We start from the raw sequence: 57,671 nt of genomic DNA, 5'->3' as shown, positions 1-57,671 counted from the left end.
GCCCGCCGCATCGAGAGTTAAATCCCATGTGGCAGGCATTAGAAATAATGTCCGCATGATTACGCCTTCTGATTAGGGGGGCTGGTATTAGAACCTTGCCCGTGTTCGGGGTGAGTATGAGTGTTATAGATTTCACGCATACCAGCCATTGACTGGCTATTGATGGTTGTGTTGTCGGTGATATTGCTCTTGGCCTGAATGGTGCTGGTCGTCTCAACCGGCGCATCCAGTACAATTTTAGTGGCTTTGACGTTCACGATGCCGGTGGACACGATATCCATTCCGCTCTCCAGAAAGTGGATGAATTGGCTGGGTGCGCCATTCAGTAAGCCACCGAGATAGAGACTGTCTGCCATGTCGTATTTGCGTTTACTGCCCGGTGGCGCTGAATTCTTGGTTCTCTTCACCTTCGAGATATCCCGGCTGGCGGTAAAGCAAAAGCCCAAATCCCCCACTTTCGGGTCAAGAATGACGGCGTTCTCGCCGCCCTGATAGCGAAAATACGGCACATTGTAGACGGTGGCATTTTGATAAATATTGCCTGCCCCATCGACCTGTTGCACCAGTGGCAGGATATCGACATACCCTACCGGGCCAACACCGCCGCCGTGGATTTTCTCTACCCGACAAATGGTCACGGTGCCTATTCTGCCAATCAGCGACCAGATAATCGTCTCCTGACTGAGCGCCCCGCCTGCGGTGGTTTGTGGGTCATAAAGCAATACCCGTTCACTTTTTGATGGCGGCATAGTTTTCTCCTCGTCGGCTGGCTGAGACTTCCATCGCCCACTGTGCGGAATCCTGCTCGGTTTCTAATATTGTCCTGATACCAAAGACCAGCCAGTCCCCGTTACATATCTTTATCAGGCTGTCAGTAATACGCACGATACCGCCGAACCGGACGAGCGGATCATAGAAGCATTTGAACTGCACACCGAGATTGGTTGGTATGGGGTAACTGATTAGGCCTGTTTCCGGTGAGATGACCGGTATTTTTAAGGTGCGCCGGGGGCTGTCCTTGTAGGTAATGGCTACGTTTTTGTCTTCGATATACACATCCAGATTGGCGGCATGAGCCAACTGGCGGATTTTATCGATGTCCGTGTTATGCAGGTACGGATCAGAGACTTTTACGCTGACCCCGTTAGACTCAAAGGTGTATCCCATGCGCTGGCAAATTGTTGCGATAATAGCGGCAACATCGTGTTCACCTTCGTAACTTTCAGCATTCACCCCCTGCATTTTATCCAGCACGGCAGTTTGTGACTCAATCACCAGTGATGCATTCGGCGCATCACCAAAATCAGGGTAGGCAAACGTGATACCACCTCTAAAGACCTGTGCTAACGCCTCACCTTCCTCTCCGGCCTCAATGGTCATCATATTGCGAAGCGCCTCAAAATTACCCCACTTTTTGCGCAGCAATTTCTCCATGATTTCAATAGGCAGGCCATAAGCTTTCACCCGCGCGTAAGGTGTGATTGCCCCGTTGCCGTAGTTAATTTCGGCGTTAATCCGAAGTCCGGTGGCGGAGAGCTTATTCTGACTGGCTGAGGTGAAGGATTCGTCTTTGCCTGAAAGCGTGAGGGTAATTTTGATTACTTTTCGATTAAATTTCATCGTTCCATACCAGTTTATAGCGGGAACCCAGTCCGGTGTATTCCGGGTCAGTATTCCCTTCAATGTCCACAAAGACCAACCATCGACAGATATACGACAGATTCCGACAGACACGGTTGCACACCAGATACTCACCGTTCTTTTGTACCGTGGCGAAAATGTTTCCCAGTCGGCTCTCAAGTGTCAGGTCGATTAGGTCTGTACCAATCGTGAATGAGGTTGTTTGGTTGGGTATAGGGGATAAGGTAATTTCAACAAGCATTAAAAGAACCCCCCGCCATTAATTTGTTGCCGCCCCATCTCTAGGAGTTCTTTACCCTTATCAAGGGCTTTTCCTAATGCACCGCCGACTCTTTCGCTAAAATCCCCAATCCCCTTTAATTTAGTTTTTCTGCTATCCAGAATGTCATCCAGTATGCCGTTCACTTCTTGCTGCTGCGCTTCCACTTTTTGTGTCTGGTCGCCGGTGTCTTTCTTTTTGGCATCGTCCGGATTCTTCACTTCTTCTTTGTCATACTTGACCTTTACTTCCCTGACCTCTTCCAGATGGACATTGACCTTAATCAGCGTAGTACCGTCTTTGGCTTCCCGTGCAAGGTCATAGCCGACAATCGCAGCATTGATGTAGACAAATTCCGGCGTGACAACGTGAAACTTCAATGTGCTTTTCGCTAATATCTCAAGCTGAGACAGGAAAGCGCCGCGCTCCAGTGTACCGCCTGAGCTTTTGCTTAACTGAACCGTCACTTTGTAAGGCTCACCGACCTTGTTATAAGAGGCAAATGAGCCGTTCTCTATCGGGGCACTTACAACCCGATACTGGTTTTGGTATTGCAGCGATATCACACTATCTGCCAGCAACAGAGGGATACCATACTGATTGAATATCCCCCAGTAGTTGCCGAACAGTGTATTAATTAAAGCTGCACCACCCAGGCTAATCCCGGCATCAATTGCAGCGTTGGGGACACCCTTCCAGTTAGGGATATCTGGCTTTCCGAACATAGTTCACCCCGTTTTTGGATGTAAAAAAAACCGCACTCGGCGGCCTTAGAAATGAAAAACCCGCACGGAGCGGGTTGTTATGAGCTGACTACTTATCGTGCAATACGTTCACTGGCTATTTTATAGGCTTTCGAATCTTCCCGTTTACCGACTGCTATTACCCAGATCACAATCTCCTCATCTATCACCTGATAGACAAGGCGAAATCCAGAAGCGCGAAGTTTGATTTTAAAGCAACCCGTTAAATCACCGTGCAATCTGGCAGACTCAATATAAGGGTTATCCTGTAGCTTCCGTAGTTTCTTTTTAAACTGCTCACGGATACTACCATCCAGCTTTTGCCATTCCTTTAAAGCACGCTCGTCAAACTCAATGTTAAATTTCATCGAGATTTACCCGGATACGTTTAGCGGGGGTTTTTAGCCGCTCACGTACGACATCAAGAATGTCCTCATCTTCATCTTGCTCTGAGACCATCACGGACACTTCTGTAAACGGTAGCTTCTCATTTTCTGCTACATAGCGCAGGAAGAGTCGCATAGCATCGGAAGGAGAAAGATTCATTTTTTCCAATGCCTGATAAGCACTCTTTTTAAGTTCTTCATCCACTCTGATCTGAATTGTGCTCATAGTATCACCATGTGTAATTACGTTTGTATTACATTGTATGTTATTTAAGCTATGATGCAATGGATTTTGAGAGAATTTATGCCATCCGTGGCTTAGTGTTTATTTTGTTAATGATTCTTGTCTGAGATTATTTAGAATTCGGGTGTTATCAAAAATGTTTGGTGTAAGATGATTAGTTAATCTCTGGAGTATTGATTGCATCATCCCAGCGTTAAATGCACTTTCTCTTGGCATAGTGTGAAAATCCTTAGCCCGTTTATGTTCTGCTACGTCTAAAAGGGGGTAGATATCATCCATAGCAGCACGACACATCATTAAGTAGTGCCATGACCAGCATAGGGTGATTAATTCATCATCGGATAATTGCGACTGTATTTTTGGTGCGGGTAATTCTTCTTTTGATAACAATTCACCCTCCAATGGTACTCGTGCAGCCAAAGAAAGTGCTTCTGTGAATTGCTCACTCTCTATTTCTTTGTAAGTACATCCAAAGTGAGTTTTCAGAGCTGACCACATGGTTATCATCGCCTTGGCTTGACTCTCTTTTGGTAACGCCTTGCCACGATTGAGAACCAGTTGTTTGATAGCCTCTTGCTGGTCTGGTGTTATGCGCCCTGCTATCTGTTTGGGCTGTTTACGGGGTTTGACTTCTATTTGCCCCGTAACAAGTGCATCGTAGGCGCGAATTACTTTCAGAGCGAACGCAGCACTGATCCACATGGCATAGGAGTAAACAAGTTCTTTGCAAACGTACGTGCCACCATAGCGACCTTTTTTTATGAATACAGGTTCAAAGGTAGAAAATCCTACCTTTGAAATTTCTTCAATTAAATCGTTAGTTTGTTGAGTATCAAGCCAATGGACAGGTTTATTTTTTTGTTCACCACCGGATGCAGTATGTAGATCGTTTAATGAATAACGACCATGTGAATCTTGGTGAATAGTAATATCAGAGATAATAATTTGATTGGTGTTATGTGACTCACGAATTGCTATACTAGTCATGTCATTTAATCCTCGTCGATTAACTGATATTAGAAGTCTCACTTGTCCTTAGCAGGTGAGGCTTCGCCACTTTCTAACTAATAGAAACTCCGTCATTAGCAAGGCTTCTCTCTAACCTTTTCAATATCTCACTATTTAATGATCTGCCTTCTTTTTTTTGCTGATGCCTTTAATGCTGCTTTAATACTCTCAGGAATTCGAACTCCTGTTGGTGGTATTTTCCTTGCATTCTCCATTTTGTCACCTCGATTTAACTACACTGTGTAATTTATATATTACATGGTGGTGGTTTTATGTCAACAAAAAAATCACTACACTGTGTAGAAAAAATTTATTAGGTGATCATAAATATGAAAGGAATGCGCGGTATTCCCCCTACTGGAGTTCGTCTACCTGACGAGCTAAAAGAAAAGCTACAAGAGAGAGCCGCAAAAAATGGACGCTCCCTTAACTCAGAGATAGTAATGATGCTTCAATCAGTTATTGACGAGGAGTTACAGCCTAAAAAAATTGACGAGCTAGCTCAACTTGAGGCGGATAAATTTAAGGCTGCTCTGTTAGAAACATTAAAGAAGATGTCACACGAATAAGCCCATGATAGGGCTTATTTTTTAGCAGGTTCTACTTGCTGACTTTGAGTCGTTGGTTGGGGTGATGATGAAGTGTTTTTACCAGATATAATCCAACTGGACGTCAACATGACGGCAGACATGATAATAGTAACCAAGGTTAACCCTATCGATGTTGCCCACTGTGTTGTTGTGAGACTTGTTTTTAAACCGTCGATTTTCCCTTCGACTGCATCTAATTTACCATCGATCTTTGCTAGTGAGATATTAAGATTGGCAAACAGTGTAGTTTGTTGTCCTTTCCACTCCGTCATCTCTTGCTTCATTGTCGCAGCAACAACATCAACCTCAGCTTTATTAGCCCTCAGGAGGGCTTCAAGTTCTGTCTTGCTTAAGCCAGTAGACATATGCTCCTCCTTATTACGTGATTCCACATTGCTATTACCTTTATCATACTCGCTATGAGGATTTTGATCTAAATCTATCCACCCAATAACATATGCAACATTTCCTTCCTCCCTAATAGCTTTACTCATTTCTGGCACTCCCTTAATTTTCCCTCAACCATTCAACGATTACTGCTACCGAGAAATTTATTTCATAGGCGCAATTCGAACATACCGCTCTAAAATAATAATCTTTTATGTGAAATCCATCAGAATAGAACGCAGGGTAGCGCCTTACAGGTAACAAGAATCTAGATCTAGTAGCCTGATTAGGCTCATAATCACCAAAGCCGAAGGGAATACTTATTTTTTTGCTTTTGCATATGGGACAGACAACGGACTCATTGACTCGATCAGAAAAAAAATCGGTCAGTGTTTCTGGCTTAATTATCTTTAATTCTGTAAGCAATTCCTCTTCACTATCAAACAAAATCTTCATAACACCACCCAATATTAAACATTTTTTACATTTAACCACCAAGTCAATATTAGGTGTTACTGATTATTTGATCAGCAATTTCAGAAAGTGTGAAGATGTAAACAAAGACTCATGGCAATAACCCCCTTATGGGGCTATTTCCCCGCTGGAACACTGAGATTCATTAGACTCATAAACCCGCCGCTACCACAAACTACGTACTCAACAAAAGCAGACTGTCCTTTTTTGAGTATTTTTTGTGTATCCTGTTTGTCCACCTTGCTCAGCTTATCGAATCCAGTAGGTATAGCGAAGATTTCATTACTCAATGATTTAAATTTAATGAGATCAATAGTGTTGCCGCTCTCAGAATACTGAAAACCATCAATCGTGAAGAAACCCTTACCGGATTCGCATCCCTCTACAACCTTATCAAGATTGTTAATGCTAGCCGTTTTGGTTACTTTATTTACAGTAAAGCTGGGTTCTGCTAACGATGGGAATGTTATAGCGGTAAGCAGCAGAGTAATAAGAATTTTCCTTAGCATTTTAGACCTCAAATCCAATCAACTTGGTTTAATTATAGCCGTTATGTTGAAAGAGAAAAGACATCCCTGTCTCAGTTTCCTTTAACTCATTGATGTCATAATCTGAGAAAGACTCAATCTTGCCGCCTCACCTGCGTCCGTTACGGTTCCAGTCACCGTATTTGCGGATGTGACTACATTAATATCTCCGTTAAGGTCTACTTTGACATTATTAGTTGCACCAGCCATAGGCATATTGCGTATTCTTTCGGTTTGGGCAAGAAACTCATGGGGTGCGTTCATGTCCATATTGGGTATAAGCGGCTGATTCATTCTCGCTTGGAAGTCAGAAAGTGACTGTACAATTCCTTGAGCCTTCCGGTTGTTTTGTTCCTCTTTCATGAGCTTTTTGACTTTGGGAATATATTCGCGTGTTTCTTTTGGCATCTTTGCCATACCTTTCTCACGCACTCTGCCTTCTCCCCAATTATAACCAGCTAATGTCTCATCTAATTTACCGCCAAATTTTTTAGATAAATTACTCACCATTTCAGCGGCTGCATCCGATGATTTATACCAATCGAAAACATCATCACCTTTTAGTCCGTATACGGCAGCAGTTTTTGGCATAAATTGAAATGGCCCCATAGCTCCAGCTTTCGATACCAAATGCCTATGTCCTGATGATTCGGTCATTGCTATCGCATATAGTATTCCCGCAGGCAGCTTATATTTCTTCTCAAGCTCCATAAAATACCCTCTCATGGCATTGAGAGCAGCCTGACCTTTTAGCTTATTGGCATTCGGGGACACCGTTAAGCTCATCAAGAGTCATTTCACCGCGCTGAACTTTCCGTTTGCGTCTATCGAGATCAGGATCGCCTGTTGGAATATCGAGGGTGGTTGGGGTGATGTGGTGGCCTGTTCCCTTGCCACGATTATCTACCCACTCACCATTAACCCACCTGGCATCACCTTGACCTATCGCAGCCATTCCCGCATATTTCCAGTTTGGGGCAGTCCTGAATCGCTGGAACCAGTCATACTCACCAAACACTGAATTAAGCACAGCATCGACATAATCAACACTCGCATACGCAGCGCCAGCAGCTAAACCAACGGCTCCGACTCTCCCTACCGCGCCTAATTTTCCGGCTTTACTACCAACCTTGGCGGCTTGTTTGCCTATCCCTTTAATGCCTCTACCCACTTTAGCGAATGCTTTTAAAATCTTACCTACCCAGCTCACAGCAATGTAGGTGGCAAAGCCCGCAAAGGCAGTTTTAAGAAGATTAAGCTCACCATTAGTATCAGTGAACCACTTGCCAATCGTTGTCCCTTTGAACCATTTTTCCAGCTTCTCTAACTGCTCCATGATCCAGACGAATGACTTGTGCATTGCACCCCAGTCAAAGAACGAATCCTTGCCTTCTTTCCAGCCTTTGTAGTCGTCATAGAGAAGCCATAACGCAGCAATAAAGGCAAAAATTAAGCCAGTACCAGTGATTAACGGAGCAAACAGAGCTAATACCGCTAAGGCGGCTCGTGCAACGACAGGGATTAAAATGATACCGATAACCGCAGCCATTCCCTGAAATAGTGTTATGACTGTCTCTCGATTCTTATTCAGATAATCAAGTAATCCCGTCACCATCTGAGATAATTTTAGTAAGCGCGGTATCAGATAATTCGCCACCAGCGTTTTCAGTCCTTCCCATTGCTGACTAAGGACAGCGTTTTGTTCCCTGAGTTTGCGGTTAAGCTCCAGTTCTTCTTTAGTGGAGATAACAAGGTTCTTCTGTGCATCCAGACGTTTCTGAACAGCCTCTTTGCCTTCAAGCAAGATTGATTGTTCCGTCATCCAACCCCATGTGTTTACCGATGTTATAAGCTTGTGGGCGTGGCATCTCAGCCATATCTAACAGAATGTCATCCAGACTGCGGAGTTGACCTTGTGAATCCATTACAGCCACTTCCAATGCATTAAAATAAGTCAGAACCTGAGCATCACCTACAGTCACCAAATCCCACAGTGATTTACTTAAACCTGACATTGTCGCCGCCATGCCATCAGCACTACCGCCCGTCTGTTCTGCTGCATTCTGCCATTTTTTAATGGTCTCCGCGCTCATGCCGAGGTTCTTACTCAAGAAGTAAATCTTGTCATTGGCACTTGATATTTCGCCAATCAGTTTCGTAAGTCCTGTCGAAACAAAGATAGTGGTGAACAGTCCGGCTAAGGCTTTGACTGCACCGTTTATCGCCTTGTCCCAGTCCTGCGTTTTCTCTGTCGTCCCTTTGATATTATCGGAAAAATTCAAGACAACATTGGATGTATTTTTGGCTGACTTCCCCACGTTATCGGTGGATTTAGCCAGTTTTTGGTTAGACTGTTCAAAGTCTGTGGTACTGCCTGCGGCTTCGTTCACCCCATCAGAGAGTTTCACTACCGCAGTAGATGCGCCATCAGCCTTTTTATCCAGATCATCAAGCGCTCTGATTGCCTTGTCAGCATCACTGGCAAAGCCGTTCATATCCAGTTTGAGTGAAACAAGCAATGTATCGACGAGGGTAGCCATTTAGCTCTCCTTTGGGCGTAAAAAAACCCCGCATTGAGCGAGGCTGTATTTATTTTTGCTATTTACCTAAAAGACTTCGTAAACACATACTATTGGCGGGTACAGAAATAATATGGCAAATATAGCGAATGCCTTTTTATTACCTTTATTTTTTGTTTTAATTGCTGAAAAAATACAGGATATTCCAGCCATCGCAGAGGGTATACCTAAAATATATCCAATATAAAAAATATAAAGGTCATAAATAACTTCCATTCATAATTCCTTAGCAGTCCATTGTCATGCACCAGAATATAGCAGTAATTCCACTCGCTCACTATCACCTTAATCGAGATTAATTGCCCGCTTTTTACCACATCAGGCGAGGTGGTTCCTCACTTACCGTAATTAAGGGAAAGTGATAGGTTGATTGATCCATAAACAAAATGAGGCATGAGAAGAATGGCAAGATTTACTGTTCGTGTAGAGCTACATAAAGCTGACTCAGATGATTACGATACCCTTCATGAGAAGATGAAAGCAAAAGGATTTAAGAAAACCATCTCAGATAGTGATAGTGGAAATACGTATTCTTTATCATCCTCTGCGTGCTCATAGCCCGTTGCCCTATGAAAGAGCTTTGCAGCCACCTCACCGTCAGCAACCTGCTTCCCCTTTTTTAAGGACTCCAGAAACCCAGGGTGATCATGCTTCCAGTTATTTAATGTGGACTCGCTGACCTCGAAAAAATCAGCCAGTTCCTTATCGGTGTAGCCCAACAAGCACAATTTGCGTGCCTGCTCGGCATACGCCTCTTGGTATTTAGTTGGGCGTGCCATGTCCTTTCCTTATTCAGTCACTGCATAAGACTTGATACCGTTCACTTGATTGAGAGGAATGGTGATAGAGTCAATCCCTCTGGCATTTTGATAGACGGTTAAATAGCCACCATTGCGTGGATTGAATGGTACTTCGTATTGGCTATAACCAGTGATAATTTCACTTGCTGTGAATATTTCAATTTTCCACCCCTTGAGGAATCTTGGTCTTTTCGTATCCTGTTGTGTATCACTACCAATGCGACCCGTATCAACATCTTTCTCTGGAGCTTTATTAATTGGAGTATGGTTGAATCTCGCCTTTGCCATAATCAAATCAGCAGCACGTTTAATTGCTTCACGCTCCATGCACCACATAGTTGCATTATTTATAGGTGCTCTTTTCACCGCATATTCCAGCTCAATACTAGCCACTATTCTCTGAAGCTGTTCTTGAGACGGCATGATAAAATCCATGCTAATTAACCCTAATTGATCTTTCATTATTCACCTCATTCAGAACAAACAACTGGCTCGGTTTATATATCACGCCATTTAAGCGAGACCACTCCCGCCCAAAACTTATACAAACCTCTATCAAGCACCCGTTTTAGGATGATTTGCAGGATTTTGTATTTTTACTTCTTGGGTTTCTCTGCCGAATACTTACTCGCCCATGCTTTGGCGATACTCAGACAATCATCAAACAACTTACCTTTCCTGCTAGCTGAGGCTGAACGGCGGTAATGTTCTTTTGCCCAATCGCTTGCCATCCCTGCGATAGATGAAGAAAAGCCGAGCTTGATTAACTCGGCCTGTACGTTCTTTTGGATAAATTGTTCGTGATTCATGCAGGCTCACCCTCGTCATCAGGGAAGTCATCGAGTCCCGGTAATGTAAGCTGAGTAAGCTGTAATGCTAATTTCGTGGCATCCTTAATGCGTTTAATATCCCTTTTCCGTTGAGCCATCAAACCGCTACCCTTTTGACCTCGATGCTGGAAAGAAGCTTTATCAAAAGCAGCTATTAAATCATGCATCTTTTGCCCTGTAAGCTGAACCATCGCAGTAACATCAAGTGCACCGATATCAATGTTTGATTCTTTCTCAGCGAGATCCAGTAACCAAATGCGAAGTTCTTTGGCTACCTTAGTTCGAGAGAACATACCAATCAGATATGCACCACGAAGAGAGTACAATCTGATATCATGCAAAAGATTGTCGTAACCTATTGATTCCTCCGTGGTCCTCACTTTGGCAGTAGTGCTCATGCTCTCGGTAAATTCATCTTTATGCCTACTATAAAGGTTTGCCACCTTCTTGCTGTCTTTGTAACCCAGCAATTCAGCCAGATGCTCACCTGTAAACCAGATCTTCCCGTCCTTATTGTCAAATGGAACGATTTCATGTTCTTTGAAAGTTAATGCTGTACTCACGATGCTTATCCTTACTTAGGTAATGAACCTTTGCCGCAATAGGAGATCAGCCCATCGAGTAGCATCAGTTTTAGCTGATTCCTCAAAGGCTCATTCCTAAATAAAGGCTCGATGTTTAGATTGGCGCTGCGGTGCGCGGTGAAATTCAGATATAAAAAAACCACCACGGATGTGATGGCTTGGGGTATTCCTTTAACCACTCAGGGAATGGGTAAAGAAATATTGGGTTTAGTTTCAAGTGTTAATCAATTGTTAAGCATTATTCGCTTGTTGTTACGGTGTAATGGGGTTATCAGGTTTTGTGGTAGTAATGCTGTAAACGATGCGGATAATCATTATGAAAAAGTATCTTCTTCTTTGCCTAGTGGCAGGCACTGCGCTTTTAGCATCAATGCAGATTTATGCTCTTCCTGTTCCCCCTGAGTGTCAAAAATACGACGCCAATAGTCCGGAATGGACAGAATGCATGATTGCCGCAGGAATATGTAGTCGAGCACCTGATGGTACTGTAGTTTGCTATTTTTAATAAACTAGTAGGACGGTAGCATCCCCACCGTCCTCTCACCCACACTGCGTCCTAACATACTCCTGCCACCCCAGAATTATTTGCTCTGGGGTGAAGGTGGCTCATGAATACTGTTCCTCAGCCCAGTTTTTCCAGTCAAATCCACATTCACATTTGCCAGCACCATCCTGAAAATCAGCATCAAGACCACATGTCGGGCAGCAAGGCACTTCAACTGTTATTTTTGTTCCTACCGGCCAGCGCTTAACGTCAAACGTGATTTTTTCTGCGGTGTCAGATTCCATATCGCCATCGCAAGAAATTTCAATAAATGACTTATGTTCATCGCAACTATCACCGGAATAAATATCTGCTTTTACTTCACCCCATGACGTTGTTTTGTACTTAATATCGCTAATTATCACAGCTATACCTCACTTCTCTGCTCACGTACTCCTGCAAATATCTCAGTTTTGCCCGGTCGTTGATGATGCCTTCTCGGATATCGAGAACAGCTTGTCCAGTTTCTCTAGGGAGTTCGACGGTGGTTGCATGGCCCACGCTGCCGGAGGAAGTGGCTTCAGACACAGGACAGGTGGCTTGGATGCGCAACTTGCGACGACCAGCGGCAACATCAGCCCGAAGAGTATCGATTTCAGTCTTGGCATTGGCGAGTTCCTGAGAGTGTTTGTTGTCTAGCTCATGCAGCATGTCAATGTGCGTGTTTTGGTAGTTGATTCGGTCGGTCAGTTGCTGGATTTCGATTAGCTGGTCGTTATTGATACCGAGCTGTTTCTTATATCCAGAGCGATAGAGGTAAGCGGCACCGGAAGCAATAATCAAAGCAACAATAACGCCATAGGTGAGATTGAATCTCATGATAAAAACATCTGTTGCTCAGATGCCCTACGTTTAGTCAGACCGTTCATCACCTTACCCGCTGCCTTATTCCATCTCAGGAACTCATCGGCTGCACCTTGATAGTCACCCGCATTGAGTTTCTTCAGCAAGGTAGAACGAGCAAAGTTACCCGCACCACAATTGAAGATAAACGAGCACAGTGCATCAAACTGCCCCTGACTCAGTGCTACCTTCACGGCGGATTCAAGAGTGAGGTAAATAGGCTGAAGGTCATCATGTAGGAATGCTTCGGCCTGCTGTTCGGTGATAACTTGCCCCGGCTTGACGTCTTTCGTGTGACCGTAACCAATCGTCCACGGAATGCCTCCAGTAGCCGGATCGGGATAGGCTTTCAGTTTCAGGCCTTCATATTGCTTGATGCACTCCAGACCTTTAGTGCTGATTTCCATCAGAAGTGCCTCCCGCCTTCTTCTCCGCCGCTTTACGCAGCCATTGACCAATAAAGTCTGTCCCCAGATAGACAATCACCACACTACCGATGTAGGCCAAATCAGGATTCAGACCAAACAGATTTAATACGTCACGAATGAACCAAGCGAACATGGCACACATAAAGGCATCGATGGAGACCTTTAACCAACCGCCACCGTGATAGCGACCGCGAAGAAATGCCATCGTTCCTGCAAGCGTCGCCAAGATACCTTGCTCTCTTACCGACACAAGCCAGTCACTGAGGTGTACCCAGATAGTAGGATCTTCTTTCATCTTCATATTTCCACCCCATCAGAACAATGGGCGTCCGTGGGGTGAGTCTGTGGTCGCCCCTGTGAGTTGTAGTGAATAGGTTGCCAGCCGCAATAGGTGATACTGAGGTTATGGGAGTGATTGCGGTGGCATAAATAGAAAAGGCCGCATAAGCAGCCTTGAATTCAGGATGTAGATTGAAGTTATTTCCACGCTAAGCAGATATGCCTCTTTACTCCGTCGTTTGGCAAAAATATGGTTCTTAACCAATCATAAAGTAAATCGTCATGATGACCGTGATAGGTGTACAAAGCAGTGAGATTGGTATTAAAACCAAATTCCGTAACATATGGAGCACTAATATAATTAGTCGTACCATCAACAGTGATATAAAGTTTTTTCTCAAGTAATGATTTTATTTTCTGATAATTATTTTTATTAACAGGTACAGTAAGCATCAGAGAACCATCATCCACACTGCCTGTTTTTCTACCGGCATAATAAAATGACATGATATTTTCAATATACTCAATATCTGTATTAAATCCAGATAATAGACCAAAATGATATGAGTTGTTTTCATATCCATATTGATCCAATGCACCACTCTCCCCTTTCCAAAATCCTGAAATGATATCAAAAGACACCATGCATTCTTTATCTATCAATGGCTTATTAACATCAGACATAAACACCTCACTTTATTATTCGTTAAAGGTCATTTCATCCTACTGCTAACTAGCCAGATAATATTACTGAGGTCAGGTTCTTATCTCAATTGAATAGCCTGTAACAGAATCAATACGCCTTAAAATAGGGTGGCGCATGATAAAGTTTATCTGTTAATCGAGTGCGTGATTCAGTGAGGTGTATATTTGAAGTTTGGTGCTGGTATGGGCTTAATCTGTGGTGATCAGCATGTTGACCGAAACACTTAAAATAACACTTAATATATTGATTTAGCTACGATATAGGTATTGATCGTAACGTACACTTTGAGCTGTAAACTCTAAATTGATTACTGGTAGATACAAAAAAACCCCGCGAGTGCGAGGCTTGGAATTCTATTTTATTTCAACGAGAGGCAATAACCCATCGTTGGGATAACGATAGGCTATTTTTCCGAATGATGCAATATCTATTTACCAATTATTTAATATTAATTGGAAATTATTTCTCTTTTTGTGAGTTTTTGAAGTATAGAATCAGCTCTCTCTTCTTCTTTGAAGCACTCCGTTACCAGATGCTCAAACAATGGTTGATATTTGTCGTAACAGGTGGTTTTGGATGCTTCCGTGAGTGGTTTTAATGCACTCCATACGTCTTTAAATTTCAATCTGGAGTACCCACGCCCTGAACATTTTGGACAGATCTTGTAAACCGGAATACCCAGTAACTCAGTCTGCTCCCTATCCAGAACCTCCCCCCGACCATTGCAACGGCACGAATGGCTCGCTTCACCTTTTCCTTTGCATGTCGGACAAGCTACTTTTACCACCTCTCTCACTTCACGAGATTTAGCGTATGATGACGGGATAATTTCCGCCCCCATGCTTAAATTAGCTTTAACGAGCATTCGCTCACGCCAGGGTGTGTATGTCTTTGTAGAAAACACCTCCGCCTCGATAAACCCGTCATCACAATCCGAACACGGCTTCTTACTGGCTGCACTCCTCGCATAATCCTGAAAGGCATAATTTGCGAGTATTCGCAGGACGCTTTGCTTAACATTCTCATCGAGTTTTGCAATTGCACTGTGCTTGTGAACCTGCGTCAGTGCATACTGATAGAGGCTCTCCACTGCTTCATCGGGCTTATTGATCCCCTGTTTCGCCAAAAACAGTTCAATACCCATCCTCGCCTGAGCGGACGCCAATCCTAGTGAGGCCATAACATCGGTAATTGAAAAGGAATCAGTCGCTGTTGCTGCTGGAGAGTCACTAAACATGATGCTCTTCGGTGAGAAATACTTGGGTAATGATTCTAATTTCATTTTATCCTCAGATTTGCCTTTGCTTTTCTTACAAAAGTTGCGATGCCAGAACGACTAACATCAAACTTTTCTGCCACTTCTTTTTGGGTTAACCCTTCCGCCAACAGCCCCAGAATTAATGGCGCATCAGTGGGGTGTAGCTTGTAAATTTTGCTGTGAGTGATGTTATAGAATTCAGGGCGTTCATCATCGCGTGTTGTCCACGCCGGACGCTGACCCCGATGCTTCCCGCACTTTCCAACTGTCAATCGCCCTTGCGGTCTTTGGTTGATTGCATAGTGTTCTTTATTCTCCAGTCGACGCTTCCTTGCGTAAGCCTGAGCCTCTTCGAAGTTGGTGAAGATCATGGCTCCAGCTCCCATATTTGAACGTCAAGCCGCCCTCCCTTAATCACGTCACCTCTCACCATACGAATGTCATCAATGAGGCTGTCATCAGCAATGACGCCACTTTGCGTAAGTGAATCAAGAGGAGCTTTGAATAGGTTGTCTAAATCTCGGTTGCGTCTATCTGGCGGGTTGGCGACTATTTCGATTCTTAATCTGCCTGAGAGTTGGTATTGCTGATTGGCTAATTTGATTTGTTGGATAATGAGTTCTGTGTATTTTCTGTCCTTATCACTCTTTATTTTTCTGCCTCGAACAACAGCGTAAAGGTGATTATTTCCGGGCGGCCACGGCAGTTTTAGATTGTAGGATTTCACGTCAAATCTTATCCTCCGATAGTAATATAGATTGCGTCCTGATGACTCCTTCCAAGTGAGCCATATGTGCATAATCTGCGTCTGTTTGTATCGTTCTGCGGTCTATTTCATCGTGACATGATGAGCAGGCCCATGCACCAAACAGATCATGCGGTTTCATTCCCATGCCACAAATGCCTGCCATTCGGTAATGAGCCAGAACTACGGTCTCACTATTCCCGTTACAGATACCGGGGCAGTGGAACAATCCACCCGGTTGAGCCAAACAAGGTATTTTTTCTAGGCGAGGAGTACAACTTTCTCTCTTCTTTTATGAGATCTCTGATTTCGACTACATTTCACCTTGAAAAAATGAGAGTTACCGACTTTGGTTAAAGGTGTCAAAACTTAAATCAAAACAAAAAAATAGCTCTCGTATATCATACTGATACACAGCATAAATGTATTTTAATCAAATGGTTATTTTCATTACTCATACCGTGGTGCAGCAGATTAAAAAATGTGCTCACAACTACACCACATATTCAACAAAGGCAATCATGCTACTGCAAGATAATCAGTATTTTTACAGATCATTAAATTTAGCGGGGAGGTATGCCACGTTAATCAATCAATTCCGTGACATATACAGTGCCGACATCAGGTATCAACTTTTATTCGCACTAATACCTGATCTGAGGAATATAAAATTTATTTCTCTCTTATTTAAGAAAACGGATCACCATATTTATTACAATAGTTGTAATAACCTATCCTGAATAGCTCGTGTTCCTTCTCTATTTCTTCTTTTTTATTTCTATATATAGTTTTCAAGATTTGTTCGGAAAACTCTATCGCGGCTGTTCCATTTGCAGTAATAAGGTTTCTATCAGTGACGGTTTGTTCTTTGATGAAATTTTCTCCATTTTTGTACTCCTTATATCCATTCCATAGATATTGAGAATTACCTGTATGTTGAAAATTGTTTAATAAACCATTCCTGGCTAAAAAGTCCACGGCACCACAAATAGCACCAACAATTACCCCTGAAGTGAGATAAAACGTTATAAGATTTTTTAGTTCACTATTTTTTATATTCCATGAATTACCGCCAATTAAGACAAACAGATCAATATCACGAGGGATCTTTTCTAAAGAATAGGTAATAACTGTGTTGAAATTCCCCATGGATTTACACGTCCCTTTATCTAAAGAAGCGGTTTCCACCTGCCATTCTTTGCTTATATTAAGCCGGGAAGCAAGATACCCACTTTCCCAATCAGCATAATCATTCAATAAGAAAAAAATGGCTTTTTTCATACATTATCCTTTTGTATAAGATATCTGGCTGGCAATCGACTGAATTAACTGGTTATAGCCCATGGATAAAGTTCGCACTAATTGAGCATAGCCGTTTTCTGTCTGTTTCAACTCTAAGTTAAATGCCCGCTTAATCGTCTCTTTTTGATTAGATAAAACCCAGTATCCCTGAATGACAACCCGACCATCATAGCGTCCATGAAAAGCTGTGATTGTGACATTCAATATGTCAGCATTTTTTTCCAGAAGCTGGTCAGAGACCAGCCTTTGTGGAAATGCTGCGCTCAGTTGAGTAGTCAGAATCTGTTGTAACTGCTGTTCCAGTGGGCTAGCCCATAAATGATTTGAGGCATTAACGTAACTAACATCTCCTGTCTGATAAACAATCCCCGGTGATGCGAGGTAATCAGCAAGACTGACCTTTTTTATCCATAACTGAGGTTCATGTTCGATATTTACCCGTTTTACCTCTGAGGCTTTTGTGACAACAGGTAGCTGATAATAAGTTTTCTGTGGCTGGCTGCTGCTACATCCTGAAAGCAACATTCCCCCTATCAGTAAGAAACCAGCAGGTATAAAAAATGCCAATCTTAACATCAGTTTTTTCATTAATTACGCGCCTTTTTCGGTTCAGGATCCTGTGCAGCTTCAGCTTCAAATACCAGTGCGTTGCTCTTATTGTTCAGTGTCTTCAATATCGGCTGCAATTCACGCAAAACCTGATCCAACCGTTGCATATTATCAACCAGTTTATTGTAAGCCTGTGAACCCGGCTGAATCCCCTGCATACTACGGTTTAATTCATTCAAGGTATTATGTAGATCTTTAGGCAGCCCCTGCGCTTCTTTACTCGCAAGAATACGATTTAACTCATCCATAGTCTTCTGCGCAGTCTTAACGGTTTTCTGACTTTCTTCTAATGTTTGTGTTGCCTGAATAAAGAGAGGTTCAATCGGCATTTGATTAATTTTATCCAGCGCCATGGTGACTTTTTGTTGGATCTGAGCCAATCCGCTGCTTGTGGTAGGTAAAATCTCATAACCTGCTATTTCTCTCGGGCCTTTCCATGTCTTTTCATCAGCGTAAAAGTCCAGATCGATGAACAGTGCTCCTGTCAGTAAATTGCCGGATTTCAGAGAAGCTCTTAAGCCCCGGGAAATAATTTTTTCCAGTTCTTTATCTGTGTAAAAGCCATCACCAATTTCTTTCTCAAACCGTTCAGGCTCCATATGAATTAAGACAGGAATGCGGAAATCGTTATCAAGGCGTTGCTTGATCCCGTCGGCATAGAAAGGCACTTTGGCGACTGTGCCCACCCGTATACCACGAAACTCGACAGGTGCTCCCGGCTGTAGGCCTCTGATTGAATCAGAGAAGAACAGCAAGAAGTCCCTGTGCTCGGTATACAGTGAGTTCTCTATATTTCTTTCGTTATCGTAAAGCCTAAATATTTCTTTTTCTTGTACCGGTTTGCCTAAATCCCAGCCTTTGGGCACATCAAAACTGACCCCACCAGCAAATAAAGTGGATAATGCCGCAACCTCGACCCTTACTCCCTGTGATGACACATCAAAAGCCACACCACTATCTTTCCAAAATCGAATATTAGTTGTTAATAGTCCGTCATAAGGCGCATTAATGAAAACCTGATATCTGGCGAGGCGGGATTTAGGATCGAAAGTACTTGTTTCCACTGAACCAACACGATACCCACGAAACAGAACGGGATCACCCGCGGATAACCGCCCTGCTTTTTCACTGGTTAAAATGAGTCGCATGCCTTTTGCATCAGGTGAGGCCAATGGTGGTGAATCCAATAATGAAAATTTTCTTTCTTCACTGCCTTCGCTACCGGGCTGTAATTCAATAAATACACCCGATAACAATGTACTCAAGCCAGAAACCCCTTCACGACCAATTTGAGGCTTAACGACCCAAAATGCGGTATCTTTATGTAACAGCCTCTCCATACCATCATTCAGACGAGCTTTGATGATCACTTCACCTAGGCTATCGCTTAATGACACTCTTTCAACCACACCTACATTAACACTGCGACTTTTTATTTTCGTTTTTCCGGCCTCAATACCTTCGGCATTAGAGGTTATCAGTATTACTTCAGGCCCCTGATGGCTAAAGTGATAAAATAGTATCCAGGCACCGATGAGCACAGTAATAATTGGTACGATCCATATAGGTGACCAACTCTTAAGTTTGCTGATCTTGGCTTGAGCCAAAGTTTCTTCTTTATCCGTCACCTTATGATTCCCCACTGTTCCGTAACTCAAATTTCTTATTTGCTTTGTCCCATGTCAGGCGCGGATCAAAGGTCATTGATGCAAACATCGTTAAAATTACCACTGAAGCAAACAGTATTGCTCCCGTTGCGGGATAGATACTCATAAACTGCCCCATGCGTACTAATGCCGATAATACAGCGATAACAAAAACATCAATCATTGACCAGCGGCCAACAAATTCCACTATTTCATAAATAAAATGCATAGTTTCAGAGTTGTATCTGCCATGTCTTTTTGCATCCCAGCATAACCAGCAAATAGCGAGCATTTTCAGTAAAGGCACCATAATACTGGCGATAAAAATAACCAGAGCAACGGGATAAGACCCCGTGCTCCAAAGCAAAATAATACCTTCCAGAATGGTTGAATTAATGTCACTTCCTAATGATTGTGTCACCATAATCGGCAACATATTTGCTGGAATATAAAGTATGGCTGATGTAATCAATAGTGCCATTGTCCACTGAAGACTGTAATGGCGACGGGCATGGCCCTTTGAGTGGCAACGGGGACATTGATGTTTCTGCGCTGGTAGAATAGCAGTACAGCACTGACATAGCCTAACCCCCTGAATTAAGCCGGGTTTGCCCGTTTGTAGAGGAACCCGTATTTTCGGTGCAGATTCTATATCATTCCAGATCCAATACCGGTCCAGACATTGAAAGGCTCTGATCTGAAACAGACAAAATAGACAGTAAGGCAGAAAACTGAGGCCAACCGCAATATCTCCATAAGCCATGAGCTTAACAAAGCTGACTAACACGCCAGCTAAAAATATTTCGGCCATGCACCAGGTTTTCATCTGAAATAAAATGCGCGCCAACTCAATTTTCAGCCGACGCGCCATTTTAATGTTCTGGCATAAAAGGATGATAGAAAGCATGCAGAATGCAGGTACAAGCTGCACAAAGATCAGGAAGAATACAGCTATGCTAGAATAATCTTCACTGAACATGGTTTTGGGGATTTCTGTGAGTGTAATTTCACTGACAATCCCCGCAACACTCATGCTGACAAAAGGGAACAGGCAGGCGAGGAATAACATAAATAACGCACTGACTGCATAACCTGTCGGTTGATTACGTGGTTCTTTCCACTTTGCAGTCAGTAAAGTATCACATCGTGGACAAACAGCCTTTTTCCCTTCCTCCAGCTCAGGCAATGCCACCAGCATATCGCATTGGTGGCATAGAACCAGCCTGTCATGCTGATGATTATCAGAACACAAAGTGCCTCTCCCATAAACAAAATCAATGCTGCCCTTTATATCACCAGATTGTCAGATTACCGCAGGTATAGCGGTAATCTGTATACTGTCGGATATCACCGGAAAACATTATCCATTCTTCATCATTTCCAGTTCCTGCCAGCGATCAAAAGCTTTCTCTAACGCCTGCTCTTTATTTGCCAAATCCTGCAGTACATTTTGTGTAACTTCGTGTGGCTGATTGAAAAAATCAGGATCACCGACCTGAGTTTGTAACTGTTCTATTTCCTGCTCTAACGTTTCCAATAATGATGGTAGTTGTTCTAACTCTCTGAGTAAATGGTAACTTATCTTATTATTTGAACGTTTTGTAGTTTCTTTAGCCTTAACCGGCTTACTCTCTGCCTTCTCTTTTTTTGCGGAAGACTGACGTAAAGAAACGGTTTGTTCCCTCTGTTGCTGAGCATCGAAATACCCACCAACATAGTTGTTGATTTCACCGTTGCCTTCAAAAATCCAGCATTCTGTCACTGAGTTATCGACAAACTGACGGTCATGGCTTACCAGAATAACAGTACCCGTGTAGCCATCCACTAATTCTTCCAGTAACTCCAGTGTTTCAACGTCAAGATCATTTGTCGGCTCATCGAGAATAAGCAGGTTGCTGGGCTTCAGGAATAAGCGGGCTAACAACAAACGGTTACGTTCCCCGCCTGAAAGAGCCCGTACCGGCGTCATTGCACGCTTAGGATGGAAAAGGAAGTCTTGCAGATAGCCTAAAACATGGCGCGGGCGACCGTTCACCATGACTTCTTGTTTGCCTTCGGCAAGGTTATCCATCACTGTTTTGTCAGGATCAAGCGCAGCACGGTGCTGATCAAAGTAAGCAACTTCCAGTTTTGTACCACAATGAAGCCGCCCACTGTCTGCCTTCAAATTCCCCAGCATCAGTTTCAGTAATGTTGTTTTACCGCAACCATTCGGTCCCACTAAGGCAATTTTGTCACCACGCTGAATCTGAGCCGAGAAATTTTTAACTAACGTTTTGTCGCCAATCTGGTAATTAACGTTTTCCAGTTCAAATACAATCTTGCCGGAACGGGTTGCTTCTTCAACCTGCATTCTGGCACTACCCATAACGTTACGGCGTTCTGAGTGTTCCACTCGCAACGCTTTTAGTGCTCTGACCCGGCCTTCATTACGGGTACGGCGTGCTTTAATCCCCTGCCGGATCCAGACCTCTTCCTGAGCCAGTTTTTTATCAAATTCCGCATTCTGTAGATCTTCAACCCGTAGTGCTTCTTCTTTGCCTTCAAGATACTTATCATAATTACCCGGCCAAGACGTCAGTTTTCCGCGATCCAAATCGATAATGCGGGTCGCCATGCTGCGAATGAATGAACGGTCATGGGAAATAAAAACCAGGCTGCCATTAAAGTCTTTCAGGAAATTCTCCAGCCACTCAATCGTCTCAATATCCAGATGGTTTGTTGGCTCATCAAGGAAAAGAACTTTCGGTGAACTGACTAAAGCTCTCCCCAAAGCCGCTTTGCGTAACCAGCCTCCGGATAAAGAAGATAATTTCGCCTCCGCAGGTAAAGCCAGTTGCTTTAATACATCACTGATACGGCTGTCCAATAACCAGAGGTTACGGGTATCCAACACTTCCTGTAACTCTGCCAGTCGGTTGAGATTTTTCTCACTAGGATCGGTTTCCACCAGTCGTGAAGTATGATGGAATGCCTTAATATACTCCGCCTGCTCTTTGACTCCTTCCGCTACAAAATCAAAGACCGTACCTTCTACATCACGAGGCGGGTCCTGTTGTAACCGGGCAACAATCAAATCCTGTTCATAAATAACCTGTCCGTCGTCCAGTGGTTGTTCTTTCGCCAACACACGCAGCAGGGTGGATTTCCCTGCACCATTGCGGCCAACCAGACATACTCTTTCATTTTCTTCAATATGTAGCTCAGTATCATCCAGTAATGGCGAATCACCGAATGACAGCCAGGCACCCGATAAATTAATCAATGACATAATATTATTTTCCCTCGCCAGCGTGACGCAGTAGCCAGCAGTTGTGGATCTGGCGGTTACGGGCAAAATCCTGCGACAGAGTTTTTTCTGTAATATCTTCTGCTACCAGACCTAATTTCTCCAGTTCAGCAAAGTCCATTTTGAAACCACGTTTATTATTGGAGAACATTAATGTTCCTCCGCGACGGAGTAAGCGCTTTAATTGCTTCATTAAATCGATATGATCGCGCTGAACATCAAATGTATCTTCCATACGTTTAGAGTTAGAGAATGTCGGAGGATCAATAAAAATCAGATCGAACTGTTCGCGTGTTTGAGCCAGCCACCCCAGACAATCTGCCTGAATCAGACGATGCTGACGGCCAGCCAGACCATTTACCTGTAGGTTTTTCTCCGCCCACTCAAGGTAAGTTCGGGACATATCCACTGTGGTCGTTGAGCGCGCACCACCCAGTCCGGCATGAACTGTTGCTGATCCGGTATAGGAAAACAGATTGAGGAAGTCTTTACCCTGACTCATTTCCCCGAGTTTTTTACGGGCAATACGGTGATCAAGGAATAACCCTGTATCCAAATAATCTGTCAGGTTAACCCAGAATTTCGCGCCATATTCATTCACCAAAAAGAATTCTTTCTTTTCAGCAAGTTTTTCATATTGATTTTTGCCTTTCTGGCGCTGGCGGGTTTTCAGAATCAGCTGATTAGATTGCAGCCCGAGCACATTCATTGTTGCGCTAATAACATCAAACAAGCGTTGACGGGCTTTATTGGCATCTACCGATTTAGGCGGAGCATATTCTTGTACGATAACTTTGTCGGCATAACGATCAACAGCGACGTTATATTCCGGCAAATCTGCATCATATAAACGATAACAATCAATTCCCTGCTGTTTCGCCCATTTACTGAGTTTCTTTTCATTTTTACGCAGACGGTTAGCATAATCTTCAGCAATACCGCCATCCAGTGGCTGAGGTTTGCCTGATGCTTGTTCATTTTGCTGAATCGCATCATTTTTTTGAATAGAATAATTTTTCTGAACACAATCTAAAGGGCCGTTTTTCGCTTTAAACTCGCGCTCAGCACGCAATTGCAGGCAGCTTAACAACTCTGGTGAAGCGCTGAACAGGGATAAGCGCCAACCCGGAAAACGGTTTTTTATGATCCGACCGAATACATTGTGCAAAGCAATCAATGCCGGTTCACTTTCGAGACGTTCTCCATATGGCGGGTTACTTAATATCGTACCGGTTACCCCTTCCTGCAATGGATTTTCCAGCTTACTCGCATCACCCTGCTGAAATTCAATCAGCTGTGAAACGCCGGCTCTACGTGCATTTGAACGCGCCATATCCATAACACGACGATCAATATCCTGCCCCCAAAAGCGTGATGAAGTTTCCTGTAACCCTCTACGGAAACGCACCTGTGCCTCGGTGGTGACTTCACGCCAAATAGCTTCATCGAATTTCAGCCATGATGTGAAGCCCCAACGCTGACGATTTAAACCCGGCGCACACTCGGCAGCCATCATCGCTGCTTCGATTAACAGTGTTCCTGAACCGCACATCGGGTCAACCATCGGTGTTCCCATACTCCAGCCGGAACGCAACACGACTGCGGCTGCCAGAGTTTCTTTCAGTGGAGCCTGACCGGCTAAATCACGATAACCTCGAATATGTAGCCCTTCTCCACTCAGATCGAGTGATACGCTTGCTTTTTCTTTATTAAGAAAAACATTAATACGCACATCCGGCTGTTGTTTGGCAACATCAGGACGCTGCTTTGTTTTCCGCATAAAACAGTCAACAATCGCATCTTTGACTTTCAGTGCACCATATTGTGTATTTCTGATTTCTTCATTTGTCCCACTGAAATGGACTGCGAATGTGCTATCTACTGAAAAAATTTCAGTCCAGTCAATAGACTGGACACCAAGATACAGGTCAAGATCGCTATAAACTTTAAATTCATTAAGCGGTAGCAGGATACGGGATGCTAATCTGCTCCAGAGCAGACTTTTATACATCACCCGTTCGTCGCCTTTAAAATGAACCCCACCCTGGGCAATCTTACAAGATTGTGCCCCCAGCGTTTCCAGTTCGTTCTTTAACAGTTCTTCCAGTCCACGTGCCGTGCTGGCAAAGAGAGAGTTCATGTATTATTCACCAAGACTATTATTTACTAAAAAATGTACCACCAAAAAATTGCTGCCATTATAGCTAATACCAGCAACATGTCATAAGATTGCTCGCTTCAGGTAAAAATAAAGGTGAAAAATAGCCTGTGGCGCAGTGTTGAGGCGCTTATGTACGAAAAATGCCGGCGATTTTCAATGGACAGGAGTGAGTTAAGATTTAATTAAGATTGAGAAAAAACTGTCAGCCTGTAGCTGATTTTTGGATCTGTGTATTTGGAGCAATCATAGAGCCGGATTAATAATTCTTTAAATCGCCTTATCATATATAGGGGCCTGAGTTGGTTCAGTATAAGGCATTAAACGGTCATTCATTATTTTTATCGGATCACAGAAATTCATTACACGATCACCGAGATCTAATTTTTGCTCTACTAATAAACAAACACTGGCATTGTCACCTGCTTCAGCAACCATAAATAACGCTTTTGTACCATCTTCCTGCAAACGAACCTGAATCATTTCACCCTGTTCAGGTTTGCTTATTAAAGAACAGATAGAAAAATACCAACTTTTAGGCATCTGTGGTTTCATAAAGCGGAAAGCAACCAATCCATTTAAAGCTAATTCAGCCCTGAGTTGTGGGGCAATATTAATACGGCGGGAATATTCTTCGAAAGTATAATAAAGCGCTGCATCATCGACAGAAAAGTTAATTTCTTTCATTGTGGTGACATAGGAAGTCAACATTCTGGCAGGAAAACGAGAACGAAAAACCATACCATTAGCAAGATCGAGCATGACACGGTTATGCTCAATATCAAAATACCAGCGCCATTGATCATCAGGTCTAATTTTCATTGGTTACCCTTTTCTGCTCAAAATAGTTTATTTGTTTAAAAATAAGCACCGCCCTAATGGGAATTTTAAAAAGTTGATAAACTTTTAATCTGTCAAACAAAATATAGACGAGTTGGGGGCAGAAATAAACCCCCAACGCCTTTAATACTAAACCTTAAACACCAGATTTCAGAAAATATTCAGATATGATTAACAATATCTTTGATTAATTTCGGCCCTTTATAGATAAAGCCGGAGAATATCTGAATCAATGAAGCCCCTGCTTCCATTTTTTCTCTGGCTGAAACTAATGAATCAATTCCACCCACTCCAATGATAGGAATTTCACCTTTTAATTCCTGAGAAAGACGGCGAATAATTTCTGTACTGCGCAGCTGCACCGGGCGACCACTTAAACCACCAGCCTGCTGACAGTGATTTAATCCTTCAATAATCTTTCTATCTAAAGTGGTATTCGTTGCAATGACTCCATCAATTTGATGGCGCATTAAACTATCTGCGATTTCTACTAATTCAGATTCGGTAAGGTCTGGCGAAATTTTTACGGCAACAGGAACATACTTTTGATATTTTTGTTGTAGTTCACTTTGTTTATTTTTAATCGCAGACAGAAGATCATCCAGTGCTTCACCATACTGTAATGTTCTCAGGCCCGGTGTATTAGGTGAGGAGATATTAATCGTAATATAACCAGCATGGGGATACACTTTATCCATGCAAATTAAATAATCATCTTTACCATTCTCTACCGGAGTATCTTTATTTTTACCAATATTAATTCCGATAATTCCGTCGTATTTTGCTTTCTTAACATTCTCAACCAAATTATCAACACCGAGATTATTAAAGCCCATCCGATTAATAATGCCTTCCGCTTCAACAACACGGAATAATCTCGGTTTATCATTCCCTGCCTGCGGACGTGGAGTTACCGTACCAATTTCAACAAAACCAAAACCCATTGCACCAAAGGCATCAATGCAATCACCATTTTTATCAAGACCGGCGGCTAAGCCAAGAGGATTCTTAAATGACAACCCCATACAGGTAATGGGTTTAGTGGCAACTGACTGGCGGATGAGGAATTCGAAAGGAGTACCGGTAACAAGTTTGAGCTGGCGAAAAGTAAGCTCATGGGCCTGCTCCGGATCAAGCTGGAACAATGCCTTCTTTAGAAGCGGATAATACATGCAATCTCCTGCGCTGCGAGCATAATGACAGGTTGTGGTGACTGTGAAATAAGCGCGGAGCATCTTAAAGAGATATTGTCAAAATGTAAATGTAACGCAGAAGATATTTATTAATTTCCTCCGGCTGAAGCCGGAGGAAATGTCATTACTCAGCTTTCCAGTGCTTTTGTGATTTTCTCAAATAAATCACCCGATAAGTTTTCCAGTGTTTTCAGTTCTTCTAGCGTTGTACGCATCAACGCCTGACGTTTTTCATCATAGCGATTCAGGCGGATTAATGGCTCAATTAGACGTGAAGCCACTTGCGGGTTACGCGTGTTGAGATCAGTCAGAACTTCTTTCAGGAACTGATAACCACGACCGTTCTCAGCATGGAATGCTACTGCGTTATTGGCAAAGAAGGTTCTCAGCAGTGAATAAGTGCGGTTTGGGTTACTCAGGCTGAAAGAGCGATGGTTCATCAAACTACGTACTTTATCAAGCACATCAAATGCCGGGCTGGTTGCCTGAAGCATAAACCATTTATCCATGACCAACCCATCCTGATGCCAGCGTTGATCAAACTCATCCATTAATTGATAACTGCAAGGCAATTCTGCCGCCATTGCCGCAGATAGTGCTGCAACAGTATCAGTCATATTATCTGCCTGATAATACTGAGCGGCGACTAGTTTATCAGCCTGTGCTTGGTCTTCAACAAATGCTAAATAATGCAGGCAAATATTACGCAATGACCGTTTTGCAATATCCTTATGCTCCACACGATATGCCCCTGTGTGAATACTGTGGTACACAGCCGCAAATTCATCTGCCATTTCGTTTGCCAGACTACGCGTGATGACATCAAGCACTTCATGAATAGCCTGTGGATCAATCACTGTAAACAACTCTGCCACTTCATTTTCAGACGGCAGTGTCAGGATCAGGGCCGCCAGTGCTGGGTCAATATCTTTATCCAGCAATACAGCGCGGAATGCATCAATGACATGCATTGGCAATTCTACCGGCTGGGATTGCTGATAACGGGTAACATTCAGTTTTATATAATTAGCTAACAGTGCCTGTGCCGCATCCCAACGAGAAAATTCATTGCGGGCATATTTCATCAGGAAGGTCAGTTGGCTGTCACTATATAAATAATCCAGTTTCACTGGTGCAGAGAATTCACGTAATAAAGAAGGCACCGGCTGTGACGGTACATCATCAAATACAAATGTCTGTTCTGCACTAATAACATTCAGAACATGATGCACAGGCTGACCATCACGACGTAGCGGAATGACACGACCATGTTCATCATACAGTTCAATATCCAGCGGAATGTGCAGAGGCAATTTTTCTTTCTGATCTGCGGTTGGTGGTGTCATCTGACTGACATGCAACAGATACTGCTGTTTTTCCGCATCATATTCATCACGTACTGTCAGTACCGGCGTACCTGATTGACTGTACCAGCGGCGGAATAGTGTCAAATCAACGTTTGAAGCATCCTCCATTGCCTGTACAAAATCATCACAGGTTGCTGCACTGCCATCATGACGGTGTACATAAAGCTGGATTCCTGCCTGAAATTGCTCTTCCCCCAGTAAAGTGTGGATCATTCGAATGACTTCTGAGCCTTTTTCATAAACAGTCAGCGTATAGAAGTTATTCATTTCCATCACCTGCTCAGGACGGATAGGATGCGCCATCGGGCTGGCATCTTCAGCAAACTGAGCTGCACGCATAATACGCACATTGTTAATACGATTCACAGAGCGTGACCCCAAATCAGAACTGAATTCCTGATCACGGAATACGGTCAGCCCCTCTTTCAGGCTTAACTGGAACCAGTCACGGCAGGTGATCCTGTTGCCTGTCCAGTTATGGAAATATTCATGCCCAATTACAGCTTCAATGCCAAGATAATCTTTGTCTGTTGCTGTTTCCGTTTTCGCTAAGACATATTTGGAGTTAAAGACATTCAGCCCTTTATTCTCCATCGCTCCCATATTGAAGAAATCAACAGCAACAATCATGTAAATATCAAGATCATATTCCAGACCAAAACGGCTTTCATCCCACTTCATGGAATTTTTCAGCGATGTCATAGCCCAGCCAGCACGATCCAGATTACCCCGGTCAACAAACAATTCCAGCGCAACTTTACGACCACTACGGGTAAGAAAAGTATCATGCAGGACATCAAAATCCCCTGCAACTAGCGCGAACAAATAAGAGGGTTTCGGGAATGGATCCTGCCATTTAACCCAATGACGACCATCACTCAGCTCTCCCTGCTCAATACGGTTACCATTGGACAATAAATATGGGTACTTGGATTTATCCGCAGTGAGACGAGTGGTAAAACGGGCCAATACATCCGGCCTGTCCAGATAATAAGTGATATTGCGGAAACCTTCAGCTTCACACTGGGTGCACAAAGCATCACCTGATACATACAACCCTTCAAGTGCACTGTTAGCCGCAGGATTATTTTCACTCACTATTTTCAGGGTAAACTGAGCAGGCAGTTGTTCAATGATTAATTTTCCATCCTGCTCCTGATAATGCTCCCATGCCTTATCATTAATATAGATACTCTTTAATGTCAGGTTTTCTCCATCTAAAATGAGTGGAGTGATATCATTAATCAGACGTTTTACTTGACTGGTTGCTGTTACAGTTGTTTTATCTGCATCTAGTTCAAAATCGAGATCAATATCTGTAATAGTGTAGTCTGGCGCTTTATAATCCAGACGATGCTTAATAAGCCGCTGTTGTGTCATAAGAAACCTTTTTTCATTACTTAATGTGAGAAGCTAACGCTGCCACAGAGACTCTATCCTTTCAATCCGGAAATCTCTTTTTTCAGATGTTAATCATTTATTAAATAAAGGTATAAAACCTGTTTTGAGAATATTAGTACTTTTGTGCTACTTGCCATCTCATATTGTATTTAACATGATATCATCTATAAATTGATCAACCTTAATCTGTATTGTCCGAAAAAATATATGCGATTATGTAGCTTTAATAACAGAATAATCACGGTATACTCTTCGGACTTTATCGATTTAGCAGACACAAATGCTCCGCGAGGATGCCTGACGCGCCATGACTTTAGACGCTACCCCGATTATCAAATCACTGCTTGATACTGATGCTTATAAATTTCATATGCAGCAAGCAGTGTACCACCATTACAACGATATTCATGTTGTTGCAGAGTTCCGCTGCCGTGGTGATGAACTACTCGGTAAATACGCCGGGGCATTACGCCAGCAGATTAACATGATGGCTGATCTGACTCTGACAGAACAAGAAGCTAACTATCTGTCTGGTTTGCCATTTTTTAAACAAGATTATCTGGACTGGTTCAAAACCTTCCGTTTTAACCCTGAACAAGTAGAAGTTTCTGTTACTGATAAAGGACAGCTTGCTATCAGAATTTCAGGTTTATGGCGTGAAGTGATCCTGTGGGAAGTACCGTTACTTGCCCTGATTAGTGAACTGGTACACCGCGATCGCTCGCCTGAGATTAAAGCAGAAGCGGCAGTCAGCCAGCTCAGAAAGTTAATTGAGCTGTTCTATCAGGATGCGGCAGCAGAACATATCGATTTATCCGGTTTCAAACTGATGGATTTCGGTACCCGCCGCCGTTTTTCACACGAAGTGCAATATGCCATTGTTAAGGAACTGAAAGAGAGTTTTCCTTATCTGATCGGAACCAGTAACTACCAGCTGGCACAACAACTTGATCTGGCACCGCTCGGTACGCAGGCTCACGAATGGTTTCAGGCTCATCAGCAAATCAGCCCCGAACTTGCTAACAGCCAGCGTGCGGCGTTACAGACTTGGCTGAATGAGTATCCGAACCAGTTAGGTATTGCCCTGACAGATTGTATCACTATGGATGCTTTTTTACGGGATTTCGATAAACCTTTTGCTGTTGCCTATAACGGCCTGCGCCATGATTCCGGTGATCCCGTTGACTGGGGCGAAAAAGCGATTGCTCATTATCTGTCACTGGGTATCGACCCACTGACTAAAACACTGGTATTTTCGGATAGTCTGGATCTGCAAAAATCACTGGCTCTTTATCGTCATTTCCATCAACGAATCAATGTCATGTTCGGTATTGGTACACGTCTGACCTGCAATATTCCGGGAATAAAGCCGCTGAATATTGTGATCAAACTGGTTGAATGTAACGGTAAGCCTGTCGCCAAACTGTCTGACAGTCCGGGAAAAACCATCTGTGAAGATGTCGAATTTGTCAACAAATTACGCAGAGCATTTGATATCCCGGAAATGAAAAAAGCCGTGTAATTTTCGGGATAGTTTGTATACACAATAGGTTTCAAGATGCGTCGCGGCGGCAAGGGAGTAAATCCCCAGGAGCATAGATAACTATGTGACTGGGGTGAACGAGCGCAGCCAACAAAGAGGCAACTTGAAAGACGAAGTGTATAGCGATATTTCATCGGCGTAATCACTCTCTTTCTGGTTACGCCGATAAAAAACAACTTTTCCCTTTATTTCCTCCTTAACCCCCTTAATTTCTACTTGTTTCCTGTGAAAGGACAAGTAAGATAAGGAGTCATCGTGCCGCTTGGCACGACTTACAGTAAGTCTAGTTATCTATATTAATTACCTATTATAAAGAAGAGAGAAATTTATGAGCGTAGCGCCTGTAGTCGATGTACTGCAAGGCCGTGTTCCGGTTGGCAGCGAAGTCACCGTCCGCGGCTGGGTACGTACAAGGAGAGATTCTAAAGCTGGTATCTCGTTCCTCGCCGTTTATGACGGTTCCTGCTTTAATCCCTTACAGGCCGTCGTTAATAATAATTTGCCTAATTATCAGGATGAAGTTCTGAACCTCACAACCGGGTGCTCTGTAGAAGTAACCGGTACTGTTGTGGAATCACAGGGTAAAGGTCAGAGTTTCGAATTACAGGCAACCAACATTGTGGTCGTTGGTATGGTAGAAGATCCCGATACTTATCCGATGGCAGCAAAACGCCACAGTATCGAATATCTGCGTGAAGTCGCTCACCTTCGCCCACGTACTAACCTGATTGGTGCGGTTGCACGTGTTCGTCACACACTGGCGCAAGCACTGCATCGTTTTTACCACGAAAAAGGTTTCTTCTGGGTATCTTCACCTCTTATCACAGCCTCAGATACAGAAGGTGCAGGTGAAATGTTCCGCGTTTCCACTCTGGACATGCAAAACCTGCCATTAACTGATAAAGGTGAAGTTGATTTCAGCAAAGACTTCTTCGGGCGCGAAGCCTTCCTGACTGTATCCGGTCAGTTAAACGGTGAAACTTATGCCTGTGCATTAAGTAAGGTTTACACCTTCGGGCCGACTTTCCGTGCTGAAAACTCCAATACCAGCCGCCATCTGGCCGAATTCTGGATGCTTGAACCAGAAGTTGCTTTCGCTGATCTGAATGATATCGCTAAACTCGCTGAAGAAATGCTGAAGTATGTCTTTAAAGTGGCTTTGGAAGAGCGTGCTGATGATCTGGCGTTCTTTGCAGAGCGCGTTGACAGTGAAGTTATTACCCGACTGGAAAAATTTGTCGATTCTGACTTTGTCCAGCTGGATTACACAGATGCCATTGAAATTCTGGAAAACTGTGGTCATAAATTCGAAAACCCAGTTTACTGGGGTGTTGATTTGTCATCTGAGCATGAGCGTTATCTGGCAGAGAAGCACTTTGGTGCGCCAGTCATCATGAAAAACTATCCAAAAGACATCAAAGCGTTCTACATGCGTATGAATGAAGATGGCAAAACTGTCGCGGCAATGGATGTTCTGGCTCCGGGCATCGGTGAAATCATTGGTGGTTCCCAGCGTGAAGAGCGTCTGGATATGCTGGATGCGCGTCTGGAAGAGATGGGACTTAATAAAGAAGATTATTGGTGGTATCGTGATCTGCGCCGTTACGGCACCGTTCCTCACTCTGGTTTTGGTCTGGGCTTTGAACGTCTGGTGGCTTATGTCACTGGTGTCTCAAACGTACGCGACGTTATCCCATTCCCAAGAACGCCAAGAAACGCAAGTTTCTAATGAATCCGTTCGAAAAATAACCAAAAATCAATCCTGAGAAAAGCCAGCGAAAGTTGGCTTTTTTCATTTCATCGTCAAAACAGTGCAAAAAAAGTTCCTTGACATTTACATTTTGTAATATATTTTTTCAGTTTGTTACTAATTTTGTACTTTTGTAGCACTTTGAGGGTGGATAAAAGCCATAACCAATGGAACACTGAGCGCAGATTAATAAGACACCTGATACCCACAAATAGTTCCAAAAATTTTAGTGTTCTGTTTTCAAAGTGTGCCAGATGTCTAAATAACACCAATGAGGGTAATAATAATGAAGCGCAATATTCTTGCAGTGGTAATTCCAACTTTGCTGGTTGCTGGTACAGCAAACGCAGCTGAGATCTTTAACAAAGACGGCAACAAATTGGATCTGTACGGTAAAGTAGACGTTCGTCATCAGTTCGCTGATAAAAGAAGCGGCCAAGATGGCGACGATTCTTACGCTCGTATCGGTATCAAAGGCGAAACTCAGATCTCTGACCAACTGACTGGTTTCGGTCGTTGGGAATACAACATGAAAGCTAAAGGTGCAGAATCTGAATCTGATACAGCCACCCGCTTGGCTTTCGCTGGTCTGAAATTCGCTAACTACGGCTCACTGGATTACGGTCGTAACTACGGCGTAAACTACGACGTTAACGCATGGACTGACGTGCTGCCAATCTTTGGTGGTGACTCTATGTCCAAAACTGACAACTACATGACTGGCCGTGCAACTGGCCTGCTGACTTACCGTAACACTGATTTCTTCGGTTTGGTTGATGGTCTGAACGTTGCTCTGCAATATCAGGGCCAAAACAGTGCTCGTACCAAAAATAATCGTTCCGAAGCTGAAGCAAATGGTGACGGTTACGGTATGTCTGCTACTTATGACGTAGGTTACGGCATCAATGTTGGTGCTACTTATGCTAACTCTACACGCGCAGACAGCTGGAATACTGGTTCAGCTTACGGCCATCGTGCTGAAGCATGGAATATTGGTGCTAAATACGATGCTAACAACGTATATGTAGCAGCGATGTACGGTGAAACCCGTAATATGGCTATGTCTAATACAGTAAAAGTGAAGACAGCGAAGGCCGTAAATACTTACTCTGGTCTTGTTAATAAAACTCAGAACTTCGAGTTCGTTGCACAATACCTGTTCAGCGATCTGGGTCTGAAACCATCTCTGGCTTATGTTCAGTCTCAAGCTAAAAATCTAGGTGAGACAAGAAGCACTGTCAGCGCAGATCTGGTTAAATATGTTTCTGTAGGTTCTTACTATTACTTTAACAAAAACCTGTCTACCTACGTTGATTACAAAATCAACCTGCTGGACAAAAACGAAGGTGGCGATGCAAACGGCCGCAACGTATTCGGTGTTGGTCTGACTTATCAGTTCTAATCACCGTTGATAAACAGTTTAGCGAAAAGTTAAACCATTTATCTCAGAAAAGCAGCGCTCCGGCGCTGCTTTTTGCATTTCATCTCTCTGTTTTTTCAGACTCTTTTCTCCACTCCGTAAACTACTTCACAAGATTTTATTCTTTTTGCTACAAGTGGTTGGCAAATCGATTTCTTAGGGTTACCCTGAGCAGCGTATAATTTATTTCGGGCTTAACTCTCCAAATTTTGGAATAAAAAAATGTTTGAAAAAATCACAGCAGCGCCTGCCGACCCTATTCTTGGTTTAGCTGATAGCTTCAAAGCTGATCCCCGCGAAAATAAAATCAACCTGGGTATCGGTGTCTATAAAGATGAAACCGGTAAAACTCCTGTCCTGACCACCGTTAAAAAAGCAGAAAAACTCCTGCTGGAAAACGAAACTACTAAAAATTATCTGGCAATCAGCGGATTACCAGAGTTTGGTCGTGTGACTCAGGAACTGCTCTTTGGCAACACCAGTGCCATCGTTACTGAAAAACGAGCCCGTACCGTACAAAGCCCAGGCGGAACAGGCGCACTGCGTACTGCCGCTGATTTTATTGCCAAGCAAACTAATGCCAAACGTGTTTGGATCAGTAACCCAACCTGGCCAAACCATAAAGGTGTTTTCTCCAGTGCCGGTTTAGAGATCCGCGAATATAACTATTACGACGCAGAAAAACACGCTCTGAATTTCGACGGTATGCTGGCAAGTCTGTCTGAAGCACAAGCTGGTGATGTTGTTCTATTGCACGGCTGCTGCCACAACCCGACCGGTATCGATCCTACTCCTGAACAGTGGCAGAAACTGGCAGATTTATCTGCGGCAAATGGCTGGCTGCCTGTATTCGATTTCGCTTATCAGGGCTTTGCTAAAGGTCTGGATGAAGATGCTGAAGGTCTGCGTATTTTTGCCAAAAATCATGATGAATTGATCGTTGCCAGCTCTTACTCCAAAAACTTTGGTCTGTACAACGAGCGTGTTGGGGCCTGTACTATCGTTGCAACAGACAGCGATACTGCCGAGAAAGCGTTCAGTCAGGCTAAATTTATTGTACGTACCAACTATTCTAACCCACCGGCTCACGGTGCTTCTGTTGTTACGACAATTCTGTCCAACGAAGAACTGAAAGCAGAGTGGATTCAGGAACTGGCAACAATGCGTGAGCGTATTCAGCGTATGCGTCAGTTGTTCGTTAACACCTTACAAGAAAAAGGTGCAAAACAGGATTTCAGCTTCATCTGCGCTCAAAATGGTATGTTCTCATTCAGCGGTCTGACTAAAGAGCAGGTTGAACGTCTGCGTGAAGAATACGCTGTTTATGCAGTCAGCTCCGGCCGTATTAACGTAGCTGGTTTAACACTAGAGAACATGGTGCCTCTGTGTGAAGCGATTGTTACTGTACTTTAAGTAAAATTCAAAATTTCATTGAAGTACACAATCCTATATCGATATTAAAGCCGCTGAAAAGCGGCTTTTTCTTTCCAATTATCTGTAAAACTGAGAAATGCTGAATCAAAAAATTATTGGTCAGTTTTGTAAGAATGGATTCGTTTTCCGTTCATACCCCAACGTTGACATTGGGCCATGGCCCGGAATAAATTGATAGTCATCCCCCAAAGCCAGAACTTTTTCTTTGATGGATTGGATCAATTCATCATGATTCCCACCCGGAAAATCCGTTCGGCCAATACTGCCTTTGAACAGCACATCTCCCATCGAAATTAATTTATCAGCATGATTGGTAAAAATAATATGCCCCGGAGTATGTCCCGGACAATGCAAGACAGAAAGCTGAATATTACCGACTTTTACTGTATCTCCATCATCCAACCAACGTTCAGGGGTAAAAGATGGGCATTCTTCAACGCCAAACATCTGGCATTGAACCTCTAACGCTTCTATCCAGAAAGCGTCACCTTTATGCGGCCCATGCACCGGTACATTAAAATGTTTCGCGATATCAACTGTTGCACCAACATGATCAAAATGACCATGTGTCAGCAAAACCTGGGTTAATTTTACTCCCCGCCTCTTGATCTCAGCGATCAGTTTTTCAGCCTCACCTCCCGGATCAACAATTGCAGCTTCCAGAGTTTCATCGCACCAGATCAACGTACAATTCTGCATCGCAACGGTGACAGGCATTATGTGGTATTTCATTGTATTGTTTACACTCCACAATCAGGACAAATTCTTAATATATTCGTCATCTTTCAAGCCCTTTTACAGTCCACTTGAAATATGAAAGATATAATAAGATTACCACGTCCTGACCGGGCCTGTATCAATATGAATAAAATTACTTTTTGGGTAAAACCCTACTCCACCAGCTTTCATTTTCAATGCTGCTTTACGGATATGTGATAACTCCATGCCATCAATATGGAAATCCATTGCCTGACCGCGGGTATGGTAACTGTGTTTTGCCACGCCTGAACTTGCATGACGCAACATATTATTCGTCTTTAATGAACGATATCCTGAAACTAACTGAACTGGTTTATTTATTCCCATCATCATTTGTAACAGGTAAATTTGATCAAATAATTTTGGATCAATTTTCTTTGTTTCATTTTGGCGATAATCACGGAATAAATAATTCAGTCTAATAAGTTCAGATTTATTATAATGACGCCCGTCAAAAAACTCGGCTTTAATTGTTTCTCCGGTATGGAGATTATCTACCCGTAGGATCCTGGGGCGTGGTGTTGTCAATGTAGCTAGTGCATGTTGGGGCAATAAACCTAACCCTAATGCAACCATACTTACGCCGAGCCACTTACGGCGGTTATGATCAATATTATTCATATATTGTGCTCTACTGCTTTCTCTGATTCTTAGATAGTTTCAAAAATATATTAACATTTAACACCAATCAATTAACAAAACCGCAACGAACAAAAAAGTAGCTTTTACTATTTTTGTACATTAATGTAAATTTTTTAGTTGATGTTTTTATTCTGATTTACAGAATACAGTTTTTGTTAAACTGAATTTAAATATTTATATTTGGTTAATGCAAGCTATTAATTTAGTAAATGTGCAATAACTAAAAGAAAAAATCAAAGTGTGGGAGATATGGCAGGTAAAAAAAATAGCAGTGAGAATATTCCTCACTGCTAAAATATATTATTAACTTTTTCCATTTATAATTTAACAAAAATAAGGGTATTATCTGGCTACTAAAATCTGAGATATAAGTTCAGATTTTTGTCTGGCATAGTTATCATATTCATAAATATCAGCACGATATTGTGGTTTTCCTTTTTCATCAACCCAGGCTGTTTGGTAATAAAGGAATACTGGGACTCTTTTCGGTATATTCACATATTTTGTTGCCCACGTTTTCAAAGAATTATTGACTTTTCCTTTATTCCAGCCAGCATCACCTAATAACATATTAGCTAATTCAGGTGCTTTATTAACACGGACACAACCTGAACTGACAGCTCTCATTTCACGCTTAAATGAAGCCTGATTTGGTGTATCATGCAAATATATTGCTTCCGAATTAGGCATATTAAACTTGAATCTACCTAATGAGTTTGTTGGGCCAGGTGCCTGCCGTATCCGGTAAGGAAAATTGCCGGGTGTTATGACTCTCCAGTTAATTGAAGAAGGATCGACAACGGCTGCATCACTACTCCAACTGGAAAATACTGTATAACCACGGCTGCGAAAATAACTGGGATCACGCATGGCTCTCGGTGCTATATCTTTGCGGGTCATGCTGACAGGAACCGTCCAGGGGGGATTAATCACTACATTATTCAGTTCACTACTCATAATTGGTGTTTTTCGGCTTGGACGCCCAACAACAACTTTAGAACTTAATGCCTCTTCGCCATTCAAATAATAAAATAGTGAATAATCAGGTATATTTACTAAAATTGCGGTAGGAAGATTATCAGGAATGATACGCAACCGTTGCATATTCAATGCCATGATCCTTGCGCGGGTTTTCGGGGTGGTATTTAACCATATCCTTGTTGATTGCCCGATGACTCCATCAGCAGCTAAGCCGTGTAAAGACTGAAAACGCTTTACTGCTGCAACTAACTCTCTGTTATAAAATTTATTCTCAGGGCTAACTACTGACGATTCTAAAGTACCTGAACGCACCAATATATTTCTCAGCGCAATAACACTCTGGCTACTTTGTCCGGGCCTTAATGTTTCTTTCATTGAAAATTCAGACCACGGTTGTTTGTCCTTCAGTTGTTTTAGCATCTCATTACGCATTTGTTCGTACATAGAATGGTTAGGTGATAATGACGAAATGTAATTGCTGAGATTATTATTCTTAACGTGCTGTTGCCACTTTTCAATTAAACTACTCGGGGGTAAATCGATTTTATATGGAGTTTTACCATATAACCATGAATCCCCTTTATTATGAATGTTATTAATGAAGTGAAGATAACCTAGCATAGCATCAGATAGAATAATATCCCGTCCCATGTCACTTAATTCAGGTGAATTAAGTTGTATCATCCATTTTCCGAATTGAGGCTGAAACCCGGCTAACGATAAATCAAACAACTGATCTTTAAAATTGTGTATGGCAGTTTCATCACGCCATAATGGTTTCATGTTATTTACTGAATATAATCGTGATAATTGTTGATAATATATCGGTTTTACTTGTTTAGGTAATAATTCTTGTAACTGAACTTTATTTTCTTCCGGAGAAGTTGATAAAGATACAGGAGCCATTTGAGTAGAGTTGATATCAGTATCTACTTTTTTTTCCCCCCATGATAATGGCTGGGCATCATTTGCTATCAATACGTTTTGTTGACTTGCAAAGGCTCCCTCTGATACTACTAAAATGCTACAGATAAAAGAAACTTTTAGTAACCTTACCGTATTCTTTGCCATAAGAGTTCACCTCGCTTTTATGTATACCCCTTTTTCATAGTGACAAGTTTACCGACTGTATTTATCAGCCATGAAACCATACATGAAATTTACTGGGTATATTTGGCTATCCAATGACTTATTCTAATTATCGGCAGACCAATGTTATCAGAAGAGAATAGTAGTAATTATATACATAATTACTTATTAAGACAGAAAGCCTATCAATTATATCCAATTACATGAACTAAAAGAAAATTATTGCTATAATAAATTAACTTATATTAGTTATAAAAAAGAAAAGGCACTTAAAGTGCCTTTAATAATAAATAAACATGATAAATGTTTAAATTAATATTCTGAGTTAATAACGACTTCTTCTCCAAATTTTCCTGCTTTAGGCAAAGGCTGATAGGAGGAATTTGATGCTCTCAATATACGAATACCACGAATATTTAATTCACGGGCTGCGGCAATATCAGCATCAGCATCGCCATAATAAATTTTCAGGTTATGATCTCTCATCCAACTGATTTTATTATTTTTGTCGGGATCATCTCCTGCAAAAATAACAGCATTCATTTTATCGGCAGGGATATGAAGGTCTTCCTGTAAATATTTAGTCACTGTTTCTGTTTTAGTTCTGGTACGGCCAGTAATAAAATAAATATCATCACCGCGTTTCAGATGCATATGAACCAAATCGATGCCAACCTGTTTCGGCATACTGAATTTATCCCATTCGTTGTTCATTTTCTCCCAGAATTCCGGGTTTTTCAGGTAGCTATTGTCATTCGGCGAATATTCCAGTTGACCTCGATAAAAGCCGGGGCTGGAAAACAGTACGGTATCATCTATATCGAATCCCACAGACATGGGGGGGTTACTTTGCAAACTTTTTTCAATCTGCTCCACTGAAACCCAGTGTACCGCCTGACGCTGGGAAAGCTCTACTGTAGTGACCCCTGAGCTGACTTGTTCCGGCACTTGTACTTTTGCCTGAGCAGTACCGCTTAGGCCAACAGCAAGGGCAATTGCACTCAATGCTAACACTACTTTACGCATAGTTTTTCCTTCTTCTCATCCTGATCACAATGGGAGGGAATGATAAGCACTCTTATTTCAAGAAAATGAGATTTAATGCACATATTTCAAAACGTGATTATTATCTTCGTAAATTAAAAAGCCGTCATATAATCAATGACGGCTTTAACTTACTCACTCAGAAAGAAATTATTTTCAGAATATCGCCTGAGCCTGTTCCTGCCGCTGTTCAATAGCCGGCGTTTCCTGCCCAAAGCCACGTAAACCAACAACATGCACATGTTCCTGATTATTAAAAATCTTACGTACTAATTTATACGTAGTTCCTTTCTCCGGACTGATATTTTCCGGTGCAGCAATAATCAGCTGCATCTGTAATCGTTCACATAATTCAAACAGTGTGGCGATAGATTTCGCATCCAGACGCGCAGCTTCATCAAGGAATAGCAAACGACATGGGGAAATATCTTTGCCACGCAGACGACGGGATTCCTCTTCCCAGCTCTGCACAACCATAACCAGAATCGACATCCCTGTACCAATGGCCTCACCGGTAGAAAGCGCTCCACTTTCCGCTTTTAGCCAGCCATCTGAGCCACGATTCACCTCAACGTCTAATTCAAGGTAATTACGATAATCCAGTAATTCTTCACCAATTGTCTGAGGTAAACGCTGCCCCATATCAATTTGTGGATTTAAGCGCTGATAAAGTTTGGCCATTGCTTCTGAGAAGGTCAGGCGCTGGCTATTAAACAGATCCTGATGTTGTTCCTGTTGTTCAGACAGCACATCCAGTAAAACAGCGTGGCTTTCACGTATATTCACATTCAGGCGCACACCACCGACCTGACCGAAGGAAACCATTTGTAATCCCTGATTCAGCATTCTGATACGGTTCTGCTCACGCTGAATAGTCTTACGGATGATATTTGCCACGCTCTTAGAACTGATCGCCAGTTTTTGCTCACGTGCCGTTAACTCTTCAGTCAAACGCGCCAGCTCGATTTCCATCTGCTCAATCGCATCAACCGGATCATCAGTACGGATAATATCCTGCCGGATCCGCTCACGCAGATGCTGATACACAGCCACAAAGAACTGAATCTTACGCTCAGGACGTTTTGGATCTTCAGACAGACGCAACGCATCACGTAAATGTTCATTATCTGCTACGGCAAGACGCAGAGCACCCAGCGCCTTATCCGACATTGAACGTAGTGCATCAGCATCCATGTAAGCCAGTTCACGGCGATGAAGACGGCGTTCAACGCCATTATCTTTCACCATCCGCATCACAGCACACCAACCTGCTTTAGAGGATACGACCTGCTCACGTTTCTGATAATAATCACGTTCTGATTTGCGCAGTTTCTTCTGGAGGTTTTCCATTTCCGCCTCACAGAATGCGATCTGCTTCTCAAGCTGATTGACTCGGGAACGGTTGGCCTGTACTGCGGCATGAAGCTGATCACGGCGTTCACGGGCACGATTTTCCGCATTAGCGTCAGCCTGTACACCGATATCTTTCATCTCCTGTTCAAGTTCTTTCAACATATCCTGCTTGGTGTCATAAGAACTCTTCAGGGAAGCCAGTACCTGACTAAACTGAGCACTTTGTGATTGCTGCTGGCGAAGTTGTTCACGGGCGCGGCTGCGGTCAGATTCCGCGTGTTCAAGGCGCTGACGCAATTTATCGTTCAGGTCACTATTTTCACTGAGCATTCCGGCTGAATCGCTGTAACTGAAATGCACGCGGCGCTGTACAACTTCAGTCAGGGCAAACGCCTGTTGTTTGGCTTTGATTTGACTGTGTTTCGCCATTTCATAATCCCGCTGCAATTGCTCATGCTGGCGAGGATCACTTTGTAAAACCGATACCATCGGTTCAAGTTTATGCAGGGTATTACCGTGTTGTTGCAGGAAACGAGCCGCATCCTGTGCTTCACTCATTTCTTCACGTACAGCTTCCACCCGATCAATCAGAGTTTCATCCAGCAAAATCGTAACTTGTGGTATCAACCGATTGAGTACAGACAGGCTCTCTTTTACCTGAACCAGTTTTTGTTGATTCTGTTGTGTGTGGGATTCAAATTGTGACAGTTCTCGCTCCAGCTCTGTTCTCCGATGATTCAGAGTACGGATTTCCAGTTCCGGATCGCTATCAAATGCCACCGACAAGTGTTTACCGACAAAACGGCTGAAGGCCTGATGTGCACGCTGGATTTTCTGCACATCAAATGAGAGTGTTGCATAACGCTCTGCCAGCGTATCACGCTCCAGACTGAGCGCTTCCAGACGATTTTCCCTTGCCGCCCGTCCGAATAAAGGGACTTCAGGATAGCGGGAATAACGCCACTGACGATCAGAGGATTTAACCAGAACAGCATTTTCCTGCTCTTCAAAATCAAACACACTGTCATCAAACGATTGTGGATCCCCTTCGATCAGGTAGAGATCTTCCGGGCAATCCTCCAATGCTTCCAGATGTGGGCGTACCAATGAAAGATCCGGGACAACAATCGCATGACGTGCTGAGCCATAGAGCGCAGAGAAATAAGGTGCATCATCAATGGTGATGTCGTCATAAATTTCTGACAACAAAACACCACCGAAACGCTCCGCCAGAGCCAGCAAGCGGCTATCTTCCGCTCCACTTGGTTGGCTCAGCCGTTCAATCTGTTTTTCCAGTTCACGTTTCTGTGTCGAGACACTATCACGTTCAACAGTGATTTCACGTTCCTGCTCCAGCAATTGCTGCATATATTCCGTGACATCATTGCTGTTTTCGAAATTTTCACCACTCTGCTCGCAAAGCTGGTCCAGTGTTTCCTGTGCCGCCAGCCAGACTGGCGCACGGCTAGTCAGCGCCTGTATTTTCTGTTTGAGCTGTTCGAGTTCCTGACGCACTTGCATGCGAGATTCACCGCTTTCATTAGCAGTCAGGCTTAATTCTTCCAGCTGAGCTTCTAACTCACCCTGCAACATTTCCAGATCTTCTGGCTGATATTGCTGCTGATGACGCTTACAGAATTCTTCCAGCATGCGTTCTGCATTTTGCTGACTGTTAAGGCGCTGTTCCAGCTCAGCCAACTGAATACGTAGCGGTTGAACACGGTCTGACAGATGGCGTTGAGATGACCATTCACGCAATACTTCACGGGCGCTGTGCCATGCTTCACTACGGCTGACTTCACCAACAATATTTTTCACCAGTTGATAAGCCTGCTCAAACTGACTATGAGCAGCATCAGCCACACTGAGTTTTTGTTCCAGTGCTAACAGGATTTCGGTTGCCTGTTGTTCTTTGGCCTGATAAGTCTCCTGCCATTCATCAGCATTCTCTGCCGATAATTCAGGAAGCTGGCAAAGCTCACGAGCTCGCTCCAGCGCTTGCAGTGCCTGTTGATACTGAATAGCACGGGTCTGCTGAACATCCAGTGCCTGCTGATAATCAGCAAGCTGGCTTTTTAATTCATCAACTTCCTGCTCTGCGGCTTCAGACGTAACTTCATATTCCGCCTGCATCTCTTTCGCTTCTTCAACGATTTCAGTCTGTTCTTCCAGTCGATAAGTCAGCTCTTCGATATCAGCCTGATAACGGTCAATTTTTTCCTGCTGACGCATGGCTGTCTGAACCAGATTCAAATGATCGCTGGCTGCCTGATAATCCATTTCCAGATCAGAGGATGCGCCACTTTGTTCTGTCAGTTCCCGTGCCATTTCTACATGGCGGTATTGTTCCGTCACCAATTGCCGCCGGCTGCCAAACAATTCACTGCGTAAAGCCAGCGCCTCATCCAGATGAACTCGACGTTCATTGGCATGGCGCATATAGTCAGCAGAAACATAAGCTGTCGCTTCGGTAATGAGATGCTTAAACAGGTCACGGTCAGATTGAGTGACGCGGATAGCTTCCAGTGTGATACGGTTTTCACGCAGAGCGGCTTCCATATCCTGAAATGCTTTTCTGACGCCACTATTTTCTGGTAATAGGTAGTCACGCAATGAACGTGTAATCGCGCTGGAAATACCGCCATATAACGATGCTTCTATCAGGCGATAAAACTTGCTGCGATCACTGGCAGAACGTAATCGTTTCGGGATCACCCCCAAATCAAACATCAGGGCATGGTAATCAGTGATGGAATTAAATTGTTTGAACTGAACACCATCCATTTCTTCGGCGCGCTCTTTCAGTTCATTCAGTGGCAGAACCCGCGCCTGACGCTCGTTGATATTTTCAGTCAATAGCTGTGTTGGCTGTATTGAAGCAGGGACACCCTGAATCATGAAGGGCTTGATATCAACTTTTCGGTCTCGCCCTGCGATTTGTTGTAAGCGTACACCAGCAATAATTCTCTGGTGGCGGGAATTGACCACGTCCAGCGTAGAATAGCAGACACCAGCCCGCAGTTTACCGTGCAGACCTTTATCACGGGAGCCACTGGTTGCACCTGCTTCCGTCGTATTACGGAAATGCAGTAGTGTTAAATCCGGAATTAATGCGGTGACAAATGCCGCCATCGTGGTGGATTTACCCGCGCCGTTACCCCCGGATAAAGTCGTTACCAGTTCATCAAGATCAAATGTTCTGGCAAAAAAACCGTTCCAGTTAACGAGTGTCAGTGAGCGAAATTTACCGCGTTCAATCATGACTGTTCATCCTCCGCACCTGCTGCTGAATCTGTTGGTGCTTCTTCGTGTTCATTACCTTCCTGCGATAAACTGCTCTCCACTGGCATTGCTTCTCCATCACGGATCATCCGTAACTGAGCTTCACGTGGATCATCACCGCTACGTACATCTGCACCGAAACGAAATACTGCTTCGGTAATCATAAATTTATTGCTGTCATTTTGTAGGAAATAGGCCATCCCCAAACGACGCAGGCGGTTCAGGGAAGTGCGTACTTTTTCCTGTAGTTTTTGTTTATCCAAATCTGAACCGGTTGAACGCTGATTCACCAATTTCATCAGTCTATTTTCATCAGCCAGTGACAACAGCTCTTCATGCAGTTCCTGAAAAGTGAATATCCCCTGATTAGATAAGCGCTCCGGGCTGAGATAGAGGTAACACAGAATTTTACCCACCATCATGTCCAGCTCAGATAAAACAGAGCGGGAAATCAGCGTATTTGAACGCGGCCGTAGGTAGAAAAAACCTTCTGGTGCACGGATCAGTTCGACGTTATAACGTGAGTAAAATGTTTCCAGCTCTTCCTGAAAATCCATCAGAAAAGCATGATTATCAAGATCATCCATTCCAATATGACGCCCTGAACGAAGCTGGCTGTCTAATTCTGGAAAAAGTGTGTTGGATAATGCCTGAGCCAGTTTAACTGGCATAAATTGTTCAATATGTGTCGATGACATGTGCCTGCACCTTGGCTCCGTAATCATTAATCGCTAACCATTCCGCTGGCAACCCAGAGAAATCTGCTTCTGCAACGCCCAGTCGTACTGCCTGATCCACCAGAATACGTGCAACATCAAAATGACGTTTGTATGGATATTTGGCAAGGTAATCACGCAATACAGCGCCCAAATCCAGAGGGAGTTTGGCCTGTTGGTAAATTGCCAGTGCCTGTTCTACCATTTCCGCCAGTTGCTCGTGAATTTCATTAAATTCTTCGTATTCCATTTCTGGGGGCAGTTCACCCATGACTTCTTCATTGCGTAACGTCAATTCTTCATCACGCATATCCAGCAGACGCTCTGCGCTGGCAACATTAAGCACCCACGGGTTATCGAAGTAATTCTGGATAGACTGGCGGAGACGCTGAGCAAAAATGCGGTTCTTATCCATATCAATCGCTGTTCGAATGAACTTGTGAACATGTCGGTCGTAACCGATCCAGAGATCGATGGATTGCTGTCCCCAGCTAATAATGCGGTCGAGTTTATTTTGTAGATCAAAAACCAGCTTATCCACCAGTTCAGAACCGCCACTCATCATGTTGGCATCCTGAATCCGCAGCAGATTGGCCTGCAATTTATCGCCCGCTGCCTCCAGAGTATCCTGAAGCTCCCGCAGAGTTCCGGAGGTTTCGGACAATAATTGCTCACAATTCGCTATAGCAGCCTGCCAGTCCTGATTGAGCAAGGCTGCAATATCTGCTTTTACACTGTTTTGCTGCTCATCCATGATGCGCTGTGACAGATCAATACTGTCAAAAATTTCAGCCACCGAATATTTAAGAGGAGCAAATACATTGCGATGCCAGTGAAATTCATCACCACCTTCTTCAGCCGCTTCGGCCGCACGGTGTAGTTCATTGGCAACAATAGAAAGCTGCATAGAAAGACGCAACGTGGAAAATTCACGCTGACGAATATAGTAGTCGCTAATGCCAATACCTAATGGGGTTAAACGATAGATAGCGCTACCATCCGCAAGTTCACTGGTAAAACGGTTAAGTAGCTTTTGCCTTACCATATCGTTAATTGCATTATTTGCCCTGACCGCTACGGCTTCTGAAGTCTGCTCAAAACCTTTACAAACCTCCCGGAAAGCATCAATCAGCTCTCCTTCGCTCATTTCGCCATCAAGACGTTCATTGTTCAGTACGGCAATTGCCATTAAAAAAGCCAACCGCTCCGGTGGCAACGAAATGGAAAAATCATTCTTTCTGGCCCAGGACACAAGTTCAGGAACAGTCTGGGAATATTCACTCATAATTCGCTCTTTAAGGTAAGCTTACGTGCCGTCACATGAATATAGCGCCCAAGGCTAATATAAGGCTCTTGTCTACAATAACGCTGTTCAAGCTCAAGCAGCGCCGGAAAATCTGTATTTTGCAATTGGCGGCTTTGCAGGTAGTCGTGAAAGACCCTGACTCCGGTTTTACCCACTATTTCCATATTAAGTTCAGTGAGCCATTGATATACCTGTTCAGGTATTAATGGATTCTGTGGCGATAGGGAACGTTTCCGGCGACGCTGAATATTTGGCGTTGCTAAATGAAAATTACCCAGAATGGCATTACGCATAACCAGCCCATTAGCATTATAAAACATTAATGAGAGTGCACCACCGGGCGTAATAATATCACCCAATATTTCTATCACATCTTTTTGATCGGTGATCCATTCCAATACCGCATGGAACAGGATTAGATCAACAGGCTGAGTAATATGTTGGTGAATATCCTGTACCGGGCTCTGAATAAACTGCATCTGCTGAAGAACTCCCCGCTCTTCAGCGTTGCTTTTTGCCCGTTGGATCATTTCTTCGGAAAGGTCACATAATATAACCTGATGACCTAATTCAGCGAGCTGACAGGCCATATTCCCTTCACCTCCCCCTGCATCCAAAATACGCAAAGATCGTTGAGGCAAATGATTCAGCAATTCTTCGATATCCTGCCAGACAACGGCCTGTCTGATTTTACCTTTGGTGGTACCGTAAATATTACGCGAAAATTTGTCTGCAATATCATCGAAATTGCGATCCCGCATGAAAAAACGCCTCATTAATAAACTAAGCTTTATGTATCTATTGAATATTTATAGAGTCTATCGAGTAGAGATAGTGTCTAGTGCTATTTTTACTACCGTTATTCTGGCACAGTAATCGGTAAATTCACTACTTTTACCCTTGAATTTACCCCTGTGCGGTGATAATTCAATCAGATTAAGGCCAGTTGATGCTATTTCTGCTAAAAAAATACGTTGGTGCGCTATTAATGCCGCTCCCTTTAATCATTTTAATCGCTTTCGTCGCTTTATTCCTGCTGTGGTTTACCCGATGGCAAAAAACAGGGAAAATAATTCTTTCACTAAGCTGGCTGACCCTGCTTTTATTGAGTTTACAGCCTGTTGCAGATAACTTACTACTCCCTGTCGAAGGAAAATATACTCAACGTTACGAGCCAAATGCGATACACGCGCCTGCGGTAAAATACATTGTTGTTCTTGGCGGCGGCTTCACTTATAACCCGGAATGGGCACCCAGTGCCAACCTTATCAGCAATAGCCTGCCCAGAGTAACCGAAGGTATCCGCTTATATCGCCTTAACCCCGGCGCTAAAATGATTTTTACCGGTGGTAAGGGGGTTAATTCAATCAGCAGTGCTGAAATCGCGGCTATGGTAGCACAATCACTGGGGGTTCCTGTAGCTGACACGATAGCATTAAAAAATCCGCTGGATACAGAGGAAGAAGCAGCCGAAGTCGAAAAGGTTATTGGTCAGCAACCTTTTATTCTGGTTACATCCGCAAACCATATGGCCCGTTCACTGAAATTCTTTGAACAACGTGGTATGCACCCTATTCCCGGCCCGGCAAATCAGCTGGCAGTAACAACGCCACTGTATAACTGGGAAAAATATATTCCGTCACCCCATTATTTTTCTCACACGGAGCGGGCATGGTATGAAACTCTGGGTAGTATCTGGCAGGCAATTAAACCTTCCGGTACAGATAAAGGTGAAAAGAGTGAAAGTGGGAATTAATGATACGAATTATTGCTGAGTAGCCGGAAAAAATTAGGCGAACTTAATCGCCTAATTGCTATGAATCTGTTTTGTTATTGTTTATACCAATCAAACTTCAAGATGCGTGTTATATCTCCCCGCGAAGCGGGGGAGATATAAGGCTTTTCATAGTATTGCTGATTGCAACTTGAAGTTAAAAAAGTATATATCAGGCTGCAAAAGTTTTTCTGACTGCTTCCAGATCTTCCGGGGTGTCGACTCCGGCGCCCGGAGCCTGTAATGCCTTCGCTACATGAATTTTTTCCCCATACCAAAGTACTCGTAATTGTTCGAGCATTTCGATATTTTCCAGTGGGCTGGGTTCCCACTGCACATAGCGGCGTATAAACCCGGCTCTGTATGCATAAATCCCAATATGGCGCAAGAAATTATCTCCGATAGTCTCTTTGGACTGCATAAAACGATCCCGCTCCCACGGAATAGTTGCACGAGAAAAATAGAGAGCATAACCCTGTGCATCCATGACCACTTTTACGGCATTCGGATTAAATGCTTCTTCAGCATTCTGGATCTGAACGGCGAGTGTTGCCATACCTGCATCACTCCCAGCCAGATTGTCAGCAACCTGCCTGATGATTTGCTCAGGAATAAGTGGCTCATCACCCTGAACATTGACAATAATTTCATCATCAGAGAATTGGTATTTATCAATAACCTCTGCCAGACGCTCTGTGCCTGAATGATGATTTTCACTGGTCATACAGGCTTCACCACCCGCAGCAGTGACTGCATCAAAAACAGCCTGATTATCTGTGGCTACAATCACGCGACCGGCACCGGAACGGATAGCACGCTCCATAACCCGCACAATCATCGGCTTACCATGAATATCAGCCAACGGCTTTCCGGGCAGGCGGGATGAAGCAAAACGTGCGGGGATAATGACTGTAAACATAAATTATTTCTTTTCCTCTGTTGGTAAAGCACGTGCTTCATGCTCCAGCAGCACAGGAATACCATCACGGAAAGGAAAAGCGAGACGGTCAATTTTGCAAATCAGCTCAAAGTTTTCTTTATCGTAACTGAGTTTGCCATGACATACCGGACAAGCGATGATTTCGAGTAAACGGTGATCCATACATCCCCCAAATGACGGGTTTTTGAAGTTTAATGTGGCTCAGAATACCACAAGCGATGTATCACCGTTAACTCTGTTGTTTTATTTAATATTTGCCTGACGTTACGGCGTTACCGGCAATATTCTGAGCTTCATGGAATAATAGACTCAAATCCGAGAATAACTACCGTTATGTTTTGCCCTTGATCGGCTGAGGGATTAAGGCACAAATTTCATCCAGCAATTTTTCCCCCTGTACTTCAGGCAAGTGAGCTGATACAGGTAAATACCACCAATTATCCTGCGCAAACTGGGCACATTTGACAGCATCTTTTTCTGTCATCAGTAAATTCTGCCCAGTATTGGTTAAAGCTAATAGCTGTACCTTTTCATAAGCCTGATGATCAGCAAACGCATGTGTCGCCTGTAAATCCACACCTAATTGCTGCAATGCAGCAAAAAAACGAGGTGGATGACCAATTCCCGCCATTGCAATTGCATCCGGAATACCGCTGACTTTTCGCTTTTCTCCGGTCAGGAGATTAACGGCAATTTCTCCTTTTAACGTCATCGGTAACTCACCAGTTTCTGCTGTTCCGCCATTAACGATAATGGTATTTACGGTATTTAATCGCCCTGAAAGCTCCCGCATCGGCCCTGCCGGTAACCAATAACCATTACCAAAACGGCGAGCACCATCAATCACAACGATTTCATAATCACGCTGTAAAGCATAATGCTGGAGACCATCATCTGTGATAACAATATCAAGGGAAGAATGCTTCAATAGTTTTTTGACTGCATCAATACGTTTTGGCGCAACTGCAACCGGGGCACCTGTGCGGCGATGAATTAAAACCGGCTCATCACCTGCCTGGCCAGTAGTCACCTCATCCGTTACCAGCAAAGGGTAATGTTCAGACTTCCCGCCATAACCACGAGAAACGACGCCTACCCGATAACCTTTCTGCTGTAAATGTTCGACCAACCAGATAACTACCGGTGTTTTTCCATTGCCTCCGGCAGTTAAATTACCGACGACGACAACAGAAACGGAGGCTTTCCATGAACGGAATAATCCTGACTTATAGCCCAGCTTACGCAGGCCACTTACCAGCCCATAAAGGGCTGATAGTGGTAATAACAGGATATAGAGCCATGAACGGCCCGACCAAATGCGCTCAATCATAGGCCAAACTGCATTCGATGAAGCTGAGCATATGCGCCATTTTTCTCCAACAGAGCGGTATGGTTGCCTCTCTCAATAATATTGCCATCTTCAATAACAATAATTTCATCAGCACTTTCAATAGTAGAAAGACGGTGTGCAATTACCAGAGAAGTTCTGTTTTTCTGCAATTCATCCAGTGCAGCCTGAATCGCGCGTTCAGATTCAGTATCCAGAGCCGAAGTAGCCTCATCCAGAATCAAAATCGGAGAATCACGCAGTAGAGCGCGGGCAATAGCAATACGCTGGCGTTGCCCACCAGAAAGTAGAACGCCATTCTCACCAATCATAGTATCAAGGCCGTTATCCAGTTTCTTGATAAAGTCCATCGCGTAAGCCATTTCTGCCGCACGTTCAATTTCTTCACGACTGAACTGACCTTCGCTGGCATAAGCAATATTGTTAGCCACGGTATCATTAAACAAATGTACGTTTTGCGATACCAGCGCTATCTGATTACGTAAAGAAGACAATGTATACTCACGTAGATCATGACCATCCAGCGAAATACCCCCTTCACTGACGTCATAAAAACGGGTCAGAAGATTGGCAATCGTTGATTTACCTGAACCAGAACGCCCGACCAGAGCAATAGTTTTACCTGCCGGGACTGTCATGGAAATATTTTTCAGCGCAGGGCTCTCTTTGGTTGGATAACAGAAAGTTACATCACGGAACTCAAGATCACCTTTCGCTTTTTTAATTTCCCGTTTTCCGTCATCTTTTTCCTGCTCCATATCCAGAATGGTAAATAAAGTCTGGCAGGCAGCCATACCACGCTGGAATTGTGCATTGACATTAGTCAGTGATTTCAGCGGACGCATTAAAGCAATCATGGAAGAGAATACAACTGTAATTTTACCCGCAGTCAGTGCGCCCATAATTTCAGGAAAACTGGCAGCATACAAGATAAATGCCAGAGCAAATGACGCAATAATCTGGATAATAGGATCCGAAATAGAATCAGCGGAAACCATTTTCATCCCCTGCTGACGCATATGATTACTGACTTTATTAAAGCGTTTTGTTTCAACTTTCTGACCACCAAAGATTAAAACCTCTTTGTGGCCTTTCAGCATTTGTTCTGCGCTGGTTGTCACCATTCCCATACTGTTTTGCATATTTTTACTGATACGACGGAAACGTACAGAAACCAGACGGATAACTCCTGCAACAATCGGAGCAATAACAATCAGGATCAAAGATAATTCCCAACTGTAATAAAACATCAGTGCAAAAAGGCCGATAATTGATGCCCCTTCCCTGACAACTGTCACCAGTGCGCCGGAGGAGGAAGATGCAACCTGCTCTGAATCATAGGTAATACGGGAAAGTAGTGTCCCCGTAGATTGCTGGTCAAAAAAGGCGACTGGCATGCCCATCATATGGTTGAACAAACGACGGCGCATCTGCATCACAACTTTACCGGAAACCCAGGAGATACAATAACTTGATACAAACCCAGATATGCCACGCATAAGCATCAGCCCGATAACCACCAGTGGCATCCATTTCAATACACTCATGTCTGCCTTGCCAAACCCTTCATCAAGTAAAGGCTTTAACAAAGAAAGCATCAATGTATCACCGGCAGCATTTATAACTAGCGCAACCGCCGCAACTAACAATCCGGCCTTAAATGGTGTGATGATCGGCCATAGTCGGCGAAAGGTCTGCCAGGTAGAAAGGTCTTTATCATTCATTATTGAGTTACCAAAACCAAAAGAAATAGCGGCTTATTCTACTCATGATCACCGCGAATACCAAACCACTGATGATACCACCGTGACATTAACTGTTGTCGGTATCTTTCTAATTTAATGTGATCATGATAAACATAACCGGTAATCTGGCCTGAAACTGCCGTGCTATTCCATTGAATTCCAGCGCTTTTATAGCGGTCTTTTACTTTCATTGAAGGAAGTTTCCAGGGACTATAGCGTGCCACTGAAGTTAAAGCATATTCAGGCCTGACCCTACGTATAAATGCCGCTGTAGAGGAAGTATTACTCCCATGATGGGGAACCTGTAAGACAGTCGAATTAAGATTTTCCTTTTCAAGCCCGATCAACTGATATTCCGCCTGTTTCTCCAAATCACCTGTTAATAATAAACTATACTTGCCATCATCAATGCGGATAACACAAGATTGATTATTACCCACATTTTCTGCCTTTTCCGGAGGCCAGATAACCCGGAAAGTTAATCCCTGCCATATCCATTGCTCACCACGAACACAGGGTAAATGCTCTGATTTACTGGAAGGGCTGCGAATATGAATATCCGGATTTTTTTCGATTAAATATTCCACTCCGCCTGTATGATCCAGATGATCATGGCTCAGGATAATTTGTTCAGGAGTTAGTTGATGCCAACGCAGGTAAGGCTGGATAACTTTTTCCGCCATACTCCCCATCTCCCAGCGGTTTCCTGTATCGAATAAAATCGCCTTTCCTCCTTTATCAATAACAATAGCCAAACCATGACCAACATCCAACATGGAAAAGCGCCATTGATATTCATCATCACGCTTGAAATAACAGATCGTTATTCCGGCAAAAGCACATAACAACCCTATATATGATTTCCACCAGCCAAAACGCCAGATAACAACGGACATCCAGCCGGCAAAAGTGATGAAGAAAGGAATATGGCCTGTTTCAGTCCATGAATGAACAAATGCAGGCAAAGGCATTAAAGCAACGGAAATAGTGTAATCAACCAATTGCCAGAAAAGTGGCTGAAGAAACTGGCTAAAAGGTAATAATACACTGAACAATATCAACATGATCAGTGGAACTGTCAGAAAAGAGATTATCGGGACAGCCCATAAATTCGCAATTAATGATGCAATATTGATCCCCTGAAATAGCAAAAGTTGCAACGGCATTAACATAAGCATCATTCCCGATTGCATATGTAATCCACGCAACCAGACCCAGCGCCATCCATAACGGACTCTTTCAGGCAAAGGCATCCAATGAAACCAGAATAACAGTGCTACAACTGCAAAAAATGAAAGCCAAAAGCTGTCAGAAAGGATTGCCAGTGGGTCAAAAAGTAAAATCAGCGCAGCACTCCATAAAACCCACTGCCATGAAAAACAAAAATGATTCCTGCAACGCAAATAAATCCAGACTGTTAACCCTAACATTGCCCGGATAGCCGGAAGCCCCCAGCCGGAAAGCCATCCATATAACATTGCCGTTAGCCATCCGACAAGAAGCGGGAAACGAAATCCAACCCACGGTGCGGGAAGCAAGAACTGAATTCCCCTGGCAAAAGCCCAGCCAAATAAACTAGCTATCGCAACATGTAACCCTGAAATCGCCATCAAATGCGCAATTCCCGTTTGTTGTAACAATAACCGAGTTTGTTTATCCAGCCATGCTCTTTCGCCAAATGTAAGCGCAAGAGCAATACCAGAATGTTTCAGAAAGTGTATTTCCGGGATCAGTTTATAGATTAACCTCTGTCTTACACTGCAATTATCATCCAATAAATTCGCTTTAGTAATTTTGCCATTAAGCGGCTGGCGAATTGATAGCGCATAACGCTGGCTGTCATAACTTCCTTGATTTAATTGGGCATGAACAGCTCTGAGCTTCATTGTGACCAACCACTTTTGCCCAGCACAAAGTGGCGTGGAGAAATTTTGCAGTATTGAAGGATCCCATAAAACTGAGGCATATAAAGCAGGAAAAATATATTTTCCCTCACTCTCGATTAACCTAATCCTATAACGTGGTTTCTCATCTCCATCTGTTTCATTTAATGATACGCTGTCAACCATAATAACTGCTGATCTTGTCGTATCGCTAAAATAGGTTATTTGATCCAGAATTTGGTGACCATTCCAACATCCCCAAAGTAATCCCCATAATATCAGCGAAATAAGTCGGCCTAATTTATAAGAAATCAACCATAAAACAATTGCGGCTATGGATAAGAACAATATTTCTCGTGGTTGAGGTAATTCTGGCAGTAATAAAAGAGGGAGCATTCCCAATACAACGGCTATAGCTGCTTGGTTTAGGCTGATAATAGATAATGGTTTTCTCCAGATAGAAAAAAGTGGAGAAAAAAGAAACTGAAGAGCCTGCTGCATCCGTATCTGTCCCTGCATTTAAATTCCATTTATGCGGAAAAGACTATTCGATGGTGGGTAATACTGCCAGTCAGATAAAGTTTATTTTGGAAACACTTCGCAAGTTAATTTCAAATGAAAGAACATACATGAAGAAGATGAGAGAATAATCGCAAAAACAAAAAATAATAAAAAAGAACGGCACCCTAAGGTGCCGTAGCAATTAAGTAATAACTTTTATCTTAGCTGTCGCCATAGATATTCACGCGGTCGCGTAATTCTTTACCTGGCTTAAAGTGAGGAACGTATTTACCGTCCAATTCGACTTTATCACCTGTTTTTGGATTACGACCCACACGCGGAGCTCGGTAGTGAAGAGAAAAGCTGCCGAACCCGCGAACTTCAATACGTTCACCGGAGGCCAGAGTTTCTGCCATATGATCAAGCATTTCTTTCACTGCATCTTCAACGGCTTTAGCCGGCATATGAGATTGTTGCTCAGCAAGTCTTTCAATTAATTCAGACTTGGTCATGGTACCTCCCTAAACTACCGTGTTCGGGTAATATTATCGTAACCGAAAATATTACCCGCCGTTATTGACTTAGATTATTCGCCTTTAGCTGCTTTGAAAGCTTCAGCCATTGCGTTGTTAGCAAAGTTTGCGTCTTCTTGCTTGTTCACAGAAGCGATAGCGTCTTTTTCATCAGCTTCGTCTTTCGCACGAACAGACAGGTTGATTACGCGGTTTTTGCGATCAACACCAACGTATTTAGCTTCAACTGCATCGCCAACGTTCAGAACTTGAGTTGCATCTTCAATGCGGTCACGAGAAGCTTCTGATGCACGCAGGTAACCTTCAACACCGTCAGCTAATTCAACTGTAGCACCTTTTGCATCAACAGCAGTTACTTTACCGTTAACAATAGCACCTTTCTTGTTTACAGACAGGTAGTTATTGAATGGATCTTCTGCCAGTTGTTTGATGCCCAGAGAGATACGCTCACGCTCTGCATCTACTTGCAGAACTACAGCAGCAATTTCGTCGCCTTTTTTGTATTCACGAACTGCTTCTTCGCCTGCAACGTTCCAGGAGATGTCAGACAGGTGAACCAGACCGTCGATGCCGCCGTCCAGACCGATGAAGATACCGAAGTCAGTGATTGACTTGATTTTACCTTCAACACGATCATTTTTGTTGTGAGTTTCAGCAAATTGCTGCCAAGGGTTGGATTTACACTGTTTCAGACCCAGGGAGATACGACGACGTTCTTCATCGATATCCAGAACCATAACTTCCACAACATCACCAACGTTAACAACTTTGGATGGGTGGATGTTTTTGTTAGTCCAGTCCATTTCTGAAACGTGTACCAGACCTTCAACGCCTTCTTCGATTTCAACGAAGCAGCCGTAGTCAGTCAGATTAGTTACGCGACCAGTCAGTCGAGTACTTTCTGGGTAACGCTTAGCGATCGCTACCCATGGATCTTCACCCAGTTGTTTCAGACCCAGAGATACGCGAGTACGCTCACGGTCGAACTTCAGTACTTTAACTGTGATTTCATCGCCCACATTGACGATTTCGCTTGGGTGTTTAACACGTTTCCAAGCCATATCAGTAATGTGCAGCAGGCCATCAACGCCGCCCAGATCAACGAATGCACCGTAGTCAGTCAGGTTCTTAACGATACCTTTAACTTCCATGCCTTCTTGCAGGTTTTCCAGCAGCTGATCACGCTCTGCACTGTTTTCAGATTCGATAACAGCACGACGGGAAACAACTACGTTATTGCGTTTCTGATCCAGCTTGATGACTTTGAACTCAAGCTCTTTGCCTTCAAGGTGAGCAGTATCGCGAACTGGACGAACGTCAACCAGTGAACCTGGCAGGAACGCACGGATACCGTTCAGTTCTACAGTGAAGCCGCCTTTTACTTTACCGTTGATAATACCAGTAACAGTTTCAGCTTCTTCGTATGCTTTTTCCAGCATCAGCCATGCTTCATGACGTTTCGCTTTTTCACGGGACAGGATAGTCTCACCGAAACCATCTTCTACCGCATCCAGAGCTACGTCGATTTCATCGCCAACCTGGATTTCCAGCTCGCCCTGAGCGTTTTTGAATTGCTCTACAGGAATCGCAGATTCTGATTTCAGACCTGCGTCGACCAATACAACGTCTTTATCGATAGCAACTACAACACCACGTACGATTGCACCTGGGCGAGTTTCGATAGTCTGTAGGGATTCTTCAAAGAGTTGAGCAAAAGATTCTGTCATTTTAATGATCTTCAAGGTTTTAAATTAACGTCCATCTAGCATCCGGCCGAATGGGGTTGTTTTACATACCTCGCAACTATTCCCTGTTACAAGGTGTTTTAGTATGCCAGCATATTTCACTACTCACATACCAGAATTCTATATACATCGTCTTGATGTGCCGTTGCAATAGCATTATACGCGAAAATACGCAGATTAAACGGTTAATGCTAATGTATTTCTCGCATAATTTAGTGCCTTA

At 43.3% G+C, this 57,671-nt stretch carries 58 protein-coding genes and 1 pseudogene (2 of these 59 cut by a window edge); 6 read left to right on the top strand and 53 right to left on the bottom strand.

The window, feature by feature from the left end:
- The 9 genes from AACS90_RS20540 to AACS90_RS20500 form a co-directional block, all read right to left on the bottom strand.
- Positions 1-57, bottom strand: partial view of a hypothetical protein gene (locus AACS90_RS20540; protein WP_099121328.1) — the 5' end (the start) only. The gene continues 297 nt to the left of window position 1, outside the view; the window shows 57 of its 354 coding nt (coding positions 1-57); the start codon lies at positions 55-57; its stop codon lies beyond the left edge, outside the window.
- A 2-nt stretch (positions 58-59) separates the two neighbouring features.
- Positions 60-749, bottom strand: coding sequence for a phage baseplate protein (locus AACS90_RS20535; protein WP_206601835.1), 690 nt, complete (start codon positions 747-749; stop codon positions 60-62).
- Positions 730-1,620 (bottom strand): baseplate hub protein, encoded by an 891-nt coding sequence (locus AACS90_RS20530; RefSeq protein WP_099121327.1) that lies wholly within the window; start codon positions 1,618-1,620, stop codon positions 730-732. The genes AACS90_RS20535 and AACS90_RS20530 overlap by 20 nt, the downstream gene beginning before the upstream one ends.
- A complete protein-coding gene (locus AACS90_RS20525) occupies positions 1,610-1,882 on the bottom strand; it encodes a phage baseplate plug family protein (protein ID WP_099121326.1) in 273 nt (90 codons plus the stop codon). Before AACS90_RS20525 ends, AACS90_RS20530 begins: the two co-directional genes overlap by 11 nt.
- Complete coding sequence (locus tag AACS90_RS20520) at positions 1,882-2,625, bottom strand: phage baseplate protein (RefSeq protein WP_099121325.1); 744 nt, start codon at positions 2,623-2,625, stop codon at positions 1,882-1,884. Before AACS90_RS20520 ends, AACS90_RS20525 begins: the two co-directional genes overlap by 1 nt.
- A gap of 92 nt (positions 2,626-2,717) precedes the next feature.
- Entirely contained in the window at positions 2,718-3,011 is a 294-nt protein-coding gene (locus AACS90_RS20515; protein WP_099121324.1) for a type II toxin-antitoxin system RelE family toxin, read from the bottom strand.
- On the bottom strand, positions 3,001-3,255 hold the full coding sequence (locus AACS90_RS20510) for a type II toxin-antitoxin system RelB/DinJ family antitoxin (protein WP_099121323.1): 255 nt from the start codon (positions 3,253-3,255) through the stop codon (positions 3,001-3,003). Before AACS90_RS20510 ends, AACS90_RS20515 begins: the two co-directional genes overlap by 11 nt.
- A 99-nt stretch (positions 3,256-3,354) precedes the next feature.
- The gene (locus AACS90_RS20505; RefSeq protein WP_193757160.1) at positions 3,355-4,260 is read right to left on the bottom strand and encodes a KilA-N domain-containing protein; all 906 of its coding nucleotides are present in this window, start codon (positions 4,258-4,260) and stop codon (positions 3,355-3,357) included.
- 73 nt (positions 4,261-4,333) lie between these two features.
- Positions 4,334-4,387, bottom strand: a complete 54-nt coding sequence (locus tag AACS90_RS20500) for a hypothetical protein (RefSeq protein ID WP_305847167.1) — start codon at positions 4,385-4,387, stop codon at positions 4,334-4,336.
- 223 nt (positions 4,388-4,610) lie between these two features.
- On the opposite strand from AACS90_RS20500, the gene AACS90_RS20495 reads away from it, so the two are divergent.
- Complete coding sequence (locus AACS90_RS20495; RefSeq protein ID WP_099121322.1) at positions 4,611-4,850, top strand: Arc family DNA-binding protein; 240 nt, start codon at positions 4,611-4,613, stop codon at positions 4,848-4,850.
- 14 nt (positions 4,851-4,864) lie between these two features.
- On the opposite strand, the gene AACS90_RS20490 is transcribed toward AACS90_RS20495, so the two are convergent.
- The 28 genes and pseudogenes from AACS90_RS20490 to pepN all read right to left on the bottom strand — a co-directional run bounded on the left by AACS90_RS20490 (position 4,865) and on the right by pepN (position 29,639).
- Complete coding sequence (locus AACS90_RS20490) at positions 4,865-5,365, bottom strand: hypothetical protein (protein WP_099121321.1); 501 nt, start codon at positions 5,363-5,365, stop codon at positions 4,865-4,867.
- A gap of 483 nt (positions 5,366-5,848) precedes the next feature.
- Positions 5,849-6,241, bottom strand: coding sequence for a hypothetical protein (locus tag AACS90_RS20485; protein ID WP_099121319.1), 393 nt, complete (start codon positions 6,239-6,241; stop codon positions 5,849-5,851).
- A gap of 81 nt (positions 6,242-6,322) precedes the next feature.
- Positions 6,323-6,970 carry a lytic transglycosylase domain-containing protein gene (locus AACS90_RS20480; protein WP_193757159.1) on the bottom strand — a complete coding sequence of 216 codons (648 nt, stop codon included), beginning with the start codon at positions 6,968-6,970 and terminating at the stop codon, positions 6,323-6,325.
- A 43-nt stretch (positions 6,971-7,013) separates the two neighbouring features.
- The gene (locus AACS90_RS20475; protein WP_099121317.1) at positions 7,014-8,081 is read right to left on the bottom strand and encodes a hypothetical protein; all 1,068 of its coding nucleotides are present in this window, start codon (positions 8,079-8,081) and stop codon (positions 7,014-7,016) included.
- The gene (locus AACS90_RS20470; RefSeq protein WP_099121316.1) at positions 8,056-8,799 is read right to left on the bottom strand and encodes a hypothetical protein; all 744 of its coding nucleotides are present in this window, start codon (positions 8,797-8,799) and stop codon (positions 8,056-8,058) included. Before AACS90_RS20470 ends, AACS90_RS20475 begins: the two co-directional genes overlap by 26 nt.
- Positions 8,800-9,392: 593 nt before the next feature.
- Positions 9,393-9,617: pseudogene (locus tag AACS90_RS20465) on the bottom strand (terminase); the annotation flags it as partial.
- A 9-nt stretch (positions 9,618-9,626) separates the two neighbouring features.
- Positions 9,627-10,100, bottom strand: coding sequence for a hypothetical protein (locus AACS90_RS20460; RefSeq protein ID WP_099121314.1), 474 nt, complete (start codon positions 10,098-10,100; stop codon positions 9,627-9,629).
- A 134-nt stretch (positions 10,101-10,234) separates the two neighbouring features.
- Positions 10,235-10,447, bottom strand: coding sequence for a hypothetical protein (locus AACS90_RS20455; protein ID WP_099121313.1), 213 nt, complete (start codon positions 10,445-10,447; stop codon positions 10,235-10,237).
- A complete protein-coding gene (locus AACS90_RS20450) occupies positions 10,444-11,031 on the bottom strand; it encodes a BRO-N domain-containing protein (protein ID WP_099121312.1) in 588 nt (195 codons plus the stop codon). The genes AACS90_RS20455 and AACS90_RS20450 overlap by 4 nt, the downstream gene beginning before the upstream one ends.
- 335 nt (positions 11,032-11,366) lie before the next feature.
- A complete protein-coding gene (locus AACS90_RS20445; protein WP_193757158.1) occupies positions 11,367-11,528 on the bottom strand; it encodes a hypothetical protein in 162 nt (53 codons plus the stop codon).
- Between the two features lie 130 nt (positions 11,529-11,658).
- Positions 11,659-11,961, bottom strand: a complete 303-nt coding sequence (locus tag AACS90_RS20440) for a hypothetical protein (protein ID WP_099121310.1) — start codon at positions 11,959-11,961, stop codon at positions 11,659-11,661.
- Positions 11,951-12,415: a lysis protein gene (locus AACS90_RS20435; protein WP_099121309.1), complete on the bottom strand. Its 465-nt coding sequence runs from the start codon at positions 12,413-12,415 to the stop codon at positions 11,951-11,953. Before AACS90_RS20435 ends, AACS90_RS20440 begins: the two co-directional genes overlap by 11 nt.
- On the bottom strand, positions 12,412-12,846 hold the full coding sequence (locus tag AACS90_RS20430) for a lysozyme (protein ID WP_099121308.1): 435 nt from the start codon (positions 12,844-12,846) through the stop codon (positions 12,412-12,414). Before AACS90_RS20430 ends, AACS90_RS20435 begins: the two co-directional genes overlap by 4 nt.
- Complete coding sequence (locus tag AACS90_RS20425) at positions 12,830-13,162, bottom strand: phage holin, lambda family (protein ID WP_193757162.1); 333 nt, start codon at positions 13,160-13,162, stop codon at positions 12,830-12,832. The genes AACS90_RS20430 and AACS90_RS20425 overlap by 17 nt, the downstream gene beginning before the upstream one ends.
- 182 nt (positions 13,163-13,344) lie before the next feature.
- Positions 13,345-13,830, bottom strand: a complete 486-nt coding sequence (locus tag AACS90_RS20420; protein WP_099121306.1) for a DUF7823 domain-containing protein — start codon at positions 13,828-13,830, stop codon at positions 13,345-13,347.
- Between the two features lie 470 nt (positions 13,831-14,300).
- On the bottom strand, positions 14,301-15,089 hold the full coding sequence (locus tag AACS90_RS20415; RefSeq protein ID WP_241538206.1) for an antitermination protein: 789 nt from the start codon (positions 15,087-15,089) through the stop codon (positions 14,301-14,303).
- A gap of 41 nt (positions 15,090-15,130) precedes the next feature.
- Positions 15,131-15,481 (bottom strand): hypothetical protein, encoded by a 351-nt coding sequence (locus AACS90_RS20410; RefSeq protein WP_099121304.1) that lies wholly within the window; start codon positions 15,479-15,481, stop codon positions 15,131-15,133.
- The gene (locus AACS90_RS20405) at positions 15,478-15,837 is read right to left on the bottom strand and encodes a RusA family crossover junction endodeoxyribonuclease (protein WP_099121303.1); all 360 of its coding nucleotides are present in this window, start codon (positions 15,835-15,837) and stop codon (positions 15,478-15,480) included. Before AACS90_RS20405 ends, AACS90_RS20410 begins: the two co-directional genes overlap by 4 nt.
- A 1-nt stretch (position 15,838) precedes the next feature.
- Positions 15,839-16,111 carry a nuclease domain-containing protein gene (locus AACS90_RS20400; RefSeq protein WP_099121302.1) on the bottom strand — a complete coding sequence of 91 codons (273 nt, stop codon included), beginning with the start codon at positions 16,109-16,111 and terminating at the stop codon, positions 15,839-15,841.
- Positions 16,112-16,542: 431 nt separating this feature from the next.
- Positions 16,543-17,136 carry a type 1 glutamine amidotransferase family protein gene (locus AACS90_RS20395; protein ID WP_099121301.1) on the bottom strand — a complete coding sequence of 198 codons (594 nt, stop codon included), beginning with the start codon at positions 17,134-17,136 and terminating at the stop codon, positions 16,543-16,545.
- A gap of 3 nt (positions 17,137-17,139) precedes the next feature.
- Complete coding sequence (gene pqiC, locus AACS90_RS20390) at positions 17,140-17,733, bottom strand: membrane integrity-associated transporter subunit PqiC (RefSeq protein ID WP_241538209.1); 594 nt, start codon at positions 17,731-17,733, stop codon at positions 17,140-17,142.
- A gap of 11 nt (positions 17,734-17,744) precedes the next feature.
- Complete coding sequence (gene pqiB / locus AACS90_RS20385; RefSeq protein ID WP_099121299.1) at positions 17,745-19,394, bottom strand: intermembrane transport protein PqiB; 1,650 nt, start codon at positions 19,392-19,394, stop codon at positions 17,745-17,747.
- A gap of 1 nt (position 19,395) precedes the next feature.
- Positions 19,396-20,664, bottom strand: a complete 1,269-nt coding sequence (pqiA, locus tag AACS90_RS20380) for a membrane integrity-associated transporter subunit PqiA (protein WP_099121298.1) — start codon at positions 20,662-20,664, stop codon at positions 19,396-19,398.
- A gap of 108 nt (positions 20,665-20,772) precedes the next feature.
- A complete protein-coding gene (locus tag AACS90_RS20375; protein ID WP_099121297.1) occupies positions 20,773-22,683 on the bottom strand; it encodes an ABC transporter ATP-binding protein in 1,911 nt (636 codons plus the stop codon).
- A 4-nt stretch (positions 22,684-22,687) separates the two neighbouring features.
- Entirely contained in the window at positions 22,688-24,841 is a 2,154-nt protein-coding gene (rlmKL, locus tag AACS90_RS20370; protein ID WP_099121296.1) for a bifunctional 23S rRNA (guanine(2069)-N(7))-methyltransferase RlmK/23S rRNA (guanine(2445)-N(2))-methyltransferase RlmL, read from the bottom strand.
- Positions 24,842-25,129: 288 nt separating this feature from the next.
- Positions 25,130-25,681 (bottom strand): cell division protein ZapC, encoded by a 552-nt coding sequence (locus AACS90_RS20365; RefSeq protein WP_099121295.1) that lies wholly within the window; start codon positions 25,679-25,681, stop codon positions 25,130-25,132.
- 179 nt (positions 25,682-25,860) lie between these two features.
- A complete protein-coding gene (gene pyrD / locus AACS90_RS20360; RefSeq protein WP_099121294.1) occupies positions 25,861-26,871 on the bottom strand; it encodes a quinone-dependent dihydroorotate dehydrogenase in 1,011 nt (336 codons plus the stop codon).
- 149 nt (positions 26,872-27,020) lie between these two features.
- Positions 27,021-29,639: an aminopeptidase N gene (gene pepN, locus AACS90_RS20355; RefSeq protein ID WP_099121293.1), complete on the bottom strand. Its 2,619-nt coding sequence runs from the start codon at positions 29,637-29,639 to the stop codon at positions 27,021-27,023.
- 328 nt (positions 29,640-29,967) lie between these two features.
- Between pepN and pncB the strand changes: the two genes are divergently transcribed.
- From pncB to AACS90_RS20335, 4 genes are all read left to right on the top strand, one after another.
- Positions 29,968-31,182: a nicotinate phosphoribosyltransferase gene (gene pncB / locus AACS90_RS20350; RefSeq protein ID WP_099121292.1), complete on the top strand. Its 1,215-nt coding sequence runs from the start codon at positions 29,968-29,970 to the stop codon at positions 31,180-31,182.
- A 349-nt stretch (positions 31,183-31,531) separates the two neighbouring features.
- Positions 31,532-32,932: an asparagine--tRNA ligase gene (gene asnS / locus AACS90_RS20345; protein WP_099121291.1), complete on the top strand. Its 1,401-nt coding sequence runs from the start codon at positions 31,532-31,534 to the stop codon at positions 32,930-32,932.
- Positions 32,933-33,239: 307 nt separating this feature from the next.
- Positions 33,240-34,355 (top strand): porin, encoded by a 1,116-nt coding sequence (locus tag AACS90_RS20340; protein WP_099121290.1) that lies wholly within the window; start codon positions 33,240-33,242, stop codon positions 34,353-34,355.
- Between the two features lie 240 nt (positions 34,356-34,595).
- Entirely contained in the window at positions 34,596-35,786 is a 1,191-nt protein-coding gene (locus tag AACS90_RS20335) for an amino acid aminotransferase (protein ID WP_099121289.1), read from the top strand.
- 120 nt (positions 35,787-35,906) lie between these two features.
- Here AACS90_RS20335 and AACS90_RS20330 read toward each other — a convergent pair whose 3' ends face one another.
- The 8 genes from AACS90_RS20330 to cmoM form a co-directional block, all read right to left on the bottom strand.
- Complete coding sequence (locus tag AACS90_RS20330; RefSeq protein WP_099121288.1) at positions 35,907-36,539, bottom strand: MBL fold metallo-hydrolase; 633 nt, start codon at positions 36,537-36,539, stop codon at positions 35,907-35,909.
- A gap of 99 nt (positions 36,540-36,638) precedes the next feature.
- Complete coding sequence (locus AACS90_RS20325; RefSeq protein ID WP_099110712.1) at positions 36,639-37,187, bottom strand: YcbK family protein; 549 nt, start codon at positions 37,185-37,187, stop codon at positions 36,639-36,641.
- A gap of 363 nt (positions 37,188-37,550) precedes the next feature.
- A complete protein-coding gene (ldtD, locus tag AACS90_RS20320; RefSeq protein ID WP_099121287.1) occupies positions 37,551-39,260 on the bottom strand; it encodes a L,D-transpeptidase in 1,710 nt (569 codons plus the stop codon).
- Positions 39,261-39,590: 330 nt separating this feature from the next.
- Positions 39,591-40,304, bottom strand: coding sequence for an acid phosphatase AphA (gene aphA / locus AACS90_RS20315; RefSeq protein WP_099121286.1), 714 nt, complete (start codon positions 40,302-40,304; stop codon positions 39,591-39,593).
- Positions 40,305-40,478: 174 nt separating this feature from the next.
- The gene (mukB, locus tag AACS90_RS20310; RefSeq protein ID WP_099121285.1) at positions 40,479-44,936 is read right to left on the bottom strand and encodes a chromosome partition protein MukB; all 4,458 of its coding nucleotides are present in this window, start codon (positions 44,934-44,936) and stop codon (positions 40,479-40,481) included.
- The gene (gene mukE / locus AACS90_RS20305; protein WP_099110708.1) at positions 44,933-45,655 is read right to left on the bottom strand and encodes a chromosome partition protein MukE; all 723 of its coding nucleotides are present in this window, start codon (positions 45,653-45,655) and stop codon (positions 44,933-44,935) included. The genes mukB and mukE overlap by 4 nt, the downstream gene beginning before the upstream one ends.
- Complete coding sequence (gene mukF / locus AACS90_RS20300) at positions 45,636-46,958, bottom strand: chromosome partition protein MukF (RefSeq protein WP_099121284.1); 1,323 nt, start codon at positions 46,956-46,958, stop codon at positions 45,636-45,638. Before mukF ends, mukE begins: the two co-directional genes overlap by 20 nt.
- Positions 46,955-47,740: a tRNA uridine 5-oxyacetic acid(34) methyltransferase CmoM gene (cmoM, locus tag AACS90_RS20295; protein ID WP_099121283.1), complete on the bottom strand. Its 786-nt coding sequence runs from the start codon at positions 47,738-47,740 to the stop codon at positions 46,955-46,957. The genes mukF and cmoM overlap by 4 nt, the downstream gene beginning before the upstream one ends.
- 188 nt (positions 47,741-47,928) lie before the next feature.
- On the opposite strand from cmoM, the gene elyC reads away from it, so the two are divergent.
- Positions 47,929-48,735 (top strand): envelope biogenesis factor ElyC, encoded by an 807-nt coding sequence (gene elyC / locus AACS90_RS20290; protein WP_099121282.1) that lies wholly within the window; start codon positions 47,929-47,931, stop codon positions 48,733-48,735.
- 190 nt (positions 48,736-48,925) lie between these two features.
- Here elyC and kdsB read toward each other — a convergent pair whose 3' ends face one another.
- The 8 genes from kdsB to cmk form a co-directional block, all read right to left on the bottom strand.
- Entirely contained in the window at positions 48,926-49,672 is a 747-nt protein-coding gene (gene kdsB / locus AACS90_RS20285) for a 3-deoxy-manno-octulosonate cytidylyltransferase (RefSeq protein ID WP_099121281.1), read from the bottom strand.
- A 3-nt stretch (positions 49,673-49,675) separates the two neighbouring features.
- Complete coding sequence (locus AACS90_RS20280; protein ID WP_099110703.1) at positions 49,676-49,855, bottom strand: Trm112 family protein; 180 nt, start codon at positions 49,853-49,855, stop codon at positions 49,676-49,678.
- A gap of 169 nt (positions 49,856-50,024) precedes the next feature.
- A complete protein-coding gene (gene lpxK / locus AACS90_RS20275) occupies positions 50,025-51,023 on the bottom strand; it encodes a tetraacyldisaccharide 4'-kinase (RefSeq protein WP_099121280.1) in 999 nt (332 codons plus the stop codon).
- On the bottom strand, positions 51,020-52,768 hold the full coding sequence (gene msbA, locus AACS90_RS20270; protein WP_099121279.1) for a lipid A ABC transporter ATP-binding protein/permease MsbA: 1,749 nt from the start codon (positions 52,766-52,768) through the stop codon (positions 51,020-51,022). The genes lpxK and msbA overlap by 4 nt, the downstream gene beginning before the upstream one ends.
- 35 nt (positions 52,769-52,803) lie before the next feature.
- Positions 52,804-55,188: a ComEC family protein gene (locus AACS90_RS20265; RefSeq protein ID WP_241538204.1), complete on the bottom strand. Its 2,385-nt coding sequence runs from the start codon at positions 55,186-55,188 to the stop codon at positions 52,804-52,806.
- A gap of 203 nt (positions 55,189-55,391) precedes the next feature.
- Positions 55,392-55,682, bottom strand: coding sequence for an integration host factor subunit beta (gene ihfB, locus AACS90_RS20260; protein WP_099110700.1), 291 nt, complete (start codon positions 55,680-55,682; stop codon positions 55,392-55,394).
- A 74-nt stretch (positions 55,683-55,756) separates the two neighbouring features.
- Entirely contained in the window at positions 55,757-57,430 is a 1,674-nt protein-coding gene (gene rpsA / locus AACS90_RS20255; RefSeq protein ID WP_099121278.1) for a 30S ribosomal protein S1, read from the bottom strand.
- Between the two features lie 195 nt (positions 57,431-57,625).
- A protein-coding gene (cmk, locus tag AACS90_RS20250) for a (d)CMP kinase (protein WP_099110698.1) crosses the window boundary here: on the bottom strand, positions 57,626-57,671 show its final stretch. Its footprint extends 641 nt past the window's final position; the window shows 46 of its 687 coding nt (coding positions 642-687); its start codon lies beyond the right edge, outside the window; its stop codon occupies positions 57,626-57,628.

The sequence above is a fragment of the Xenorhabdus sp. KK7.4 genome (assembly GCF_963876465.1).
In the GTDB taxonomy this organism is placed as follows: domain Bacteria; phylum Pseudomonadota; class Gammaproteobacteria; order Enterobacterales; family Enterobacteriaceae; genus Xenorhabdus; species Xenorhabdus stockiae.
Note: the sequence above shows the minus strand (reverse complement) of the source record. Positions and strands in the feature narration are given on the sequence as shown.

What these genes read in the sequence shown, in the direction of transcription:
- AACS90_RS20535 (WP_206601835.1), bottom strand. Translation starts at nt 749, where the DNA reads ATGCCGCCATCAAAAAGTGAACGGGTATTGCTTTATGACCCACAAACC.
- AACS90_RS20530 (WP_099121327.1), bottom strand. Translation starts at nt 1,620, where the DNA reads ATGAAATTTAATCGAAAAGTAATCAAAATTACCCTCACGCTTTCAGGC.
- AACS90_RS20525 (WP_099121326.1), bottom strand. Translation starts at nt 1,882, where the DNA reads ATGCTTGTTGAAATTACCTTATCCCCTATACCCAACCAAACAACCTCA.
- AACS90_RS20520 (WP_099121325.1), bottom strand. Translation starts at nt 2,625, where the DNA reads ATGTTCGGAAAGCCAGATATCCCTAACTGGAAGGGTGTCCCCAACGCT.
- AACS90_RS20515 (WP_099121324.1), bottom strand. Translation starts at nt 3,011, where the DNA reads ATGAAATTTAACATTGAGTTTGACGAGCGTGCTTTAAAGGAATGGCAA.
- AACS90_RS20510 (WP_099121323.1), bottom strand. Translation starts at nt 3,255, where the DNA reads ATGAGCACAATTCAGATCAGAGTGGATGAAGAACTTAAAAAGAGTGCT.
- AACS90_RS20505 (WP_193757160.1), bottom strand. Translation starts at nt 4,260, where the DNA reads ATGACTAGTATAGCAATTCGTGAGTCACATAACACCAATCAAATTATT.
- AACS90_RS20495 (WP_099121322.1), top strand. Translation starts at nt 4,611, where the DNA reads ATGAAAGGAATGCGCGGTATTCCCCCTACTGGAGTTCGTCTACCTGAC.
- AACS90_RS20490 (WP_099121321.1), bottom strand. Translation starts at nt 5,365, where the DNA reads ATGAGTAAAGCTATTAGGGAGGAAGGAAATGTTGCATATGTTATTGGG.
- AACS90_RS20485 (WP_099121319.1), bottom strand. Translation starts at nt 6,241, where the DNA reads ATGCTAAGGAAAATTCTTATTACTCTGCTGCTTACCGCTATAACATTC.
- AACS90_RS20480 (WP_193757159.1), bottom strand. Translation starts at nt 6,970, where the DNA reads ATGGAGCTTGAGAAGAAATATAAGCTGCCTGCGGGAATACTATATGCG.
- AACS90_RS20475 (WP_099121317.1), bottom strand. Translation starts at nt 8,081, where the DNA reads ATGACGGAACAATCAATCTTGCTTGAAGGCAAAGAGGCTGTTCAGAAA.
- AACS90_RS20470 (WP_099121316.1), bottom strand. Translation starts at nt 8,799, where the DNA reads ATGGCTACCCTCGTCGATACATTGCTTGTTTCACTCAAACTGGATATG.
- AACS90_RS20460 (WP_099121314.1), bottom strand. Translation starts at nt 10,100, where the DNA reads ATGAAAGATCAATTAGGGTTAATTAGCATGGATTTTATCATGCCGTCT.
- AACS90_RS20455 (WP_099121313.1), bottom strand. Translation starts at nt 10,447, where the DNA reads ATGAATCACGAACAATTTATCCAAAAGAACGTACAGGCCGAGTTAATC.
- AACS90_RS20435 (WP_099121309.1), bottom strand. Translation starts at nt 12,415, where the DNA reads ATGAGATTCAATCTCACCTATGGCGTTATTGTTGCTTTGATTATTGCT.
- AACS90_RS20430 (WP_099121308.1), bottom strand. Translation starts at nt 12,846, where the DNA reads ATGGAAATCAGCACTAAAGGTCTGGAGTGCATCAAGCAATATGAAGGC.
- AACS90_RS20425 (WP_193757162.1), bottom strand. Translation starts at nt 13,162, where the DNA reads ATGAAAGAAGATCCTACTATCTGGGTACACCTCAGTGACTGGCTTGTG.
- AACS90_RS20420 (WP_099121306.1), bottom strand. Translation starts at nt 13,830, where the DNA reads ATGTCTGATGTTAATAAGCCATTGATAGATAAAGAATGCATGGTGTCT.
- AACS90_RS20415 (WP_241538206.1), bottom strand. Translation starts at nt 15,089, where the DNA reads ATGTTTAGTGACTCTCCAGCAGCAACAGCGACTGATTCCTTTTCAATT.
- AACS90_RS20410 (WP_099121304.1), bottom strand. Translation starts at nt 15,481, where the DNA reads ATGATCTTCACCAACTTCGAAGAGGCTCAGGCTTACGCAAGGAAGCGT.
- AACS90_RS20395 (WP_099121301.1), bottom strand. Translation starts at nt 17,136, where the DNA reads ATGAAAAAAGCCATTTTTTTCTTATTGAATGATTATGCTGATTGGGAA.
- pqiC (WP_241538209.1), bottom strand. Translation starts at nt 17,733, where the DNA reads ATGTTAAGATTGGCATTTTTTATACCTGCTGGTTTCTTACTGATAGGG.
- AACS90_RS20375 (WP_099121297.1), bottom strand. Translation starts at nt 22,683, where the DNA reads ATGTCATTGATTAATTTATCGGGTGCCTGGCTGTCATTCGGTGATTCG.
- rlmKL (WP_099121296.1), bottom strand. Translation starts at nt 24,841, where the DNA reads ATGAACTCTCTCTTTGCCAGCACGGCACGTGGACTGGAAGAACTGTTA.
- AACS90_RS20365 (WP_099121295.1), bottom strand. Translation starts at nt 25,681, where the DNA reads ATGAAAATTAGACCTGATGATCAATGGCGCTGGTATTTTGATATTGAG.
- pyrD (WP_099121294.1), bottom strand. Translation starts at nt 26,871, where the DNA reads ATGTATTATCCGCTTCTAAAGAAGGCATTGTTCCAGCTTGATCCGGAG.
- pepN (WP_099121293.1), bottom strand. Translation starts at nt 29,639, where the DNA reads ATGACACAACAGCGGCTTATTAAGCATCGTCTGGATTATAAAGCGCCA.
- pncB (WP_099121292.1), top strand. Translation starts at nt 29,968, where the DNA reads ATGACTTTAGACGCTACCCCGATTATCAAATCACTGCTTGATACTGAT.
- asnS (WP_099121291.1), top strand. Translation starts at nt 31,532, where the DNA reads ATGAGCGTAGCGCCTGTAGTCGATGTACTGCAAGGCCGTGTTCCGGTT.
- AACS90_RS20340 (WP_099121290.1), top strand. Translation starts at nt 33,240, where the DNA reads ATGAAGCGCAATATTCTTGCAGTGGTAATTCCAACTTTGCTGGTTGCT.
- AACS90_RS20335 (WP_099121289.1), top strand. Translation starts at nt 34,596, where the DNA reads ATGTTTGAAAAAATCACAGCAGCGCCTGCCGACCCTATTCTTGGTTTA.
- AACS90_RS20330 (WP_099121288.1), bottom strand. Translation starts at nt 36,539, where the DNA reads ATGAAATACCACATAATGCCTGTCACCGTTGCGATGCAGAATTGTACG.
- AACS90_RS20325 (WP_099110712.1), bottom strand. Translation starts at nt 37,187, where the DNA reads ATGAATAATATTGATCATAACCGCCGTAAGTGGCTCGGCGTAAGTATG.
- ldtD (WP_099121287.1), bottom strand. Translation starts at nt 39,260, where the DNA reads ATGGCAAAGAATACGGTAAGGTTACTAAAAGTTTCTTTTATCTGTAGC.
- aphA (WP_099121286.1), bottom strand. Translation starts at nt 40,304, where the DNA reads ATGCGTAAAGTAGTGTTAGCATTGAGTGCAATTGCCCTTGCTGTTGGC.
- mukB (WP_099121285.1), bottom strand. Translation starts at nt 44,936, where the DNA reads ATGATTGAACGCGGTAAATTTCGCTCACTGACACTCGTTAACTGGAAC.
- mukE (WP_099110708.1), bottom strand. Translation starts at nt 45,655, where the DNA reads ATGTCATCGACACATATTGAACAATTTATGCCAGTTAAACTGGCTCAG.
- mukF (WP_099121284.1), bottom strand. Translation starts at nt 46,958, where the DNA reads ATGAGTGAATATTCCCAGACTGTTCCTGAACTTGTGTCCTGGGCCAGA.
- cmoM (WP_099121283.1), bottom strand. Translation starts at nt 47,740, where the DNA reads ATGCGGGATCGCAATTTCGATGATATTGCAGACAAATTTTCGCGTAAT.
- elyC (WP_099121282.1), top strand. Translation starts at nt 47,929, where the DNA reads ATGCTATTTCTGCTAAAAAAATACGTTGGTGCGCTATTAATGCCGCTC.
- kdsB (WP_099121281.1), bottom strand. Translation starts at nt 49,672, where the DNA reads ATGTTTACAGTCATTATCCCCGCACGTTTTGCTTCATCCCGCCTGCCC.
- AACS90_RS20280 (WP_099110703.1), bottom strand. Translation starts at nt 49,855, where the DNA reads ATGGATCACCGTTTACTCGAAATCATCGCTTGTCCGGTATGTCATGGC.
- lpxK (WP_099121280.1), bottom strand. Translation starts at nt 51,023, where the DNA reads ATGATTGAGCGCATTTGGTCGGGCCGTTCATGGCTCTATATCCTGTTA.
- AACS90_RS20265 (WP_241538204.1), bottom strand. Translation starts at nt 55,188, where the DNA reads ATGCAGGGACAGATACGGATGCAGCAGGCTCTTCAGTTTCTTTTTTCT.
- ihfB (WP_099110700.1), bottom strand. Translation starts at nt 55,682, where the DNA reads ATGACCAAGTCTGAATTAATTGAAAGACTTGCTGAGCAACAATCTCAT.
- rpsA (WP_099121278.1), bottom strand. Translation starts at nt 57,430, where the DNA reads ATGACAGAATCTTTTGCTCAACTCTTTGAAGAATCCCTACAGACTATC.